56 protein-coding genes and 5 pseudogenes (1 of these 61 only partly in view) are annotated in these 57,375 nt (G+C 63.7%); 16 read left to right on the forward strand and 45 right to left on the reverse strand.

Annotation, left to right across the window (positions count from 1 at the left end; translation table 11 throughout):
• The 11 genes from DC31_RS10800 to DC31_RS20290 all read right to left on the reverse strand — a co-directional run.
• A partial coding sequence (locus DC31_RS10800) for a helix-turn-helix domain-containing protein (RefSeq protein ID WP_152545403.1) occupies window positions 1-264 on the reverse strand: 264 nt, incomplete at its 3' end.
• 286 nt (window positions 265-550) lie between these two features.
• Window positions 551-1,255: a substrate-binding domain-containing protein gene (locus tag DC31_RS10805; protein ID WP_200872908.1), complete on the reverse strand. Its 705-nt coding sequence runs from the start codon at window positions 1,253-1,255 to the stop codon at window positions 551-553.
• Window positions 1,252-2,250 carry an aldo/keto reductase gene (locus DC31_RS10810; protein ID WP_235201440.1) on the reverse strand — a complete coding sequence of 333 codons (999 nt, stop codon included), beginning with the start codon at window positions 2,248-2,250 and terminating at the stop codon, window positions 1,252-1,254. Before DC31_RS10810 ends, DC31_RS10805 begins: the two co-directional genes overlap by 4 nt.
• A complete protein-coding gene (locus DC31_RS10815) occupies window positions 2,247-3,200 on the reverse strand; it encodes a Gfo/Idh/MocA family oxidoreductase (protein WP_200872909.1) in 954 nt (317 codons plus the stop codon). The genes DC31_RS10810 and DC31_RS10815 overlap by 4 nt, the downstream gene beginning before the upstream one ends.
• Window positions 3,201-3,203: 3 nt before the next feature.
• Complete coding sequence (locus tag DC31_RS10820; RefSeq protein WP_036279967.1) at window positions 3,204-4,511, reverse strand: protocatechuate 4,5-dioxygenase subunit alpha/beta; 1,308 nt, start codon at window positions 4,509-4,511, stop codon at window positions 3,204-3,206.
• A gap of 83 nt (window positions 4,512-4,594) precedes the next feature.
• Window positions 4,595-5,998 carry a vanillate/3-O-methylgallate O-demethylase gene (gene ligM, locus DC31_RS10825; RefSeq protein ID WP_036279970.1) on the reverse strand — a complete coding sequence of 468 codons (1,404 nt, stop codon included), beginning with the start codon at window positions 5,996-5,998 and terminating at the stop codon, window positions 4,595-4,597.
• 114 nt (window positions 5,999-6,112) lie between these two features.
• Window positions 6,113-6,736, reverse strand: a complete 624-nt coding sequence (locus DC31_RS10830) for a PadR family transcriptional regulator (protein ID WP_036279973.1) — start codon at window positions 6,734-6,736, stop codon at window positions 6,113-6,115.
• A 182-nt stretch (window positions 6,737-6,918) separates the two neighbouring features.
• Entirely contained in the window at window positions 6,919-7,686 is a 768-nt protein-coding gene (locus DC31_RS10835) for an ABC transporter substrate-binding protein (protein ID WP_235201441.1), read from the reverse strand.
• Window positions 7,687-7,699: 13 nt separating this feature from the next.
• Complete coding sequence (purU, locus tag DC31_RS10840; protein ID WP_036279976.1) at window positions 7,700-8,584, reverse strand: formyltetrahydrofolate deformylase; 885 nt, start codon at window positions 8,582-8,584, stop codon at window positions 7,700-7,702.
• 49 nt (window positions 8,585-8,633) lie between these two features.
• The gene (locus DC31_RS20285; protein ID WP_327036852.1) at window positions 8,634-9,158 is read right to left on the reverse strand and encodes a methylenetetrahydrofolate reductase; all 525 of its coding nucleotides are present in this window, start codon (window positions 9,156-9,158) and stop codon (window positions 8,634-8,636) included.
• Window positions 9,155-9,520 (reverse strand): hypothetical protein, encoded by a 366-nt coding sequence (locus DC31_RS20290; protein WP_327036853.1) that lies wholly within the window; start codon window positions 9,518-9,520, stop codon window positions 9,155-9,157. Before DC31_RS20290 ends, DC31_RS20285 begins: the two co-directional genes overlap by 4 nt.
• A 179-nt stretch (window positions 9,521-9,699) precedes the next feature.
• Here DC31_RS20290 and folE point away from each other — a divergent pair, with 179 nt between their 5' ends.
• Window positions 9,700-10,290 carry a GTP cyclohydrolase I gene (gene folE, locus DC31_RS10850; RefSeq protein ID WP_036279979.1) on the forward strand — a complete coding sequence of 197 codons (591 nt, stop codon included), beginning with the start codon at window positions 9,700-9,702 and terminating at the stop codon, window positions 10,288-10,290.
• Here the strand turns inward: folE and DC31_RS10855 are convergent.
• On the reverse strand, window positions 10,287-11,228 hold the full coding sequence (locus tag DC31_RS10855; RefSeq protein WP_036279982.1) for a LysR family transcriptional regulator: 942 nt from the start codon (window positions 11,226-11,228) through the stop codon (window positions 10,287-10,289). The genes folE and DC31_RS10855 overlap by 4 nt on opposite strands.
• A 125-nt stretch (window positions 11,229-11,353) precedes the next feature.
• On the opposite strand from DC31_RS10855, the gene DC31_RS10860 reads away from it, so the two are divergent.
• From DC31_RS10860 to DC31_RS18445, 3 genes are all read left to right on the forward strand, one after another.
• Window positions 11,354-12,346 (forward strand): DUF1852 domain-containing protein, encoded by a 993-nt coding sequence (locus DC31_RS10860; RefSeq protein WP_036279985.1) that lies wholly within the window; start codon window positions 11,354-11,356, stop codon window positions 12,344-12,346.
• Window positions 12,347-12,351: 5 nt separating this feature from the next.
• Window positions 12,352-13,389 carry a methionine synthase gene (locus DC31_RS10865; protein WP_036280317.1) on the forward strand — a complete coding sequence of 346 codons (1,038 nt, stop codon included), beginning with the start codon at window positions 12,352-12,354 and terminating at the stop codon, window positions 13,387-13,389.
• A gap of 766 nt (window positions 13,390-14,155) precedes the next feature.
• On the forward strand, window positions 14,156-14,326 hold the full coding sequence (locus DC31_RS18445; RefSeq protein ID WP_160173224.1) for a hypothetical protein: 171 nt from the start codon (window positions 14,156-14,158) through the stop codon (window positions 14,324-14,326).
• Window positions 14,327-14,454: 128 nt separating this feature from the next.
• Here DC31_RS18445 and dhaK read toward each other — a convergent pair whose 3' ends face one another.
• The 6 genes from dhaK to DC31_RS10905 form a co-directional block, all read right to left on the reverse strand.
• Complete coding sequence (gene dhaK, locus DC31_RS10880) at window positions 14,455-15,450, reverse strand: dihydroxyacetone kinase subunit DhaK (protein ID WP_036279991.1); 996 nt, start codon at window positions 15,448-15,450, stop codon at window positions 14,455-14,457.
• A gap of 25 nt (window positions 15,451-15,475) precedes the next feature.
• Window positions 15,476-16,129: a dihydroxyacetone kinase subunit DhaL gene (gene dhaL, locus DC31_RS10885; RefSeq protein WP_036279993.1), complete on the reverse strand. Its 654-nt coding sequence runs from the start codon at window positions 16,127-16,129 to the stop codon at window positions 15,476-15,478.
• Window positions 16,126-16,842, reverse strand: a complete 717-nt coding sequence (locus tag DC31_RS10890) for an HAD-IA family hydrolase (RefSeq protein ID WP_235201442.1) — start codon at window positions 16,840-16,842, stop codon at window positions 16,126-16,128. The genes dhaL and DC31_RS10890 overlap by 4 nt, the downstream gene beginning before the upstream one ends.
• 97 nt (window positions 16,843-16,939) lie before the next feature.
• Window positions 16,940-17,830, reverse strand: coding sequence for a class II fructose-bisphosphate aldolase (locus tag DC31_RS10895; RefSeq protein ID WP_235201443.1), 891 nt, complete (start codon window positions 17,828-17,830; stop codon window positions 16,940-16,942).
• A 19-nt stretch (window positions 17,831-17,849) separates the two neighbouring features.
• Window positions 17,850-18,761 (reverse strand): SDR family NAD(P)-dependent oxidoreductase, encoded by a 912-nt coding sequence (locus tag DC31_RS10900; RefSeq protein WP_327036854.1) that lies wholly within the window; start codon window positions 18,759-18,761, stop codon window positions 17,850-17,852.
• A gap of 132 nt (window positions 18,762-18,893) precedes the next feature.
• Window positions 18,894-19,670: an IclR family transcriptional regulator gene (locus DC31_RS10905; RefSeq protein WP_036279998.1), complete on the reverse strand. Its 777-nt coding sequence runs from the start codon at window positions 19,668-19,670 to the stop codon at window positions 18,894-18,896.
• A 146-nt stretch (window positions 19,671-19,816) separates the two neighbouring features.
• Here DC31_RS10905 and DC31_RS10910 point away from each other — a divergent pair, with 146 nt between their 5' ends.
• The 6 genes from DC31_RS10910 to DC31_RS18460 all read left to right on the forward strand — a co-directional run bounded on the left by DC31_RS10910 (window position 19,817) and on the right by DC31_RS18460 (window position 24,637).
• A complete protein-coding gene (locus DC31_RS10910; protein ID WP_051606782.1) occupies window positions 19,817-20,362 on the forward strand; it encodes a nuclear transport factor 2 family protein in 546 nt (181 codons plus the stop codon).
• 61 nt (window positions 20,363-20,423) lie between these two features.
• Window positions 20,424-20,711: a hypothetical protein gene (locus DC31_RS18450; protein ID WP_036280000.1), complete on the forward strand. Its 288-nt coding sequence runs from the start codon at window positions 20,424-20,426 to the stop codon at window positions 20,709-20,711.
• Window positions 20,708-20,956 (forward strand): hypothetical protein, encoded by a 249-nt coding sequence (locus DC31_RS19945; RefSeq protein WP_036280002.1) that lies wholly within the window; start codon window positions 20,708-20,710, stop codon window positions 20,954-20,956. The genes DC31_RS18450 and DC31_RS19945 overlap by 4 nt, the downstream gene beginning before the upstream one ends.
• Complete coding sequence (locus DC31_RS10925; RefSeq protein ID WP_036280005.1) at window positions 20,953-21,702, forward strand: ABC transporter substrate-binding protein; 750 nt, start codon at window positions 20,953-20,955, stop codon at window positions 21,700-21,702. The genes DC31_RS19945 and DC31_RS10925 overlap by 4 nt, the downstream gene beginning before the upstream one ends.
• A 112-nt stretch (window positions 21,703-21,814) precedes the next feature.
• Window positions 21,815-23,407, forward strand: coding sequence for an FAD-binding oxidoreductase (locus DC31_RS10930; RefSeq protein ID WP_036280008.1), 1,593 nt, complete (start codon window positions 21,815-21,817; stop codon window positions 23,405-23,407).
• 75 nt (window positions 23,408-23,482) lie between these two features.
• Window positions 23,483-24,637 carry a flavin reductase gene (locus DC31_RS18460; RefSeq protein ID WP_160173225.1) on the forward strand — a complete coding sequence of 385 codons (1,155 nt, stop codon included), beginning with the start codon at window positions 23,483-23,485 and terminating at the stop codon, window positions 24,635-24,637.
• A 52-nt stretch (window positions 24,638-24,689) separates the two neighbouring features.
• Here DC31_RS18460 and DC31_RS10940 read toward each other — a convergent pair whose 3' ends face one another.
• The 10 genes and pseudogenes from DC31_RS10940 to DC31_RS10985 form a co-directional block, all read right to left on the reverse strand.
• Window positions 24,690-25,799, reverse strand: coding sequence for a zinc-binding dehydrogenase (locus DC31_RS10940; protein WP_235201444.1), 1,110 nt, complete (start codon window positions 25,797-25,799; stop codon window positions 24,690-24,692).
• On the reverse strand, window positions 25,796-27,178 hold the full coding sequence (locus DC31_RS10945) for an aldehyde dehydrogenase (protein WP_051606784.1): 1,383 nt from the start codon (window positions 27,176-27,178) through the stop codon (window positions 25,796-25,798). Before DC31_RS10945 ends, DC31_RS10940 begins: the two co-directional genes overlap by 4 nt.
• On the reverse strand, window positions 27,178-28,392 hold the full coding sequence (locus tag DC31_RS10950; protein ID WP_036280010.1) for a branched-chain amino acid ABC transporter permease: 1,215 nt from the start codon (window positions 28,390-28,392) through the stop codon (window positions 27,178-27,180). The genes DC31_RS10945 and DC31_RS10950 overlap by 1 nt, the downstream gene beginning before the upstream one ends.
• 1 nt (window position 28,393) lies before the next feature.
• A complete protein-coding gene (locus DC31_RS10955; protein ID WP_036280013.1) occupies window positions 28,394-29,299 on the reverse strand; it encodes a branched-chain amino acid ABC transporter permease in 906 nt (301 codons plus the stop codon).
• A complete protein-coding gene (locus DC31_RS10960) occupies window positions 29,296-30,162 on the reverse strand; it encodes an ABC transporter ATP-binding protein (protein ID WP_200872910.1) in 867 nt (288 codons plus the stop codon). The genes DC31_RS10955 and DC31_RS10960 overlap by 4 nt, the downstream gene beginning before the upstream one ends.
• Window positions 30,159-31,045 (reverse strand): annotated as a pseudogene (locus tag DC31_RS20550) (ABC transporter ATP-binding protein). The gene DC31_RS10960 and the pseudogene DC31_RS20550 overlap by 4 nt, the downstream one beginning before the upstream one ends.
• Window positions 31,046-31,067: 22 nt before the next feature.
• Window positions 31,068-32,357, reverse strand: a complete 1,290-nt coding sequence (locus DC31_RS10970) for an ABC transporter substrate-binding protein (RefSeq protein ID WP_160173226.1) — start codon at window positions 32,355-32,357, stop codon at window positions 31,068-31,070.
• Window positions 32,358-32,443: 86 nt separating this feature from the next.
• A complete protein-coding gene (locus tag DC31_RS10975) occupies window positions 32,444-34,174 on the reverse strand; it encodes a CocE/NonD family hydrolase (RefSeq protein WP_036280018.1) in 1,731 nt (576 codons plus the stop codon).
• Window positions 34,175-34,191: 17 nt separating this feature from the next.
• Window positions 34,192-35,286, reverse strand: a complete 1,095-nt coding sequence (locus tag DC31_RS10980) for an LLM class flavin-dependent oxidoreductase (protein WP_051606786.1) — start codon at window positions 35,284-35,286, stop codon at window positions 34,192-34,194.
• 142 nt (window positions 35,287-35,428) lie between these two features.
• On the reverse strand, window positions 35,429-37,213 hold the full coding sequence (locus DC31_RS10985) for a sigma-54-dependent Fis family transcriptional regulator (RefSeq protein ID WP_036280021.1): 1,785 nt from the start codon (window positions 37,211-37,213) through the stop codon (window positions 35,429-35,431).
• A gap of 241 nt (window positions 37,214-37,454) precedes the next feature.
• On the opposite strand from DC31_RS10985, the gene DC31_RS10990 reads away from it, so the two are divergent.
• Window positions 37,455-38,285, forward strand: coding sequence for an SDR family NAD(P)-dependent oxidoreductase (locus DC31_RS10990; protein WP_036280024.1), 831 nt, complete (start codon window positions 37,455-37,457; stop codon window positions 38,283-38,285).
• Window positions 38,286-38,490: 205 nt separating this feature from the next.
• Here DC31_RS10990 and DC31_RS17040 read toward each other — a convergent pair whose 3' ends face one another.
• The gene (locus tag DC31_RS17040; protein ID WP_051606789.1) at window positions 38,491-38,718 is read right to left on the reverse strand and encodes a hypothetical protein; all 228 of its coding nucleotides are present in this window, start codon (window positions 38,716-38,718) and stop codon (window positions 38,491-38,493) included.
• A 65-nt stretch (window positions 38,719-38,783) separates the two neighbouring features.
• On the opposite strand from DC31_RS17040, the gene DC31_RS17045 reads away from it, so the two are divergent.
• On the forward strand, window positions 38,784-39,044 hold the full coding sequence (locus DC31_RS17045; RefSeq protein ID WP_051606791.1) for a hypothetical protein: 261 nt from the start codon (window positions 38,784-38,786) through the stop codon (window positions 39,042-39,044).
• A 414-nt stretch (window positions 39,045-39,458) separates the two neighbouring features.
• On the forward strand, window positions 39,459-39,992 hold the full coding sequence (locus tag DC31_RS11000; protein ID WP_036280026.1) for a MarR family winged helix-turn-helix transcriptional regulator: 534 nt from the start codon (window positions 39,459-39,461) through the stop codon (window positions 39,990-39,992).
• Between the two features lie 36 nt (window positions 39,993-40,028).
• Here DC31_RS11000 and DC31_RS11005 read toward each other — a convergent pair whose 3' ends face one another.
• From DC31_RS11005 to DC31_RS11035, 8 genes and pseudogenes are all read right to left on the reverse strand, one after another.
• Window positions 40,029-40,805 (reverse strand): enoyl-CoA hydratase, encoded by a 777-nt coding sequence (locus tag DC31_RS11005; protein WP_036280028.1) that lies wholly within the window; start codon window positions 40,803-40,805, stop codon window positions 40,029-40,031.
• 11 nt (window positions 40,806-40,816) lie between these two features.
• Entirely contained in the window at window positions 40,817-41,725 is a 909-nt protein-coding gene (gene mmsB, locus DC31_RS11010) for a 3-hydroxyisobutyrate dehydrogenase (RefSeq protein WP_036280031.1), read from the reverse strand.
• Window positions 41,722-42,792, reverse strand: coding sequence for an enoyl-CoA hydratase/isomerase family protein (locus DC31_RS11015; RefSeq protein WP_036280338.1), 1,071 nt, complete (start codon window positions 42,790-42,792; stop codon window positions 41,722-41,724). The genes mmsB and DC31_RS11015 overlap by 4 nt, the downstream gene beginning before the upstream one ends.
• A 38-nt stretch (window positions 42,793-42,830) precedes the next feature.
• Window positions 42,831-43,979 (reverse strand): acyl-CoA dehydrogenase family protein, encoded by a 1,149-nt coding sequence (locus DC31_RS11020; RefSeq protein ID WP_036280034.1) that lies wholly within the window; start codon window positions 43,977-43,979, stop codon window positions 42,831-42,833.
• 5 nt (window positions 43,980-43,984) lie between these two features.
• Window positions 43,985-45,486: pseudogene (locus DC31_RS11025) on the reverse strand (CoA-acylating methylmalonate-semialdehyde dehydrogenase).
• Between the two features lie 80 nt (window positions 45,487-45,566).
• Entirely contained in the window at window positions 45,567-46,196 is a 630-nt protein-coding gene (locus DC31_RS20295; RefSeq protein ID WP_327036859.1) for a nitronate monooxygenase, read from the reverse strand.
• The gene (locus DC31_RS11030) at window positions 46,166-47,608 is read right to left on the reverse strand and encodes a TRAP transporter large permease (protein WP_036280036.1); all 1,443 of its coding nucleotides are present in this window, start codon (window positions 47,606-47,608) and stop codon (window positions 46,166-46,168) included. The genes DC31_RS20295 and DC31_RS11030 overlap by 31 nt, the downstream gene beginning before the upstream one ends.
• Window positions 47,605-48,219, reverse strand: a complete 615-nt coding sequence (locus tag DC31_RS11035) for a TRAP transporter small permease (RefSeq protein ID WP_036280041.1) — start codon at window positions 48,217-48,219, stop codon at window positions 47,605-47,607. The genes DC31_RS11030 and DC31_RS11035 overlap by 4 nt, the downstream gene beginning before the upstream one ends.
• 195 nt (window positions 48,220-48,414) lie before the next feature.
• Here DC31_RS11035 and dctP point away from each other — a divergent pair, with 195 nt between their 5' ends.
• Window positions 48,415-49,530 carry a TRAP transporter substrate-binding protein DctP gene (gene dctP, locus DC31_RS11040; protein WP_036280043.1) on the forward strand — a complete coding sequence of 372 codons (1,116 nt, stop codon included), beginning with the start codon at window positions 48,415-48,417 and terminating at the stop codon, window positions 49,528-49,530.
• 67 nt (window positions 49,531-49,597) lie between these two features.
• On the opposite strand, the pseudogene DC31_RS11045 reads toward dctP, so the two are convergent.
• Window positions 49,598-50,041, reverse strand: a pseudogene (locus DC31_RS11045) (IS30 family transposase); the annotation flags it as partial.
• A gap of 238 nt (window positions 50,042-50,279) precedes the next feature.
• Between DC31_RS11045 and DC31_RS11050 the strand changes: the two are divergent.
• Window positions 50,280-51,481: pseudogene (locus DC31_RS11050) on the forward strand (IS110 family transposase).
• A gap of 14 nt (window positions 51,482-51,495) precedes the next feature.
• Here the strand turns inward: DC31_RS11050 and DC31_RS17665 are convergent.
• Window positions 51,496-52,221, reverse strand: a pseudogene (locus DC31_RS17665) (IS30 family transposase); the annotation flags it as partial.
• A gap of 39 nt (window positions 52,222-52,260) precedes the next feature.
• On the opposite strand from DC31_RS17665, the gene DC31_RS18730 reads away from it, so the two are divergent.
• Window positions 52,261-52,443: a hypothetical protein gene (locus DC31_RS18730; protein ID WP_200872912.1), complete on the forward strand. Its 183-nt coding sequence runs from the start codon at window positions 52,261-52,263 to the stop codon at window positions 52,441-52,443.
• An 81-nt stretch (window positions 52,444-52,524) separates the two neighbouring features.
• On the opposite strand, the gene DC31_RS11060 is transcribed toward DC31_RS18730, so the two are convergent.
• From DC31_RS11060 to DC31_RS11085, 6 genes are all read right to left on the reverse strand, one after another.
• Window positions 52,525-53,268 carry a tyrosine-protein phosphatase gene (locus DC31_RS11060; RefSeq protein WP_152545406.1) on the reverse strand — a complete coding sequence of 248 codons (744 nt, stop codon included), beginning with the start codon at window positions 53,266-53,268 and terminating at the stop codon, window positions 52,525-52,527.
• Window positions 53,265-54,266: a DUF7064 domain-containing protein gene (locus DC31_RS11065; protein WP_036280049.1), complete on the reverse strand. Its 1,002-nt coding sequence runs from the start codon at window positions 54,264-54,266 to the stop codon at window positions 53,265-53,267. Before DC31_RS11065 ends, DC31_RS11060 begins: the two co-directional genes overlap by 4 nt.
• Window positions 54,267-54,291: 25 nt before the next feature.
• A complete protein-coding gene (locus tag DC31_RS11070) occupies window positions 54,292-54,831 on the reverse strand; it encodes a hypothetical protein (RefSeq protein WP_036280052.1) in 540 nt (179 codons plus the stop codon).
• 1 nt (window position 54,832) lies between these two features.
• Window positions 54,833-56,089: a phosphotransferase family protein gene (locus DC31_RS11075; protein ID WP_200872913.1), complete on the reverse strand. Its 1,257-nt coding sequence runs from the start codon at window positions 56,087-56,089 to the stop codon at window positions 54,833-54,835.
• A 56-nt stretch (window positions 56,090-56,145) separates the two neighbouring features.
• Window positions 56,146-56,910: an SDR family NAD(P)-dependent oxidoreductase gene (locus tag DC31_RS11080; RefSeq protein ID WP_051606794.1), complete on the reverse strand. Its 765-nt coding sequence runs from the start codon at window positions 56,908-56,910 to the stop codon at window positions 56,146-56,148.
• A gap of 198 nt (window positions 56,911-57,108) precedes the next feature.
• Window positions 57,109-57,375, reverse strand: partial view of an SDR family oxidoreductase gene (locus DC31_RS11085; RefSeq protein ID WP_036280055.1) — the 3' portion only. It continues 495 nt past the right edge of the window; 267 of the gene's 762 nt are visible here — the last part of the coding sequence; its start codon lies beyond the right edge, outside the window — the gene reads right to left on this strand; its stop codon occupies window positions 57,109-57,111.

Raw genomic sequence — 57,375 nt, forward strand, 5'->3', positions numbered from 1 at the left:
CCGGTGCGGGCCCACGCGCGTGAGCCGCAACGCGACGATGCGCCGCTCGGTCTTGCGTGGCAGCTGGCTCGGTGACCTCCGCGGCCTCGAGCTGCGGTCCGTCAGCGGCAGCCCAGCCCGACACCGATCCACCCACCGTTTCGCTGTCGCCGGCGAGCACTGAAACCGTTCCGCAGCGCGGCGAAGCGACCATCCATCCTGAGTTATCAACAGGGCAAGGCGCCGGCGCCCCTCAGGAGTCAACGGAGCATTAGCGTGTGTCATGGAGACCTCCGGTTTAGAGATGCGAGTGTGGTAACCCACATCCTTGCCGGAGGTCTTCCCTATGTCACGCGTTCACAACCTCCCGAGGAACTACAGCTAGCGCACCGCCGGCGCGACCGAACGGCGTGCGGACGGCGTCGTAGATATAGGTGGCAGTCATGTCGATCCATCTCCTCGCGCCTGTGCTTCAACAGGCTCAGCAACCGGCTGAGGCTCAATCCTGCCAGTTCCTCCATCGAGGCACCGGTGTACCGCGACGGGGATGCCACCAACTCCTCGGCCAGACTCAGCGATTCGGAACCCCGAAGCTGTGGTGCACCTTGATCGCCGCAGCCGCCTCAGAAGCGAGGAACGCCAGCACCTCGCGCGCACCGGCCGGGTCGGCGGATGCCGTCGCCACCGCGCCCGCGAAAACAGTGTCGATGGCGCAGTCGTCCGGCATGACACCGAGGATGCGCACCCCCGCCTGCCCAACCAGCTCGCTCAGTTGCTGGAACCCGAGGTCGACGTCACCGTCCGCGAGTGAGCGAGCAACCGGAATCCCGGCGCGCGCCTGCACAAGCCGGTCTCCAACCTCATCGGCCATGCCCCAGTCCTCGATCATGCGCACCAGCGCGGTACCGCTCGGACCGGTTGAGTAGCCGATGCGACGCGCGGCGCGCAGCGCCGCCTGTAGACCATAAACATCGGGGAATGCCGCGCCACTCGGTCGCATGGCGGGCTCAGAAAAGTCGGATGCCACGGCCACCGCCACCTGCGAGAGCACGAGCGGTACCACCGTCGCAGCATCCACGTGCCCGTCCGAGGCGAGCTTTGCCAGCGCACCGTCAGCCAGGAATACGAGGTCGAACGCCTCACCGTCGGCCACTCGAGAAGCGGCATCCACTCCCCCGACCGACTCGACATCCACAGAAGGCAACCCTGCAGAAACGGCCGCAGCCGTCAGGTCGGCGAGCACGTGGCGCGTTGCCATCGAGGAGATCGCCCTCATGCGGCGTCTTCGAAGGTCTCGGCGTCGACCTCTGCTGCCGGACCCGGCGCATAGCGCGGTCCCGACACGGTCGTCGTGTCGATCAGTTCACCCGCGCGTTCGAGCAGCGCGGAATCCACCGACAGCGACTCCGCGGCGAAGTTGTCCCGAAGGTGCCCGATGCTCGTGGTCCCGGGAATCGGCACGACATGATTACCGCGTGACAGCAACCAGACGAGGGCGAGCTGTGCCGGGGTGCATCCCGCCTCGGCGGCGAGCGCACGCCATCCGGGCAGCAGCGCCGCGTTCGCCGGCCAATTCGACGGTTGGAATCGCGGCATCGCCCGGCGGATGTCCTTCTCCGCCAATGCGTTCGGGTCACCGACCGAGTCACCCAGGAATCCACGCGCGACCGGCGAAAAGGCGACCAACGCGATCCCGGCAGCCGCGGTTGCCGCGAGCATCCCGAGTTCGGGGTTGCGGCTCCACAGCGAGTACTCATTCTGCACCACCGCGATAGGAGCCACAGCCTGCGCCTCGCGCAGCCGGTCCACCGAAACCTCAGATAACCCGATGGCGCCGATCTTGCCTTCCTCAACGAGCGAGGCGAGCGCGCCGACACTCTCGCCGATGGGCACAGTCTTGTCCCAGCGGTGCAGGTAGTAGAGATCGATGTGGTCAACGCCAAGGCGGCCGAGCGAAGCATCCACTTGGGCGCGCAACGTGGAGGGCCGTCCGTCGATCACCTTCGAGCCGTCAACATTGGCCATACCACCCTTGCTGGCGAGCACAACCTCGTCTCGCCGTCCACGCAGAGCGCGCCCGACCAGCTCTTCATTGCGGCCGCCGCCGTAGAGGGTGGCGGTGTCGAGATGCGTCACGCCCTCGTCGAGCGCGGTACGCAACAGCGCCAACCCGTCTTCATCGGATGGCGGCACACCATAGGCGTGGCTGAGGTTCATACAGCCCAGACCCATCCGAGGAAGCGCCCGCGGCCCACCCATAGACAAAGTCACGCGAGCTGCTCCTCCAGCTGCCCGAGCACGCGGTAGCAGTCGATGACCTGACGAAGCGAAGAGTTCGGCTCGCGGCCCTCGCGGATCGCAGAGATGAACTCGCGGTCCTGCAGCTCGATGCCGTTCATGCTGACCGCGACGTTCGAGACGTCGATCTGCTCGTCCTTGCCATTGAACAGGTCGTCGTAGCGCGCGAGGTACGTGTCGGTGTCGCCGATGTATCGGAAGAACGTGCCGAACGGTCCGTCGTTGTTGAACGACAGCGACAGCGTGCAGATCGCACCCGTTTCACTCTTGAGCTGGATCGACATGTCCATGGCGATGCCGAGCTCAGGATGAATCGGACCCTGAATGGCGTTGGCCTGCACGATCTTGCCCGCCTGGTAGGCGAACAGATCGACCGTGTGAGCGGCGTGATGCCAGAGCAGGTGGTCGGTCCACGAGCGCGCCTCGCCCTTGGCGTTCGTGTTCGTGCGGCGGAAGAAGTACGTCTGCACGTCCATCTGCTGCACGTTGAACTCGCCCGCCGTGATCCGGTTGTGCACGAGCTGGTGCGAGGGGTTGAAGCGGCGGGTGTGGCCCACCATCGCGATGCGATCGGATGCTTCGGCCACCGCAAGAGTTGCCTCCGCATCCGCCAGCGAGTCGGCGAGCGGAATCTCAACCTGCACGTGCTTGCCCGCGGCGAGCACGGCCTGCGTCTGCTCTGCGTGCAGACCCGTCGGCGTCGCAAGGATCACGGCATCCACGTCATCGCGCTCAAGCACTGCGTCGAGTCCGACAACCGCATTGGCGACGCCGTACTTCGCCGCTACGGCATCCGCCTTCTCTTGCGAGGTGGCGCTGACGACAGTCACCACGGCGTCGTCAATGTTCATCAGACCATCGAGGTGCTTCATACCGAAGGCGCCATTGGCGCCGACGACGGCTACGCGAATCTTGTCAGTCATGCATCACTCCTTCTGGGCAACAGGGTTGCTGATGACGAGGTGGCCGACGGCGGTGTTGGATGCCGGCACGTGATAGAACCGGTGATCCAACTCGGGTGCCTCTCCGCCGAACTGGTCATCCATCGCACCACGAGCGATCAGCCAGTCCACCAGCTCGATCCCCTCGGAGCCCGCCTCATCGACGTACTCCATGTGCGACCACTCCGTCAGACCCTTCGGGTCAGCGATCAGGTGATCAAGGAACGCGTTGTCCCACTCCTCGTTGATGAGACCCGCCCGCGGTCCCTGCAGCTGGTGGCTCATGCCACCGGTGCCCCAGATCTGCACGTTCAGCTCCGGGCCGTCCCACTTGTCGAGGGCCCGACGGATTGCCTTGCCCAGCTCGTAGCAACGGCGTCCGGAGGGGACCGGGTACTGCACCACGTTCACTGGCAGCGGGATGACCTTGCACGGCCACTCCTCCACGTCACCGAAGATCAGCGACAGCGGCACTGTCAACCCATGGTCAACGACCATCTCGTTGACGAGGGTGAGGTCGAAATCATCCTGGATCACCGACTGGGCGATATGGGCGGCAAGCTCCGGGTACCCCTTCACATCCGGCACCGGACGAGGACCATACCCCTCATCCGCGACCGGGTAATGCTCACCCGTACCCAACACGAACGTCGGGATGATGTTCGCATCAAACGCCGTCGCGTGATCGTTGTAGACAAGGATCACAACATCGGGAGTGTTCTCCTTGACCCACTTGCGGGTCCACTCGTAACCGTCGAACACCTTCTTCCAATACGGCTCCTCCGTCTTACCAAGATCCATCGCCGCACCAATCGCCGGCACATGCGAGGTGAACACCGCCGACGTAAACCGCGCCGGAGCATCCGGACGCATCACCTCAGACTTCTCCGTCGACGGAGGCGTCCACCCATCCAAATCCTTGAGACGATTACCCTCAGGGCGGCGTCCGCCACCGACCATCATGTCGCGGTACGCCGCCTCCGACATCCCGGTCATGGAACCGGCCATCTGCTGGAAGCTCAGCCCGTGCGTGGCGCCGATCTTGGCCAGGAAGTAGATGTTGCCACCCTCGTCGATCATGGTGTTCATGTCCATGTCGAGCACGGCCTGATGCTGCACCGGATTGAGCGGCCACTCGGCGAGGTACGCTGCCTGATCCGCGAGGAAGCGCTCACGGTTCTCCGGCTTCATCAGCGACATCGCGAACTGGTTCAAATGAAAGCCTTTACGGGCCTGCTCCGCATCGAACACCGTCGTGCCCGGAACATCCCTATACGACAAATCAAGCGCCATGCCCAAACTCCTCCATCAACGCGCCGGAAACCGGACGGGGACGAATGCTCGTTCTCAGCATCCGTCCCCGTCAAATCATGAAATCAGAGCGCCCCTGTGGAACGCCATCCGCCCTGGTACTCGGTACGGGCGGTCACCGCGTAAGGAACCGGGCTGACGACGGCACGCACGCTGATCTGCTCGTGCGGCTCGACCGTGGTCTTCCCCGATCCGCCGTCGGGCTCGCCCCAGACCACGCGCACCTCGGTGCCGGTCGGGATGTCCCGGTCGACAGTGGCCAGCGACAGGCCACGACGCTCGTTCGCGCTGACACCGGTGAACAGCGACAGACCGACGTTCTTGCCGTCGGCGTCGATCACGGAGTCGTAGTTCGAGGAGCCGTAGTTCGCGTTCGGCAGGTCGAAGACCTGGTACGTGGGGCCATCGTGGTCAACCACGTTGGAGAGGACCTTGGAAAGGTCTTCCGTGTTCCACGCGAGGGTGACCTTCTTGCGCTGCACCTCAGGATCGGTGTTCTCGAGCGCCTCACGACCCACGAAATCGTGGTCGAACTTGACGAAAGAACCGTAGCCCAGCTCCCACGGATTCAGGTAGTAGTCCTCGATGTTCTCCGACACGAACGAGCCGGCAAGAGCGTTGGTCGCCTCGTAGCTGTTCACCGGAAGCCATTCGCGGTAGGCACGCTCGCCCTCGCTCGAGTACACCGCGGGAAGCGGCGAGGGGATCCAGCCCGACTCCAGCGTGTTCGACGAGTACGCACGCGAGCCGCACGGCTCGATGCCGAACTCCGCGCCGGCCTTCAGAATCGCATCGCGGATGCGGCCGTGCTCGGCGTACGGACCCCAGATCTCCAGACCCGGTGCCCCTGCCATGCCGTGGCGCAGCGTGCGCACGTTCATCCCATCGACCTCGATGTGGCCCATGTGGAAGAACTTCACCTGCTCGACAGGTCCCCCGGCAAGCTTCTCGATGATCGGCCAGGCGTTGGGGCCCTGAATCTGGAACCGGTAGTAGTCGCGGTGCACCGCCTCACCGTACGGACGGGAGGGCGAGCGGTCGTCGTACTGGAACTCGACGTCGTAGCCGCCGGTCTCCGCGTGGAACTGCAGCCAGTTCGCCGCCGGTGCACGTCCGACGTAGACGTACTCGCCTTGTGCCTCGTGGAAAAGGATGCCATCTCCGATGACGCCACCATTGGAAGCGGTAGGCACGAACTGCTTCGCCGTGTTCACGGGGAAGTTCGCAAAGCTGTTGATCCCAGTCTCACTCAGCAGACGCAGCGCATCTGGGCCCTTCACGAAGAAGTTGACCATGTGGTGCGTCTGATCGAACAGCACTGCACTCTCGCGCCACGACTTCTGCTCACGTCGCCAGTTGGAGAATTCCGCCGGCACGACGGGATAGATGTACGTACCGATACGCGAATTGCGGAGCAGCTCGACGGCGCTCCCCTTCTCGTCCAGTAGCTCCTGAAGATTGCCAGCCATGACAGCCTCGACTTCCTTGTCTGTAGAGGATTGTGAGTGCCATCATATGACTACACATTTACCTATGTCTAGAGGTAAATGGATTTTCGTGTGATCACCGTGATCTTCGTGTGGTCACCGTGCAGCAGCATCCGGCGATGGAACGATCACCGGATGCTCCCCGCCCAGCCGTTCCAGCAGTGCCAGCCCCTGCTGCGCCCACTCGATCTCCACGCGCGCGCGATTCACGAGCCCCTCGTAGGCAAAGCGCTTGTACGCGCTGGTCCGCTCGTAGTCCTCAGGTGCCGTGACCGCGAGTCGACGGACGAGCATCGGGCTGGTCAGTTCATCCGTCTGCCGGAGCTGGCCCTCGAACTGCGCCAGTTCGTTCGTCCACTCGATGATGTGTCTGTGCATGAAGTCGCGCACCGCCTCGGGGGTGGCGGCTTCGAGATACGCCGCGCGTAGGCGCGCTGGGTCACGGAATCGCTGGTACTCCAACGGGGAGGACATCCACTCGAGAAACGTCGCCTGCCCGAGATCTGTGACGTGATAGAGACGGCGCGTGCCCCGCTCGCCACGGGCCTGCTCCTCAGCGGCGACGAGTCCGTCTGTCTCCATCCGTCGCAGCTCGGGGTAGATCTGCGAATCCGGCGCGTACCAGACGTGCCCGACAGACCCAGAGAACTGCTTGGCGAGTTCGTAGCCGGACAATGGGCCGACCCTGAGGATTGCGAGCAAGGCCATGCGCAGACTCATCGGACTCCTTTTCCGCTTTGGTCCCCTGCGGTGGGAGACCGTCATCACGATACCCGTAGGGATATGCCCCGGCGCCGTACAGTCGACCCCTGGAAGCCGAATCGAGTTCATCGATCGGGCTTTCAGGGATCAAGCTTCCAGGGATCAAGTCACGGGGCGAACGCCCTCGCGTCGGCGGCGGGCTACTCCCACGTCTCGGCGGTTGCGTATCCCTTGCCGTTGTACTTCTGCACGACAACCGACGAGACGGCGGGGAGTCCCTTTTCGGTGGTGTCGACGACAGCACCCTCGAGCATGAGAGGAGCGGTGTAATCGCTGATCGAACGGAGCTGCTTCATGAAGTCCGCGCGCGTGGGCTCGGTCATCTTGGCGAACACCTGCTCCAGCGTCGCTCCGACCTGGTACGACCACACGCAGTGCGGGAACGCCGGCGTGTCGGGGTAGTCGGCATATTCCTTCAGGCCCGCGAGGAAGGCAGCGCCATCCTCACTGTCGGCGAAGGTCGGCGCGGCAGAGGACTGCGCGAACGCGACGGTATACACGCCGGGGAAGGCCGATGCCCCTCCGGGCTCGAGGATTGCACTCGGGCTGGAGGTGTTCGAGGGCAGGAACCAGCTGGGCAGCCATCCGAGTTCCTGCGCCCTCTGCAGCGACGAGATCACTAGCGGACTGATGGACATCGCGTTCACGAACACATCGGCGCCGGTCGCAGCGAGTTCAGTCAGCTGAGCATCCACAGAGGTGTCGGTGGCCTCATATGTGAGCTCCTTTACGACCTCGATGTTGTCGGCTCCCTTTATGCCGTCCTTGAATCCTTCGACGTAGCCTTCTCCGTAGTCGTCGTTCTGCGACAGGATCGCGTACGGGGGACGGCGGGGCTTTCTTGATCCCTCGGAAAGGCCGTTCTCGAGATGAGCGTACCTATGCCGATAGGTACTAACAATAGGCAATTCCTCAGATCGACTAGGGCCGATCAGTGAAGACTATGGTCTGGTTGCCCTTACGAATGACACGATCTTCGGCGTGCCACTGCACGGCTCTGGAGAGGACCGCGCGTTCGACGTAGGCGCCACGGGCCTGCAGGTCGGCGGCTGTCATCGCGTGGTTGACTCGAGCGATGTCCTGCTCGATGATCGGACCCTCGTCGAGTTCCTTCGTCACGTAGTGCGATGTCGCGCCGATCAGCTTGACACCTCGCTCGCGGGCCTTCCGATACGGGGCGGCCCCGATGAACGCGGGCAGGAACGAGTGGTGGATGTTGATGATGGGAACCGCGACCTCGTCAAGGAAATCCTCACTGATGATCTGCATGTATCGCGCCAGCACGACGAAGTCGACATTCCCCTTCAGCAGCTCGAGAATCCGGGCCTCTGCCGCTGACTTGTCCGGGCCCTCCGACGGCACGTGGAAGAACGGGATCCCGAACGAGCGGACATCTTCTGCGACGTTCGTGTGGTTGGAGATCACCATGGGGATCGTCACGGGCAACTCGCCCCTACGGTGTCGCCAGAGCAGTTCCAGCAGACAGTGGTCGGAAGTGGATGCGAGGATCGCCATCCGCTTGGGGATGGACTGATCGGTGAGCGTCCACTCCACGCCGAATGGGGTGAGCGTCGTGGCCAGATCGGCCTCGATCTCCTCGATCGCCACTTTCAGATCCTGCCGATGAAACACAACGCGCTGAAAGAACTCATCATCCTCGGTGTTGTCGGAGTACTGATCAAGCGACATGATGTTGCCGCTGTTTCTGGTGATCAGCGCAGTGATCGCCGCGACCAGCCCTTGCCGGTCTGGACCGTGCACGACGAGGCACGCGTGATCGATGAGTGATTCGACGGTGTGGGTCATTCGGCTGGCTCCGTAGTCATTGTGCGGTTTCCACGACGATCGCGTCGATTCAGGACCGTGCGGTGAACTGGTTCGCCCAGTCGGCCGTGGCCTTGAGCCCTCCGAATGTGTAGAAGTGCAACTTGGTCTTCTCGACCCCTCCAGTTCGCTCGACGGTCTCGGGGTCGGCGAGCAGCGCCGCGAGATCGTTCACGAAAGTGTCTGGGCCCGCCGTTCCCATCAGGTTCGTGAGCGAGAACCCGTACTTTTTCACGATCATCGCGTTGGCGCCGATTCCGAACCGGCGCGCGAATCCGAGCAGCCTCTTGATGCCTGCGGGTCCCGGCGTTCCGATGCGGATCTGCGAATCGATTCCCCGGTCGCGGACGGCGGTGATCCACTCCATCACCGGGTCGGTGTCGAAGGCGAACTGCGTCAGAATCACCGCGTTCAGACCTTGCTCTTTCAGCGCAACGGACTTGGCCTCGAGGTGGCGCCACAGCACGTCGTTCTTGATATCAGGATGGCCTTCCGGGTATCCAGCGATCGACACTTCCTTGACTCCGTAGCGCTGCAGCAGGCCTGTCTCGATCACAGCGAGCGATGAGTCGTAAGGGCCTTCCGGCGTAGCGGGTCGCCTCCGACCGAGAACACATGATCCGTCGCACCCACCTCTTGGAGCCGACCAAGAAACTCTTCCAACTGGCTCTTAGACGACAGACGTCGCGCCGAGATGTGGGGAACCGGCACGAAACCGAAGTCTCGAACGGCCTTCGACGCGCTGACGCGCATCTCCAGATCCTCATTACCGAGGAACGTGACATTGATCTTCGAACCCTGCGGGATCGCGTCCCGCGCCTCTTCGAGCCCTGGCACGTCCTTCCCGGTCATCTCCAGGGAGAAGTTCTCCACGAGCTTCACTGCGGCTGACTGATTAGCGGGGGCGGTGTGTGCCACGGGCGGGCCTTTCCGTGTGGGATAGCGCAACGTCGCGCGGATCCGACTATACCTATCTCGATAGGTAATGACAATAGGTATTGATATCGGCGCTAGAAACCTTCGTTCGGCTTGCCAATCACTATGCACATAGGTACTCTCGGGGGATCGCAATGACGCGTGTGAGTGGAGGATGCCGGATGCTGTCAATTTGCGACTCGCCGCAACGGTCTGTCAACCGAGCAAACGCGATCGCGGCAGTGCGCCAGTTGCTGCTCGCCGTCGGGGAAGACCCGGACCGCCCCGAGCTCGCCCGCACCCCACAGCGCGTAGCCGACATGTTCGCCGATCTGTTCTCGGGAATCGGCGTAGACCCGGCCACCGCCTTGGGAACACCGCTCGACAATCTGAGCACGGACGAGATCGGTAACCTGGTCGCGCTCACTGGAATCCGCTTCACCTCGGTGTGCGAGCATCACCTGTTGCCGTTCATGGGCACAGCCGACGTGTTCTACGCACCCGATCAGCGAATCGCCGGCCTGAGCAGAATCGCGGCGGTGGTCGAATCAGCCGCCCGCCGCCCACAGCTCCAGGAACGTTTCGGAATGGATATCGCACAAGCGGTCATGGCGACCCTTCAGCCTCATGGCGTGATGGTTCGCGTCGAGGCTACCCATGGATGCGTCGCGCACGCAGCTCCCAACGCCGCAGGTTCGCGTGCTGTGACCATCGGGCGGCTCGGCGATATCTCGGAGGTCGCATTGCAACTGGCGCTTCGCGAGACTCGCTAGCCGAGCAGCGCCATGCCGAAGCCTGACACGACAGCCCGCAACTCAGCGAGGTAGCGCTGTGCCTGCTCGGTGAGCGGAATAGCCGAATGGCGGATCCAGCCGATCTCGATGCGTTCGTCAACGTCGAGCGGAATGGCGACGATCTCCGGGTCGAGGTCGTCGCTGATGATGCCCGTCGAGATCGTGTAGCCGTCGAGTCCGATCATGAGGTTGAAAATAGTAGCTCGATCGGAGACCCGGATCTCCTGCTTGCTCGACAGGGTGGAGAGGATCTCCTCGGCGAAGTAGAACGAATTGTTCGCCCCCTGGTCGAAGGTGAGCCGTGGCAGATCGGCGAGATCTGCGAGGGTGACGTGATCTCGCGAGGCGAGTGGGTTCTTCCGAGAGATGAAGATGTGCGGCTCGGCGAGGAAGAGAGGGTGAAACGCGAGGCCGGAGTCCCGGAGAAGCTTGTCGATGACGTTCCGGTTGAATTCGTTCCGGTAGAGGATGCCGAGCTCGCTGCGGAACGTCCGGACATCCTCGATGATTTCCCAGGTGCGCGTCTCACGCAGCGAGAACTCGTACTCGGCCGCACTGCTGCCCTTCACCATTCGGACGAACGCGTCGACGACGAACGAATAGTGCTGCGCCGAGACTCCGAGCAGGCGCCTGGACGGCGGCCGACCGAGGTAGCGCTGCTCGAGGAGCGCTACCTGCTCGGTGACCTGCCTCGCATATCCGAGGAACTCCGCGCCCTCGGCGGTGAGCGTCACTCCGCGGGCCGAACGGTGAAAGAGGGTGCGGCCGACGCGAGCTTCGAGTTCCTTCATCGCCGTGGACATGGTCGGCTGAGTTACATAGAGCAGGTCGGCGGCAGCGCTGATCGACCCCTCCGCTGCGACCTCGATGAAGTAGGCGAGCTGTTGCAGCGTGATGCCGTTAGATCCGCGGGCCATAGGTAAAGACTATAACAGCGCATAGTCGCGGCGACTTACTCGATATCTGCCCGTGCCTGCACGATAGGAATACAGACTTCCGCGCGGCCGACCCCGGCCGATCACAGCCACCAGATGGGCCGCTCATGGCGAATGAATTCACTTTCAATATCTCCACCACCCGCTTCGACGAGGACTACGCGCCCTCCGAAAATTCGCGAATCACCACGAACTTCGCCAACCTGGCCCGAGGTGAGCATCGCCGGCAGAACCTCCGCAATGCCCTGACGATGATCGACCGTCGATTCAACGAGCTCGCGCATTGGGACAACCCCACCCAGGACCGTTACAGCGTCGAGCTCGAGATCGTCTCCGTCGAACTGGAATTCACCGCGGGAGGTGAGGACAAGGAGTTTCCGTTGCTCGAAGTCCTCGACATCCAGATCGTCGACCGGCTTACCGGCAAACGTCATCACGGGATCGTGGGGAACAACTTCTCGTCCTACGTCCGCGATTTCGATTTCAGCGTGCTGCTGCCAGCGGTCACCGCGGCTGCCGGCACCTTCACGGTCCCCGATGACTTCGGCGTCCTGCACGGCAAGCTGTTCCAGCACTTCCTCGGCTCCGCCGCGTACCAGGAGCGATTCTCGACGTCGCCCGTCATCTGCATCAGCGTCTCGACGAGCAAGGAGTACCAGCGCACCGCGAAACACCACCCGATCCTCGGTGTCGAATATCAGCAGGACGACTACTCCCTCACCGATGAGTACTTCGCGAAGATGGGGCTGAAGGTCCGGTACTTCATGCCCCCCGGCAGCGTGGCGCCGCTCGCCTTCTACTTCAATGGCGATCTGCTCGGCGACTACTCGAACCTGCAGCTGATCGGCACCATCAGCACGATGGAGACGTTCCAGAAGATCTATCGCCCGGAGATCTACAACGCGAACTCGGCTGCTGCGAGCACCTACCGACCGACCCTTGATCAGCAGAACTATTCGGGGACGCAGATCGCGTACGACCGTGTCGAGCGCAATCAGCTCGCGCTCGCGCAGGGAAAGCACACGGAGGAGCACTTCGTGAAGCCGCATAAGGACGTGCTGGAACGCTGGGCCGCCAACTACCTCACCCCGGTCGCGTGACGGGCATGACAACTCTTCTCCCCACCTCGATCGTCGGCAGCCTGCCGAAGCCTTCGTGGCTCGCGCAGCCGGAGACCCTCTGGTCTCCCTGGAAGTTGCAGGGCGATGCTCTCATCGAGGGCAAGCAGGATGCGCTGCGCATCGCAGTTCAGGAGCAGCGCCGGCTCGGCATCGACATCATCAGTGACGGGGAACAGACCCGCCAACACTTCGTCACGACGTTCATCGAGCACCTCAACGGCGTCGACTTCGATCAGCGTGAGACGGTTCGAATCCGCGATCGATACGACGCGAGCGTGCCGACCGTCGTCGGTGCGGTGAGCCGTGAGAAGCCCGTGTTCATCGACGACGCGAAGTACCTCCGTCAGCAGACCGACCAGCCGATCAAGTGGGCGCTTCCCGGCCCGATGACGATGATCGACACTCTCGCCGACCGTCACTACAAGAGCCGCGAGAAGTTGGCATGGGAGTTCGCGACGATCCTCAACCAGGAGGCAAGGGAACTCGAGGCTGCGGGGGTCGACATCATCCAGTTCGACGAGCCCGCATTCAACGTCTTCTTCGACGAGATGCAGGACTGGGGAGTGGCGACGCTGGAACGGGCAGCAGAAGGACTGCGCGCCGAAACCGTCGTCCACATCTGCTACGGATACGGCATCAAGGCGAACACCGATTGGAAAGCGACCCTCGGTTCCGAGTGGCGCCAGTACGAGGAGTCCTTCCCTCTCCTGCAGCAATCCGCCATCGACGTCATCTCGCTGGAGTGCCAGCACTCTCACGTGCCGATGGATCTCCTCGAACTCATTCGCGGCAAGAAGGTCATGCTCGGGGCGATCGACGTGGCGAGCGCGACAGTGGAGACCCCGGAGCAGGTCGCCGAGACTCTCCGGAGCGCGCTCGCGTTCGTCGATGCTGACAAGCTCATCCCGAGCACGAACTGCGGAATGGCGCCGTTGTCTCGGGACGTTGCACGCGGGAAGCTGAGCGCGCTCAGTGCGGGCAGGGACATCATTCGTGCGGAGATCGCTGCGACGAAGCCCTGACCGTCGGTTACCGCGCTCAGGGATGAGCCGGCCGCTCAACGAGCACGATTCAGTGGTCCCGGTTCGTACTGTGGTCTCAGCCATCCATTCCGGGATCTTTGTGAGCGTCAGGCAGGAAGATGGTCGCGATAATCAGTACTTCCCGATTTCGCCGCTGGAAGGCGATCATGGAGATGATGGATTACCTCTGCACCGAGGAAGGGCATATGCGAGGCGAGTTCGGTGAGGAGAACGAAGCCGACTACGGCGGCGGCAGCAGATCCAATCGTAACCGAAGCCGATCCGTCCTGAAACAGGTATCCGACCAGGGAAAAATGGCGGAGACGAGGGGATTTGAACCCCTGGATCCCTTGCGAGGTCTCCGCCTTGGCAGGGTGGTGTGCCGGCAATTCCAGCCCCCGGGTGATGGCCTTATCGTGGCCGGGAAAGCGCTCGTTGCTGGCAGTGGCGCGGGGCTACGTCGTCGGTGACCGGAACTCGTCACACTGGAGGCGCTCGATGACTCGTCAGAATCGTCGTTCTCGGGGCACTCCGGACACTTCTCGGATACTCGGCTGTCGCGATGGATCTCCTCAGCTCAGCAAAACACGCCTCCGCCTAGGACACAGATGGAGGATCCGACCTGGGAGTTCAGTACCGCGTCGAACGCGCAGTGCCGCGCAGAGAGTGAGGCGAAGAACGCGATCACTCGTCGAGCGAATATGGCACAGTTCTCGCCCTTCCCGTCGTTGTCTATCTCGCTGCGAGGTACGGTGAACCCCCGCGGTTGGCGCGCGATGAGCAGACGCTCTCGGAGGGCATACTGCTCGGCGAGGATCCGGGAACGATCTCAGAGCTGAGTCCCGTCGTGATCGCCGCGGCTGCGCCTTTTCGCGATGACCGCGGAGGATTCATCCTGCGCAACTCGTTCCGGTGGACGCTCGCGCGAGCCTCGTGAGAGCTATCCCGTCATCCCGCCTGAGAGACCCCGTCGATGATCCGGTCGTCGCAATCGCGGCGCTCATGTCACTCGCCCGCCGATGACCGGATCGCGCACCGCTGAAGAGACGTGACTGCGCGAGAATGTCAGAAGACCCGGATCGGCACCTCAGCCGGCGCCGCGAGAAGGTCCTCGATCTCTTCGTCCAGCCTGACGAGTGTCAGCGATGCGCCCGCCATGTCGAGTGACGTGCAGTACTCGCCGATGTAGTTGCGTCCGACGGTGATCCCCTGCGCCGCGAGGCGCTTGTGGGCGATTCCGTACAACAAGTAGAGCTCACTGATCGGCGTGCCCCCGAGACCGTTCACCATCAGCGCGACACGATCACCTGACGAGAACGGAAGGTCAGTGACGAGAGCATCGAGCAGAGTGTCGACCAGTTCGCTCGCGGGCGCGATCTTCGCTCGCTCACGCCCCGGCTCCCCGTGGATGCCGACGCCGAGTTCGATCTCGTCCCCGGCGAGGTCGAACAGCGGCGACCCCTTCGACGGCGGAGTGCACGCGGTGAGCGCCACCCCCATCGACCGGGTGACGGCGTTCACCTTCTCACCGATGCGGACCAGTTCTTCGAGGTCAGCACCGGCCTCCGCCGCCGCGCCGACAGCCTTCATCACGAAGAAATTGCCCGCGACACCGCGCCGACCGACGGTGTAAAGAGAATCCTGCACGGAGACGTCGTCATCTACGAACAAGGTCCGCACGTTGATGCCGTCCGCGACCGAGAGCTCCTCGGCCATCTCGAACGCCATCCGATCCCCGGTGTAGTTGTTCACCAATAGCAGCACGCCGCGCGGAGATGCCAGGCGCTTGACGGTCTCGTACACGTAATCGACGGGAGGTGCGGCGAACACGTCACCGGGGCAGGCAGCCGACAACATCCCCTTGCCGACGTTCATCACGTGGGCCGGCTCATGACCGGATCCCGAACCCTGAACGATGCTGACCCGATCGACGCTGGGCGAGTCCGCACGCTGGATGAGATTGTACTCAGGCACGTACACGAGCGTGTCGGGGTTGGCGAGCGCGAGTCCCTCGAGCATCTGCGGCACGAACTGCTTGGGGTCATCGAGGAACTTCTTCATCGGGTTCCGTTCTGTTCAGGGGTGGTCATTCGGATACTGCCGGGCTCTTCGGCCATTCGAGCGCAAGCCGCTCGGCGATGACCGCGAGCGCGATCGCTCCGGCATCGGGGGAACCGATACTGCGGGCCCCGCTATAGCTCGCGCGACCGCGCATCGCCTGGAGGCTGCTCGTGGCCTCGGCCGCGGAGCGCGTCGCGACAGCGATCCGGTCGATGATCTCCGAGCTCCTGCCGCCGTCTGCGGCCGCACGCTCGAGCTCATCGATCGCCGGGACAAGGGCGTCGAGCAAGGTCTTGTCCCCGAGTTCGGCTTTGCCCCGAGCCTGGATCCCGGCCACGGATGCACGGAGCATCTCGACGGCATCCTGCGCCGTCAGCGCGTCGCGTCCCTTCGCGACCATCGCGGCACGCAGGAACGCCGTCCCCCAGATCGGGCCCGAGGTGCCGCCGATCCGGCTGGAGATCGTCATCGCCACGCCTTGCAGAAACGAACCCGGATCGTCGGTCGGGTATGCATCGATGTCTTCGAGAACCTTCTCGAATCCGCGTGCCAGGGAGAAACCGAAGTCTCCGTCGCCGACGACGGCATCGAGGTCACCGAATTCCTGTTCGTTGTCGACCGCCGTGCGGGCGATCGATTCGACGATGAATCGGACGGACTGGGCAGCGACGGCGGTCATGGCTTCTCCTCGGGAACGGCCGCCCCAGTGGGTACGGCATGCAGAATGCGGATGATGTCGTCGAGCGTGACCTCGGCGGGGGGTCGCAAGTCGAACGGATCCGCCAGCACCACCGCGGCCGTGTCGCGCGACACATCACCGAGGCTCGAGAGCACGAGGGCTGCACCGGTGAAGTCCTCTTCAGCGGTGTATCCGCTCACGGTCACGACTGTCCGCAGTCCCGCCGATCGTGCTGCTCGCAGCCCGATCCCGCTGTCCTCGATCACGACTGCATCATCAGCAGCCACTCCGAGCGCGGCGAGGGCGTGCAGATAGATGTCCGGTGCCGGCTTCTTGGCGACGACGACGTCGCCCGCGAACACCTCGAACCGGCTCGCGAGCTCATCTCCGACGGCGCGACGCAGCACGGCGCGCACCGACGGCTCCGCGGAGGTGGAAGCCACCGCAAGCTGCCAACCGGCGGCATCCGCCTGCGCCGCCAGCCGTGCGATGCCAGGGCGAGGGGCGATGACACCCCCCTCGATGAGATCGGTGTAGACGGCAGTTTTTCGCCGGTGCAGCCGCGCGACGAGTTCGGTGACAGCCTCGTCGTCCTGAGGCATGTCGGGGTGGGCTGCGACGAAAGCGGGAGTGAACTCCGAGCGCATGCGCTCCTTGCCCCCACCGATCTTCACCTTCTCTCCGTACTCGACGGGCCCCCACTGCAACGGCACGTCCAAGTCGACGAACGCCTGATTGACGCGGGCAGATGACCGTCGCGTTCGGTGTCGGCGAGCACACCGTCGCAGTCGAAGATCAGTGCTGTCACGGTCACCACGCCTTACCGGCGCTGCCGAAAGTCTCGGCGTATCCGATGGTCATGTCGATGACGTCTCCGCGTACTGAGCGGAAAAGCGAGGGTGGATCCCACTTTCCGGCCTCCCGCGCTTCTTCGAGAAAGGCGAGCGTCGAGCCCATGTAGAGCTCCTTCAGCGCCGTCGAGATGTTCACCTTCGCGCACCCTCGTGCGATGAGATCGCGGAACTGATCGTCGCTGAGTCCGCTGCCGCCGTGCAGTGCGATCGGCACGGGATGCCGCACCACGATGTCGCTGATGCGCTGCGCATCCAGCACAGGAGCCGTCTTGTACGAACCGTGCGCGTTGCCGATCGCGGGAGCGAAGACATCTACGCCGGTCGCTTCGAGAAACCTCAGCTGCACGTCGAGCGTCTGCCGCGCGGATTCCTCGTCGGAGCCGTGGCCGTCCTCGACGCCGGTGATCGATTCGATCTCGCCTTCGACGTGCGCTCCGTAGCGTCGCGCCTCAGCGACGACCTCCACGGTCTGACGCTGATTCTCTTCGACAGGCAGCTCACTGGCATCGAAGAGGACCGAGTTCCAACCGTTCTCGAGGCACGCCGTGACGACGGCTCGGTCGGGGCAATGGTCAAGGTGCAGTGCGACCGGCACAGGGATGTCACGGGTCTCGGCCCGCCAGAGCGCCCCCAAGACCTCCACGCCGATCGACTTCACGGTCTTGACGGATGTCTGCACGATCACGGGCGACTGTGCGGCGACGGCTCCGGCGAGCACGGCCTCAAGTGTGAGGTCGTTGAAGACGTTGATCGCGGGGACGCCGTAGCGACCGGCGAATGACCGGTCGACGATCTCCTTCAAAGACACAACGGGCACGAAGTTCTCGCTCTCTGGTCGGACCGGCACGGCCGGAAGTCGATGGTTCTCAGTCGCGGCGCGCGAGGCGCCTGTAGTCGCGGCGGTACTCGTCGAAAGCTGCGGCACGCTCGGCAGCGGAGCCCGGATCGGTCTCCGCGTCGTCGTACGCGGCGATGATGCCGGCGAAGTGCGCGCGCAGACCGTCGCGCGTCTCGGTGAACGGCAGCACCCAGAACCGATCCGCCTCGATCGCATCGCGCACGTGCTCCGCGAGCCTGATCGGGTCCATGCCGCCCGCGTAGAGTCGGGCTTGCAGCGCGATGAAGTCCGGGTCGTCACTGAAGCTTGACCCTTCTGCGAGTGTCCCCGGGCGCGTCTGCAGCGCGTTCGCGATGTTGGAGCGGATGCTCGCCGGGCACAGCAGCGACACGCCGATCCCATGTTCCGGCAACGCGATCGCGTAGCTCTCCATGAGATTGATCACCGCAGCCTTGCCGGCCGCGTAGACCGCGGCCGATGGCGAACCGGTGAAGCCCGCCATGGATGACACCGTCACGATGTGACCGCCTCGGCCCGCTTCGATCATCCGGGGCACGAACGTCAGCATGCCGTTGACGACACCACCGAAGTTCACACCGAGCACCCAATCGAAGTCGGCATGGGTGGCGGCGACGAGCGGCCCGAAGCCGTTGACCCCGGCCGTGTTGAAGAGCAGCGTCACCGGGTCGCCGAAATGGGCCTCCACGGCATCGGCGGCGGCGGCGTAGGCCGTTCGGTCGGTGATGTCCAGTCGAACGCCGAGAGTGTCGATGCCCTCCGCCTGGAGCAGCGTCACGGCCTCATCCAGAGCATCCTGGCGGACGTCTGCGATCGCGATCCGTGCGCCTGCACGACCGAAGACCTGGGCTTGTCCAAGCCCGGCACCCGAAGCGCCCCCAGTGATGAAGGCCACCCGGCCCTCGAAATCCTTCACGCGCACGCTCCCGGCCGTTGGTTGCGTCCGGCACCTGCGCCGGACTCCGAGTTCAGTATCCGGGCCCTGGAGCGGGATGCCCAGCGGGCGTCTCAGGGTGACACCTTCCGCACGCGAAAGACTCTGACGGTTGAGCGGTCAGCTCGGGCGACGAGGCATGAGCGGCTGAAGCACACGGCTCACCGAGCGCGCCGCCGCCGTCGTGAGCGCCATCAGCGCGCCGAGATCGCTCGCGTCCACCGGCACAACCGTCGATAGCGCCCCGACGACCTCCCCGGTCGCATCGATGACCGGCGCTGCCACCCCCGTGAAGTCGTCGTCGGCCTGTTGGCGCGATACCGCGCCGCGCGCCTGGCGCACTTCGGCCAGGATCGCACGCAGCTTCACGGAATCGGTCACCGTGTGCGACGTCAAAGCGGGTACGGGCCTCTCGAGAACCTCCCGCTGGCGGCCGGCGGGAGCGAACGCGACGAGTACGCGTCCCGCTGCCGTGGTCAGGGCGTGCGAGCGCTGGCCGGTGATCTTCTGCTCCGAGCGGGTGCCGCGCACGACTTCGACGTTGATTACGTCGGTGTCTTCGAGCACGGCCAGTACGCAGGAGCACGCGGTCACCGCCACCAGGTCTTCCATGACCGGAAGGCACACCTCCCGCAGCAGGCGTCCACGCGGCGCGAGCGCCGCGAGCTGACGGATGCGGACCCCGACATGGAATCGCCCCTCGACGTCGCGCTCCAGCGCTCCCCATGTGCAGAGGTCCGACAGCAGCCGGTGCGCGGTGCTCAGCGGAACGTCAGCGAATCGCGCGAGTTCACTGAGCGAGAGCGACATCCGCGCGGGTTCGAACGCATCCAGCATCCGCATCGCGCGGAGCGTCACGGAACCGGTGCTGCGGCGCGTCCGGGTCTGCTCGAGCATCGTGATGTCCTCCTTGACGCGATCTGCCGGGCCGGGTCGATGCGACGCGCACCGCCAGGCTTCCGTTATACGGAAGCTTTGTCAACCGCCCCGAAATCCGTCCATACACTGACGCCGACCTCACAACCACGAAGGAAAGGCACAATATGACGTCTCCCCTCCACCCCGCCGTCCAGCGACTGATCGATCGCGAGGACATCCGCGATGCCCACATCCGCTACGCCCGCGGAATGGATCGCCACGACCTCGCGCTCGTCGCCTCGGCGTTCCATGTCGATGGCCGCGACAGGCACGGTTCGTTCGAGGGCGGCCCCGACGACGTAGCCCGATGGGCGCACCGCGGACACACCCTTCACTACACCGCTCACAACCACTATCTCGGCAACGTCAGTTTCACGTTCGAAGGGGATGACGTGTGCTTCACCGAGACCTACTTCCACATCGTGCTGCACCGCATTTCCGAACCAACCGGCAACGATGTGCTCGGCGGACGCTATCTCGATCGTCTGGAGAAGCGCGATGGCACGTGGGCGATCGTCGACCGAGAGGTCGTACTCGACTGGAAGGGCGAGCATCTGCCGATCGATCCGGTCCGCGACCATGAGGTGAACAAGACCTACCCCGCCGGCCAGTGGAGCGACGATGACCTCTCGTACACGCGCGTGGCCGACTTCGTGCGCACCAGGGTCTGATCGACCACTGCGACCACCCTGAAATTCTGACAGCCCCACCCTCGATCCCAAGGAGTCACCCATGCACGCTCGACGACGCGCTGCTGCATTACTCGTTCCTCTGCTTTTGCTCACCGGCTGCGCCGGGACCTCGATCGCAACCACTTCCGACGCCCCGGCAGGCGATACCCAAGAGATCCCAGCGGTGCCGGGTTACGATCCGGCGACCAAGACGATCCGCGTGGGGTCTCTCGTGCCCGTCTCGGGTGTGTTCGCCGCTGCCATCACGCAGGTGCAGGGCGGCGAGGCCTACTTCGCTCGTGCACCGCCCCCGGTGGACCCCTCGAGGGATACAACGTCGAGATCGTGAACTACGACTCGGAGTACACGCCGGCGGTCGCGATCCCGCTCTATCAGGGAGCGAAGGACGACGTCGTGATGTTCCAGAGCATCCTCGGCACCGCGATCATCCAGGCGCTGCTCCCGTCGATGCGCGACGACGGCATGCTCGTCGTTCCCGGCATCTCGACGCAGGATTTCGTCTCCGACCCCAATATCGTGCCGTTCGGCCCGATCTATCCGACGTATTCGGCGGCCGGCGTCGATTATGCGTGAACGAAGAGGGTCTCGGGGACGAGATCTTCTGCTCGCTCACTCAGGACGATGAGTCGGGGGCGTCCTTCCGCGAGGGCTTCCACTTCGCCTTGGATGAACTCGATCTCGCGAAGGGCATCGACGTCACCTATCCCACCGGCAATCAGGACTTCGTGGCTCAGATCACACAGCTCAAGAACGCAGGATGCGGGGTCGTGCACCTCGCCGGCACAGGTGGCACGCTCCAGAACGCAGCCATCAAGGCCGTGCAACTGGACTTCGATGCGACGTGGCTCGCGCCGGCGATGGCTGTGCTCGCGACGACGGCGACAGGTCCCGGAGCCGAGTACATCATCGAACACGTTCGCGTGTTCATGACAGGGACCGAGTGGGACGGGGACCAGGCCCCCGGTCAGGCGATGATGCAAGAAGACCTCGAGGATCTCTATCCCGACTACATCCCCTATGCCAACAGCTACCAGACGGGCTACCTCTCGTCAGTCACAACGACCGCGATCCTCGAACGGGCGATCGCCGATGGTGATCTCTCGCGCGAGAATCTGATGTCGATCGCGGCCTCCCTCGGCGAAGTCGATGACCTCGGCCTTGGCGGCGGCACTTACCTCTACGGCGATTCGATCGACGAACGCGAACCCACTACCGCTCTGTCGGTGTTCCGCGTCGACCCTGCGGCAGCCATCGGGCTCACCCTGGAGAAATTCCAGTACGAGTCTCCGCTCGCCGCGAAGTACAACGCCGAGAACTGACCACCTCCTCCCGCCGGCCGCAGCGCGCCTCGTCTCACACTGTGACCCGGCGCGCGCTCCGGCCCGCGGTAACCTCAATCGCCTCCGCATCCACCAATCCTCCAGGAGCCTCATGTCCCCCCGAAACCCGTCCGCCGTCTCCCCCCCGGATCTCACCGATGAGGTGATCACGCGACTCCGCGACATCGTGGGCGATGACGGCCTCGTCGTCGATCGCGCCCAGATGGCCGACAAGGATTGGCCGCTGCGCGATCCGTACTGGATCCCCGGCGATGACACGTACGCTCCGTCGGTAGCGGTGCATCCCACCACCTCTGATCAGATCCAAGCGATACTGACGGTCGCGAGCGACACCGGCATCCCGGTATGGACGCACTCCCAAGGTCGCAACAACGGCTACGGCGGCGCATCCTCGCGCGTCGGCGGATCCATCAGCATCAGCCTTCGGCGCATGAACCGCATACTCGAGATCAATGAGAAACTCGCCTACGCCGTCGTCGAACCGGGTGTCAGCTGGTTCGAGCTCTATGACGAACTCCGCTCGCGTGGCTCGCGGCTCACGGTCTCAGTCCCGGATCTCGGCTGGGGAAGCGTCATCGGAAACTCGCTCGACAATGGCGTGAGCTACCTGCCGTACGGGGCCGACTTCATGGCGCCGTGCGGGCTCGAAGTAGTACTGCCGAGCGGCGAGACGTTGCGGACGGGGATGGGCGCCATGCCCGATAACCCGTCGTGGCACCTCTACAAGAGAGGCGTCGGACCGACCCTCGATCCGCTTTTCATGCAGTCCAACCTCGGGATCGTCGTGAAGATGGGTATCTGGCTCATGCCTGCACCTGAGGCCTACGCGCCGCTGCTGATGACGGTCGCACACGACGACGACCTGGGCGCCGCCATCGACACCATCCGGGAGCTTCGCCTCAAGAACCACCTCCGCGGAGTGCCGAGCCTCTACAACACCCTGATGGCCGCGACCATGACGGGTGTGCCGGAGGTGATCACGCGAGCCGAGAAGGGCATCCTCCCGGACGAGGAGGTGCAGCAGATCGCGGAAGAGACGGGGCTCGGTCGCTGGTACGTGCGCGCCGCCCTGTGGGGCGACCGCGCCGAGGTCGACTACCTGATCACCGCTGTCACCCGGGAGTGGGAGAAGATCCCGGGCGCGCGCGTCACCGTCCCGGGAATCTATGCCCCCGAGGAGTACGAGCAGATCGCCTCCATCTCGGATCGCATCACCGCTGGTGTACCCAACCTCGACGTGATCAAGTTCAAGGGCGAGGGATTCGCCCACATCGGCCTGGCCCCGATCGTGCCGATGGAGGGCGCGCGTGTACAGGAGGCGATGGCCACGATCCGACGCATCATCGAGGACGAGACCGGATTCAACTACAAGGCGGGCATTCTGGTCACGGGCGAGCGCGCATGCGCACTCGTCTCGAGCATCAACTTCGACCCTCGCGACGCAGAATCCGCCCGCAATGCGTTCCGTGTAGCACGTGCTCTCGTCGCCGAGCTCGCCACGCACGGCTACAGCGAGTATCGAGCCCACCTCGACTTCATGGAAGACGTCGCTGACCGGATGTCCTGGGGTGACCACGCATACCGGCGCTTCGTCGAGACGATCAAGGATGCGGTCGACCCGAAGGGCATCCTCTCCCCCGGACGTTACGGGATCTGGCCCGCGCATCTGCGCGAAGGCCGCTGACGGTCAAATTGAGACGTCCACTCCGCGCCCGGGCACGAGACTGGAGGAGTCGACAAGACGAAAGCGAGCGACACCATGACGAAGACGTCCACACCATCCGTAGATGCACTCAGCGACGTTGATGATGCGCAGTTCCGCAATGTCGTCGGCCACTTCGCCAGCGGTGTCACCGTGATCACGACACTCGTCGACGGCAAACTCTTCGGCACGACGGCATCCGCCGTGTCATCGCTTTCCATGGACCCGCCGATGATGCTCGTGTGCCTCAACCGCACCAGCTCGAGCCACGATGCGGTCGTGAGCGCGGGCCACTACGGCATCAACATCCTCGCCGCCGAACAGGATCACCTTGCGAGCCACTTCGGTCGCAAATCCGACGACAAGTTCGCGGCGGTGCCGCACACCATCTCGTCGCGGGGCATCCCGCTCATCGATGGCGCCCTAGCCACGATCGAGTGCCGCGTAGAAGAGACAGCGACAGGCGGAACGCACACGATCTTCATCGGCCGGGTGTTGGCCGCCGATGCACGGGACGGCGAACCTCTTGCCTACTATCGCGGCAAGTTCGGTCGGCTGGAACGCGCGCGCGAGAAGTCCGCCTATGCCGGCACGCGGGACTGGGTGCTGCGTCGTCGAACTCCCCTCGGCGCGGCGCTCGACGTGACGACGATCGCCGACGAGCTACGACTCGAGCCGGAGCTCGTCCACAATGCGCTGATCACGCTGTCTTCAGAGTCGTTGGTCGGAAGAACGGATGCCGGGGACTTCACCCCGACCCCTCTCACCGCCGACGCGGTCGACGACATATACGACGGGCGTGCGGCGATCGAGACAGGGGTCGTCGAGACGTACCTCGCATCAATGTCAGATGAGCAGTTCGCCGCGCTGCAGGCGCTCGGCGAGGAGGTCGACGCTACGACAGAGCTTGCGCAGGAGGATCTCGACCGATTTCTCGACCAGAACCTCGAATACCACGCCCAGCTGGTGGACCTCGCAGGTTCAGCACAGCTGAGCGACTCGTATCGCCGCATGAATGTCTCGACCATCTGGCGCGAGACATTCGACGCCGAGGACTGGAGCGTGCGCCTCGAAGACAATCGTCTGCAGAGCATCACCGCGGCCGTGGCGAACCGTGACGTCGAGGCTGCGAAGCTGGCGATCCGTAGCCAGACCGAGCTCATCAAGATCGGCGCGAAGGCGATGATCGCCGCCAATGGCGGAGCCGTCTGATCTGCGTGCGTCCTGCTCAGTGAGATCCACGCTCCGAACGAGGTGATCACGCTCAGAACGAGGTGATCACGCTCCGGGCGATCGCACCATTCTTGAGCTCCTCGTAGGCGTCGTTGATCTGATCGATGTTGATCTCGCGCGAGATGAGATCGCTGAGATTCAGTTCGCCGTCAAGGAACAGCTTCGCGTAGCGCGGTACGTCGCGGTGCAGGTCGGAGGATCCCATATAGACGCCGCGAATTCCTCGCTGCGGAGCAAGCAGCGTGTTTACATCGATCTCGATGGGTCGATCAGGCTTGTGGATTCCGATCAGATGAGCCGTACCCCCGACGCCGAGCATGGCGATCGCCTGCTCGGACGTCTGCTTCATGCCGATGACCTCGAACGCATGATCGACGCCTCCGGTGAGCTCGAGCACAGCCGCGACGGCATCGCTGTCGGCGCCGTTGACGGTATCCGTCGCGCCGAAGGATGCCGCGAGCGCCAGCTTCTCGTCGTTCACGTCGACGCCGATTATCCGGGACGCCCCGGCCAGCCGAGCACCCGAGAGCACATTGAGCCCGACTCCGCCGAGCCCGATGACCGCCACTGTGTCCCCCTCCTTCACCCCAGCGCCATTGAGTACCGCGCCGACTCCGGTGAGCACCCCGCACCCGAGGATCGACGCCTCGGCGAAGGGCACTGCAGTGTCGACCTTGGCGAGCTGGTTCTCATGGACGAGGGCGCGCTCCGCGAATCCCCCGAGCCCGAAGGCTCCGAAGACGGGTTGCCCATCACGAGTGAGTCGAGAAGGCTCGTCCGGTCCGCGCAGCGTTGCGAACGGATTGAGACACTGGAAAGGAGCGCCCGCCGTGCATCTCGGGCAGGTCCCGCAGGACTGGATGAGCGACCCCACGACGTGGTCGCCGGGTACCAGCCCTGTCACGTCCTCGCCGACTGCCACCACGACACCGGCGACCTCATGCCCGAGCACGAGGGGGAGCGGCATACCGACATCGGCCTGCGCGAAATGCAGGTCGGAGTGGCAGAGCCCGACCGCTCGGACGTCGACGAGCACCTCACTGCCCTGCGGCTCAGCGATCTCAACCTCCTCGATCTCGAAGGCGGAACCGATGGCGTTGATCACTGCTGCTCGCACGCGCGAGACTCCTTTGCTCGTCATGTGTAGATCGCCTTGATGGTGACATAATTCTGCATGGCCTCCGGACCGTTCTCGCGCCCGAGCCCTGAGTCCTTGTACCCGCCGAAAGGCGCCGCGAGGTCGGGGTTGTAGCCATTGACCCCTAGCGTTCCCGACTGCACCCGCCGCGCCGTCCGCACAGCACGGTCGCGGTCAGAGCTGAAGACGGCTCCACCGAGTCCGTAGCGCGAGTCGTTCGCGAGGCGCACCGCTTCGTCATCGGACGCCGCGGTGAAGACCGTGACGACAGGGCCGAAGATCTCCTCCCGAGCGAGCGCGCTCTGGGGCTGGACGTCGGTGACGACCGTGGGTTCGTAGTAGAAGCCGGGCAGATGCGCAGCATCCGCCCCACCCACCAGCACGCGCGCACCGCTCGCGCGGGCCTCATCTACCATCGTTCGCACCCGCGTACGGATACGCTCCGAAACGAGGGGACCTTGATCGGTGGAGGGATCCTTCGGGTCGCCGAGGGTGAGTCCCCGCGCGACCTCGACTAGGCCCTCGGTGAACTCGGCCGCGCGCCGCTCAGGCACGATGACCCGGGAGAGCAGGAAGCACGTCTGACCGCTGTTCATGAACGATCCGCCGCGCAGCGCGTCCAGCGTCTGTTCGAGGTCCGCGTCATCGAGAACGACGGCGGCGGACTTGCCGCCGAGCTCCAGGGTGACCGGGATCAGTCTTCTGCCGCACTGCGCGGCGATCTCTTGCCCTGCGGCAGTCGAGCCGGTGAAGGCGATCTTGTCGATTCCGGGATGGCTGACGAGCACGGCTCCGGTCTCGCGTCCCCCGGTCACGACGTTGATGACCCCGCTCGGGAACCCGATCGCCGTCACGGCCTCGGCAAGAAGCAGCGCATCGAGCGGCGTTTCCGCCGCAGGCTTGGCGACGACCGTGCACCCGACTGCGAGAGCCGGAGCGAGCTTGGAGGTCAGCAGAGACAGCGGATAGTTCCAGGGAGTGATCAGCCCGGCGACACCGATCGGCTCACGACGGATCAACGACTCGCCTGGGAAGGTCACATTCGGCCGGAGCTCTTCCTGCTGCCACTGCCTCGCCTGATCTGCGTAGTAGCGAAGGTGACTCCCGGGCACGATACCGTTCATCACGCTCGACAGCCCCACCGGCTGACCGATCTCGTCGGTCACGAGAGCCGCGAATTCACTGCCTCGTCGCTCGAGTTCATCCGCCAGACGCTCCATCCAGTCGGCGCGCTCAGCACCGCTCATGCGCGGCCACGGCCCCTCATCGAAAGCGAGCCGGGCAGCTCGGACGGCGGAGTCCACGTCCGCTGCTCCTCCGTCCGGCGCAGTACCGACGACCGAGAGGTCAGCCGGGTTGATGACGGTGATGCTGGCAGCCATTATTCAGCCTTCTTCTCATCGGCGGTGCTCTCCTCCACAGTGGTGTCCTCCACGGCAGTGTTCTTCTCGACGGCGGTGTTCCGACGGCTACGGCTGACAAGGCGCCAGACGGCGCGGCCGCCACGAGAGAGCAGGTCGCTGAGACCCTTCGGCTCGAACAGGAGAATGAGGATCAGCAGAACGCCGTACACCACGACCGAGAACTGGCCGGCTGGAATTCCCCACTCGCCGTCAGGGGCTGCGCTGTCGGGCTTGATGAACGGCATCAGGTTCGCGTACTTCCCGGCCAGCAACGGGATCGCGCAGATCACCGCACTGCCGATCACCGGCCCCCAGGCGCTCGCCAGGCCACCGACGGTGACGATGATGATGAACTGCAACGCCATCTCGAGACCGAACTGCTCGATGCTCGCATATCGCAACTGAGCGATGTAGAGGGCGCCGGCCAAACCTCCCAGGGCGCTCGAGAGAATGTAGCCGCCAATCAGACGACGGTTCGTGTTAACACCTACGACCCGAGCGGCCAGCTCGGAGTCACGTATGGCGATAATCGAACGACCGACGGAGGAGCGCACCAGGTTGTGCACGAGGAACATGCACACTGCCACCACGAGCCAGACGATGATGAAGAGCCCCTGCTGGTAGGTGTACAGCAGGTTCCCTATCTGCAGCTTGCCGAAGTCCAGCGGGCCGATGGTCATGTTCACCGGCGCGCTGATTCCGACATTCCCACCGGTGAGGCTTCGCCAGTTCACGAAGACGAAGTATCCGATGTAGATCAGCCCCAGCCCGAGGACGATCTGATAGACGCCCTTCAGCCGGAGAGCGAAGGGGGCGACGACCAGCCCCGCGACACCACCGGTAACGGCCGAGGCGATCAGCCATACCGGCAGCGGCAGATTCAGCTGCGCCCCGATGCCGACAGCCGTGAAGGCGCCGACGGCGAGAAACAGCGGCTGTGCCATGGAGATCTGTCCCGCGTAGCCGTTGATGACGTTGAGACCGATCGCGCCGACGGAGAAGATGCCGATGGTCGTGCCCAGCGAGATGAGGAAGGGGTCGCCCACACTCAACGGGAAGACGACGACGAGAACCACCAACAGGATCGCGCCATAGCGCGTCCAGGGGCTGCGGAAGATTCTGCTCTCCGCACGGATTCGCCGTTCGCGATCGGGCCCGGCCGCGCCAACGTGCCGTTCTATCGTTGTCGACATGTCATGCCCTCCTGAAGTCACGCGACGACACCAGACCACCGGGTCGCACCATGAGGATGATGATGAGGATGAACCAGGGAAGTGTTGCAGCGAACCCTTCGCCCCATGAGGGCGGCGCGTAGCCCACCGCATAGATCTGCACGAGCCCGAGGATGATCCCACCGATCACACATCCCGGCAGAGAGCGGATGCCGCCGATAATCAGTGCGGGCAAAGCGGTGAACGCCACAAGATCGAGCGTGGGACGAAGGCCCCCGCCGGCCTCGGTAGCCATCATCGTACCCGCCACCACGGCCGCCGCCGCGCTCATCAGCCACGCGACCGGGGCGACGCGTCGAGGATTGATCCCCTGCACCAGAGCTGCCTCCATGTCGGTGGCGAGAGCGCGCATGGCGACACCGACGCGTGTGTGCTGCATGACCCACCAGAACACCACCAGGATGCAGGCGCTCAGAATGATGATCCAGATATCTCGCTGGGTGAGTGCGACGCCCGCGACGCGGATCGTGTCGAGCCCCCACGGATCTCCGATGTTGAGCGTGTCCGCGCCCCACACGGTGATCACGATCGCCTGACTGATGCTCAGCAGTCCGATCGTCACGAGCAGCACCGCCAGCCCCGCTGTGGACTGCGCCGCGCGGCGATCGATGGGATCGAAGGTGAAACGCTGGATGAGGATGCCGATAACGGTGATCGCGATGATCGACAGCGCGATTGCGGCGAAGAAAGGAATGTTCCAGACGGCACTGAACTGATAAACGAGGTAGGCGCCGAGAGCGATGAACGTGCCGGGTAGCAGGTTGAAGTGACCGGTCGCCTTGACGAGCACGACGAAGCTGATCGACACGAGCGCGTACAGGCTGCCGAGGGCGAGCCCTGAGGCGGTGAGCTGGATGAAGGTGGTCATCGCTTGCTTCCTTGAGGGCGGACCACGGAGGGAACAGCCATGGATTCGGTGTTGATGGTGGTCTCGGAGTCGACCCCGAGATATGCCTCGACGACGCGAGGATTAGTCTGGATGTCAGCCGGTGTCCCCAGGCCGATCGCCTGTCCGAAATCGAGCGCGAGCACCCGGTCCGCGACATCCATGATCAGGTGCACGTCGTGCTCGATCATGACCAGAGTCAGATCGAGCTGGTCCTTGAGGTCGAAGACGTGATGCACGAGTTCTTGAGTCTCCTCACGGTTCATACCGGCGACCGGTTCGTCGAGGAGGAGCACCTTGGGGCTGCCCGCTGCGGCCTTGGCAAGCTCGACGCGCTTGCGCGTGCCGTAGGGAAGGTTCGACACCTGCTCGTGGGCGATGTCGGCGAGGCCCACCAGATCGAGAATCTCGTACGCGTGCGTGCGCACCGCCACCTCTTCGCGACGTGCTTTGCCCCACCACAGCAATGACGATGGCATGCCCGCCCGCAGGCGATCCTGCGAACCGACGAGCACGTTCTCAAGCACCGTCATGGTCGAGAAGAGCCCAAGATTCTGGAATGTGCGCCCGAGTCCGCGGCGCGAGATGATGTCGGACCGGACGCCGGAGATCGGCTCGCCGAGCAACGATATCTCGCCGCTCGATTTCACCAGCCCCGACAGTGCATTCAACAGGGTGGTCTTGCCGGCACCGTTGGGGCCGATGATCGCGAAGAACTCGCCCGGCACGACATCGAAGCTGACATTGTTCACGGCTGTGACCCCGCCGAAGCGAACCGTGATGTCTCGCGCACTCAGAATGCGATCGGTGACGACGGGCTTATCGACAACGGGGTGGTCGGTCACGATCGGACTCCTTCTGCATCGACGAGCTTCGCGCGGCGGTAAGACCTTCGGCCTTCATCACTAATGCCCAGATACAAGTCGCGAATCCCCTTGTCGGCCAGGAGCGTCTTGCCCGCGCCCTCACGGGCCACTTTCTTGCCCTCAAGAACGTAGGCGTAGTCCGACGCGGACAGGCCCATGGCTGCGTTCTGTTCGATGAGCAGGATGCTGGTACCCAGCCGGTTGATTTCGAGGATGATCTGCTTGATCTGATCGACGATGAGCGGCGCCAGCCCCAGGGACGGCTCATCGAGGAGCAGCAGACGCGGCTGCTGCATCAGCGCGCGGCCGATCGCGAGCATCTGCTGCTCTCCGCCGGACAGCAGCCCGGCGAGCTGGCGGCGGCGTTCACCAAGGATCGGGAAAAGCGAGAAGATGCGCTCGCGCTGTTCGCTGTACTCCGATCGATTGCGCGTGTACGACGCTGCCCGCAGATTCTCCTCGATCGACAGGTCACCGAAGACGCGGCGACCTTCCATCACCATGGAGATTCCACGGCGAACCCGTCGCGTCGCTCGAGCCCGTTGACATTCTGCCCGGAGAAGCGGATGGTTCCCGCTTCTCTACCGCCGCCATTGTATGGAAGCAGCCCCATGATCGCGCGAAGCGCTGTTGTCTTGCCCGCGCCATTCACGCCGAGCAGAGCGACAACCTCGCCCGTACGAACGGTGAGCGAAAGTCCCTCCAGAGCACGGACGCTTCCGCCGTAGGTGACGCTGACGTCTTCCAGCTCGAGAAGGACGTCGGGGGGTCTGATGGCGGTTTGCGCATCAGCATGCACATGGGCAGTCATCTGAACACTTCCTTGCGATTCGAGAGAACGTGAAGGTGCGGGCGGGGTCATGCCTCGCCCGCACCTCGGACTACTACTTGAGTGACTCCACGTAATCCTTCACCACGCTGGATTCGAAGTTGTACTTCTGCAGCGAGAGACCGGTAGGCACGCTGGCGTCGACGGTGAAGAACGACATCAGGTTCGGTGGCGTGCGGTCAGCCGCGCTGGTTCCGTAATCGAACGGGCCGCCGGACATGCCCATGTCATCATCGACCTCTCCGAGCTCGGTCAGCGCGATCTCCTGGAGGCTTGCGCGACTCATGTCCCCCTTCTCGATGGCTTTCTCAAGAATCAGCGTGGTCAAAGCAGCGTTGACCCAGCCGGTCTGGTACGCGTTTGCGGTAGGGACGATGTCCACGCCCAGCCCGTCCAGCGCAGACACCATCTCCTGCTGGCCCGGCGCCTCAGTACCGTCCCAGCCTGTTCCGGTCACGGCGAACACCACGTGCTCGGCGATCCAGTCCGCGCCGGGTCCCGTGGCCATCGTGACGTTGTAGGCCGTGTTGCTCGTGATGATCTGCGGGTTGTAGTCGAGCTGCACGGCCTTGATCGCGAACTGCTGAACAATCATCCCGACGCCGCCGATGAGCACGACCTCGCATCCGTCATTCTTGAGCGCCGATACCTGCGCGGTGAAGTCTTCAGTGCCGGAGGCGAAGCGCAACTCCTCTCCGGTCTCGACCGCGAGGTCGTCGACCGCGAAATCGTATGCGTCCTGCATGGCATCGCCGAAGACGTCCTCAACCACAAGGGAACAGTATTTTGCATCTGCGAAGCCCAGGTCGTTGGCCGCATAGTCGACCGCGGCCGCGTGATAGGTGTTCAACAGCGGGAATGTGGGGACGATGTTCTCATCCGTCAGAAAGCTGGGGACGATACCCGCAGGCACACCGATGAGATTGTCCTCTTTCATTGTCGGCAGAAGCGCGTCGATGATCGGGGCCCCGAGAATCATGCTGAACATCGAAACGTTGTCTTTCATCCCGTTGAAGAGCGGGATGGCCGTCGCCGGGTCGTACTTCGAGTCCTGGTTGTCGATCTCGACGGTGTAGCCGTCGAGAGGGCCCCCGGTGGCGGTCGCCTGATCGAAGTACGCCTGCATGCCCTGGATGTTGGTGACGGCGCCCGCCCAGATACCTGACACAGGCACGAGTGACCCGACTGTGATCGTCTTGGTGGCTGGGTCGAATCCTGGCGCCGCGGCGAGCTCGCCGGCGGGAGCATCCGGATCAGCCGGAGTGGCTGACGTGCCGGCGCAGCCCGAGAGGGCCAGTGCCCCGATGGTCGCCAGCGCGGCCATCCCTGTCTTGAACTTCCTCATTGAAGTGCCCTTCTTAGTGCGTGTGTGATGTGGCGCAGTGTGTCCGATGCCGGGTGACATGCGGAAGGTGTAGTACTGCCGGGGTTTCAGTCCGTCGGCAGGACCGGCAATGTGATGAAGGACGGGCGCCCGGCATCGTGGTGGATGCGTTGGGTCGCCGACGTCAGAGTGGTGGCATCCGCGGTGTGCGGGCCGATCCCTCCGTTCCGGTCGAACTCGGGGAAACTTGAGCTGGCGACATCGACGCGCACGGAGTGTCCGGCCCGGAACAATTGGCCGGTGGCCCACATGTCGATCTCGATCCGGTGCGCGACACCGGGCTCGACCGCGCGAGCGGCCGCCTCCGGTCCCTCGCGGCGGCTGAGGCGGAGCACGCCCGACACGATACTCATCGCACGCCCGTCCGGCCACACGTCGATCAGCCGTACGACGACGTCGGCATCCGTCGCATCCGTGCTGACGTGCAGCGTCGCAGTGATCGGGCCCACCACCTCGAGGTCGCTTCGGAGCGGGGCGCTGGTGAACCGAACGATGTCCGCCCGGTCATCCAGCACGCGCTGGTCACGTGGACCCGGGGCCCATTCGACACCGCCGTCGCGTCCGCCGGTCATGAGCGTCTGACCACCCACTGTGGGTGTCGGGTCATTCGGGTCGAATAGGTAGTCGGTGGATGACTCGGCGTCCACTGGTCGTGTTTCGCAGAGCGTACCCTCGGCACCGAGATACCAGCGCTGCCAGTCGGTGCCAGGGATGGGCCATTCGTCAGCCGAGCGCCACCGCCCAGAGCCCATCACGAAGACGTTCACCCTCGGGCCCGGGATCTCGGCGTCGGCGTCGATCGCAGCGGCGATGAAGTCGGTCTCGATCCGCTCCAGGCCGAGCGCGAGCGCAGACCCCACCGCACCGAAGCTCAGCTCTCCGACCGTGCCCGTCTGATCGACGTGCGACCACGGTCCCACCACAAGACGCTGACCATCGCGTGCGCGCGGGGTTGCGGCGCCCAAGCGGAGAGTGCGGAAGTTATCGAGCGTTCCACCGAGGAAGAGGTCGAACCATCCTCCGACGTGCAATCCAGGCACCGCGATACGGTCACGGCGGCCACCGAACGACATCCGATCCCAGTACTCATCACGAACTCCCGACATGAGCCACCGGCGCCAGGAGGGCAGTACTTCCGACACGAAGGGTGCGTCCGAGAGCGGAAGGTGCGTCATGGTCGCGAAAGAGTCCTTCGAATGACGCCCCAGCTTCTGCATCCCTTCGCGGACGTCTTCGCCCCGAGCAGCGCGATGAAGCAGCGTCTGCATCGACTTCAGGGTGAACCAGCCGGTCAGCTGCCCGAGAGCGAAGGCTCCCCCGCGATACGCGAGCCCTGAGTGATAGTCATCGGGTGTCACGATCGGGATGATGGCGCGGAGCGCCTCGGGTGCGCGCGATGCCGCCGCCATCTGGACCATCCCGGAGTACGACGCACCGTACATCACGACATCACCAGTCGACCACGGCTGCTCTGCGCACCATTCGATCGCGTCGAGCGTGTCACTCTCCTCTGATTCGAACGGCACGAATTCGCCGTCCGATTGGCCCGTCCCACGGCAGTCCTGAATGACGACGGCGAAGCCGGCCTCGGTCAAGGGCGCCACGGGGGTCGAGCGCGTCATCTGCTCGCCGTACGGGTTCCGCACAAGCACGACGGGGCGCGGTGTGTCGGTGCGGTACACCGTGGAACGGAGGGTGACGCCGTCACGCGTCACGGAGGCCACCCCCCGGTCGAGCACTGTCTGCGTCATCGCCACGTCTTCGCGGATGGTTGTCATGAGAGGTCCGTACGCGGTCAGGAGGCCACGGACAGAGCGGCGTCGTAGTGCTGCTTCGCCTTGGGCAGTACCTCCCGCGAGAAGAGCTCCATGCTCGCTCGGCCGACCTCGTGCGACATCCCTCCGAACGTCGGCTGCAGGATGAGCTCGAACTCGCCCATCTGCTCCTGGATCCACGCCAGCTTGTCGAGGATCATCTGCGGGGTTCCGTAGAGGGCCGCTTCTGCGTAGTTGCGACCCGATTGACTGATGCCGTTCTCGTTGATCGCATCGGCGTTGGCGGCGTAGCGTTCGTAGCCCTTCGTCGTGGCGAAGTGCCCGCTGTTCATCTCGTAGTGCACCACGTTGGCGTCGTAGAAGTTGCCGACGTACTGGTAGTGCCGCTCCACAGCGGTCTCCTCGTCTTCGTGGCAGTACATCGCGACGTTCAGGCAGACGGGTGGAGCCTTCTCGCTCCATGTCTCGTAGTAGTAGTCCTGGTATGCCTGGAATGTCGGCAGCAGCTTGTCTACTGGCTTGAGGATGAACGACATCAGGCGCGCTTTGTTGTGCACCCCCGAGACCATCGAATCGTGCGAGCCGGCGACCGTGTACATGCGATCGTCCCAGGACGCGAATGGTCCCGGCTTGAGGGGTGTGCGCGGCTGCGGGTAGAAGGGCCCGTCACCCTCGATGACGCCGGTCTGGATTGCGTTGATGATCATTGCCGCGGACTCGTCGAATCGTTCGCGCGTTTCTTCCAGCGGTACGCCGAATGGAGCGAACTCCTTGCGCGAGAGTCCGCGACCCATGCCGAAGAGCACCCGGCCATCGGTCAGGTTGTCGAGCATCAGAAGCTTCTCGGCGACGCGGATCGGCTGAGCGTTCCACGGGAGGATGACGGCGCCGGTGCCGAGCTTGATCGTCTTCGTACGGCCTCCGACCATCGACAGCCACAGGAGGTTGTCAGGGCAGAAAGAATAGTCGGAGAAGTGGTGCTCAACGGCCCAGACGCTGTCATAGCCCCAGGCTTCGCTCATCACCGCGAGTTCTGTCTCGCTGCGATAGATCTCATGGTCGCTGACCGTTGGGTCACCCTTGCCAAAACCGAATCCCACGCCAATGTGCAACATTCCCGCTCCTCTGCAGTAGAAAATCCTTCGTCGCGTGCAGCCTTGGGGATGAACATCCGAGGGCTGAACTCGACGTAGACGCAACACTAAGCAGAGGCGAGGTCGTCCCGACTCTCACTTTGAGACAGGTCGACGCGCGCGGTCAGGAGCGACTGCTGGGCACGCTGATACCGAACTGCTTGATCTTGCGGTACATGGTCGCGCGGGAGATTCCCAGCGCCTTCGCCGCTTCCTCGCGGTTCCAGGAGGCATCTCGCAGTCCGGTGAGGACCAATTCCCGTTCGAGCCGCTCGAGCTTGGTAAGGTCTCGGGACCCCGCCTCGGCGAGCGCCGACACAGGAACGCTGTCGATCGTGATCTCGCCGCCGACAGCACTCATCGCCGACGTCGCGAGCACACGCCGCAGCTGGGTGATGTTGCCGGGCCACCGGTGTCGCGAGAGCACGGCGAGCACTTCCGCAGAGCAACGCAGAAGACTGTGCGCGGGACTAATGTCGGCCAGCACGCGCGCGACGATCCGGGACAGCTCCTCCCGGCGTTCGCGAAGTGCCGTGCGCTCCGTGATCACCAGGAACAGGTCATCGAGAGCAGACGGCGCATCGAGGGGAACCGCGGACGCGGCCGTCGCGACACACCACGCCTTCCCGCTGTCGATCGAGTCGCGCAGTCGAGTACGCAGCCCTGAGGGCAATTCGTCGAGGTGCCGCAACAACACCGCAGGGGCACTCTCGCACGCCATCCGGACACTGTCGATCCAGAGTTCAGGGTCCGTTCCGACGCTGCGTGCATCGAAAGCGACCCATCCCTCGGGCATGGCGCCAAGCGCTAGCGTCGCCTTGCCACTGCCACGCTCTCCCACCACGAGAGCCGGCAGTCCGTTCGCCCGCGCCCGACGCAGGCTCGCCGCGGCGGCGTCGGTGGGAAATCCGGCTCGCCCACGGTGCGTGACATCTTCGGACGAATCGCCGACCGTGGCCGACCGCGAGAGTGAAGCCATTGCCGCCATGCTGCCGTCACGCAGGCCAACGGGCCGACACCGAACTGTGATCGGTCCGTCCTCGAGGTCGATGGTGAACTCGCGCTCCTGGCCGCCAGCGACCTCATCGAGTACACGCGCTGCGACAGCGTCGGAGTTCAATCCATGCATGATCAGCTGACGGGCGGCGGCGTTGGCGACGAAAACGTTCGCACCGACCGCGATCACCGCCTGCGACGGACGGCGAGACTGCTGGGTGAAGTGGGCGAAGAGATCTCGCTCCACCCCGTAGGCATCGTCGATGAGGCGTTCCCGGATCGCCCACGCCGCGTCACGCGCGAAGGGCATGAGCAGCTGGTTGGCCTTGTCGATGTGGCAATTCAGCGACAACACGCCGACCACCCGGTTCAGCGCATCGCGAAGCGGGGCTCCGACCGAGACGAGATTGACTTCGGAATCGCGGAAGTGCTCTGGTCCGACTACAGCAAAGGGCTCGAGCCGCTCGACGCACGTGCCGGCACCGTTGGTGCCCACAACAGACTCTCGGAAGAGCGCGCCGGGTCGACTGCCGCGCTCAAGGGTGGTCGGCACGACGCCGTCGCCGCCGATGGCAGGGGAGAGCTGGATACAGTCGCGGTCCAGCAGCATCGCCCAGGCATCGGACCCCTCGAGCTGTTCGTGGAGTCTTTGCATGATCGGGCTCGCCGCACGTAGGAGGCGCTCCGCGCGGCCGCCCACATCGATGGAGGGCAGTGCCATCGTGCGGAAGTCGACCCCGCTGTCGAGCGATCGCCGCCAGGAGTGGAGAATCTCGGGGCGAATCTCTGCGCCGTCTTGCTCGAAGGCATCCGGATCATTGAAGAACTCGTCCCTCGCCGCGCGCGATCGCAGGACGGACTCCTCGTCTAGTGCGAGTGCGTAGGTGTTCAGATTACCGCGCGGGAACGTCACTGTGCCTCCGTCGCCTCAAGAGGACTCCGTGCGGCCATCGGACGAAGATCAAGACCCCTGAGATCGTGCAATTATATGCACGACACCCGCCTATCGAGGTACGGGAGCGTGCAACAGAGACCGAACTGTACTGCGTCGGGGCTTCTGGAATCCGTGCGTCCTTCAGACATGGTCAAATTGAGACCCAGACTCAGCGCACCGGCGACCAGAATGAGAGATCACGAACAAGGGAGTTTGCACGATGGCCGGATTGCATGATCTTGAAGGGCGCGTCGTCGTCGTCACCGGTGGAGCCTCAGGCATCGGGCGCGGCATAGCCGAGGAGTTCATCGCGCAGGGATGTCGAGTGATCATCGCCGACATCGAGCGCACCACCCTTGAGAGCACGGCCGCCGAGATCGGGGCGCTGGGCGTGCAGTGCGATGTGACCGATCCTGACAGCGTCGGAGCTCTGGCCCGACGGATCATCGCCGAGTTCGGGCGCGTCGACATCGTCTGCAACAACGCAGGCGTCGGACCCCGCGGGCCGATGGCTGACCTCTCCTTGAAGGACTGGAAGTGGATCCTCGACGTCAACCTCTGGGGCGTGATCCACGGCATCCACGAGTTCCTGCCGCTACTGAAGGCCAATCCGGATGGCGGATGGTTCGTGAACACCGCCTCCGTCGCGGCGCTCCTGCCACCCAAATTCTACGGTCCCTATGTCGCCAGCAAGGCGGCGGTGCTCGGGCTTTCGGACGTTCTTCAGCGCGAGCTGGATGTCGAAGAGGCATCGGTCGGTGTCACGGTGCTCTGCCCTGGCCCCGTGCGTACGAACATCATGAACAGCCTGCGCAACCGGCCCGAAGACCAGGTCGAAGGTGCGGCCCTGAAAGACCACGACATCGCGCTGACTGTTCCGGACGACTGGCGTTTCGCGAATCCGCGCGACGTCGGCGTCATCGTCTCTCGTGCGGTCCGCAACGGCGACTTCTACGCGATCACCCATCCAGAGTGGATCGATCAGATCACCACCCGGTCGACCGCCCTCGAAGACGCCTACCGTCGGTACGAGATCACGCACGCCGACTGAAGCTGCACCGGCATCCCCTGACCTGTGGCAGTTCGACACGATCGTCTCGCGGTCAGCGCCGGCCGACGATCCGTGGATCGCCGGCCGACGCGAGACATGCTGGTCTGCTTATCGGGTGGCGACCTGCGCTGGTCTCGGCGGCGTCGAAGCCGGAGATGCCGCCGAGCACGTGTTCGGCCTCGTGCAGGACGAGGTTCGTCTTGGGTCAGGGGCTCTCGGTAAAGGCGTCGGAGCGCCAGGTCGCACGAGACGCGAAGAACGGGTGGGCGTCCCTCTCTCCGGTCACGATGAAGGCGTCGGAGGTCATCCCTTGGAAGTCCGACCCTTTGAGGCCGGGGTAGAAATCGCCAGCCTGACCATCGGGATCTTCGCCTTTGCCGGGTGCGGCCATGATGACGCGGGCCGCGAAGCGGGGCTCGATCTCTCCGTACACGGAGCATCGGTCGGGTCGATGTTGGTCATGCCCGAGACGAGGCCGATGGCGTTTCCACCTGCGGAGTGACCCACGGCAGCGATCTTCGTGCGGTCGAGATGACCGGCGAGTCCGGGAACGGTCACCGGAGCGGAGACGGAGACCGTGAGGTCGATCGGGCGGTCCTCGACGGGGAGGGCAAGTGGCCAGCGGACTACCTCGCGACGTGCGCGACCAGACTGCAACTGCGCGGGACCTGTTTTCGTCGAGCAGTGGCCTGGACGACGACGTCACCGGATTTCACGATCCACGCTCTGCTCCACTACGCCGCGTCAACTTGGCTGTGACAGGGTGTCCCGATCAACCACGGTGAGGCCTGGCTGGGAGACGATCCGCGCACCGTCTTGCGCGTGTATGCCCACGTCCTCGGAGAAGCTCAGGACATTGAGCTCTACGCCGCCTGAACGCTTCACTCCAAGGTAGGAGGAACCTGGAAAACGGGTTCTGACCAGAAAAAAGAGCGGAGATGGAGGGATTTGAACCCCATCTTTCAACTCCAGTCTCGACCCGAATCAGTCAAATATCCCGGATTCACTCCGGCGCTTTCCTTCCGCTCCTCAGATTTCGCCGGGACGATGGAAGAATTGTAGATCTGGCTCGGCACTCGAATTTTCATCAACGTCATTGCCGGCATGCTTCCCGCCGCGCCATTACGCTGTCCACCGTCTGGGCCGATAACGTGGACGGAGGACGGGAGCCCCATGACACGACCCAGGCCGTTGACGGTCGATCCGATCGCTGAGGCGAAGCGTCAGTGGACCGTTCACGGGTGGCAGGATGCTGCCGCCGGCATGTCGGCAGTGACGTCGGTGATGCGCACACAGCAGCTCATGCTCGCCCGGGTGGAGCGGACGCTGAAGCCTTTCGGGCTTTCTTTCGCACGGTTCGAGATGTTGCGGCTGCTCGCCTTTACTCGCGAGGGCCGGATGCCGATGGCCAGCGCGATCGCCCGCCTGCAGGTCCACCCGACGAGTGTGACGAACACGGTGACACGGCTCGTGAAGGACGAGCTGGTGCAGCGAGAGCAGCATCCTGACGATGGCAGAGCGGCCCTTGTCGTGCTGACCCCCACAGGCCGGAAGGTCATCGAGTCTGCTACAGCGGCACTGAACGACGTGTTCCGCGATGTCGGTCTTGCTGATGACGACACCATCGATCTCGTCCGGATCCTCGCACGCTTCCGCAAAGAGGCCGGAGACTTCTCGGACCCGGTACAGCCACCTGACCCGCTCTGATGCTGTGCGCCCGCGAGGTCGCACAGCATCAGGTTCTCAGCGGTGGCTGAAGACCGGCGCGCGCTTGTCGCGGAAGGCGGCCATGCCCTCGGTCTGATCGTCCAGCGCGAAGGTCGCCGCGAAGGCCTGCTTTTCGAATCGCATCCCCTCAGCGAGAGTGGTCTCCTGCGCGGCCTGCAACGCCGCCTTGGCCGCATAAACAACCGGGAGCGACTTCGACGCGATCGTCTCCGCGACTTTCGCTGCTTCGTCAAGCAGTTCATCGGCAGGGATGACTCGTGAGACGAGTCCTGACCGCTCGGCTTCCTCCGCGCCCATGATGCGTCCGGTGAGCACCAGCTCGGCAGCCTTGTACTTGCCGATCGCACGAGGCAGCCGCTGGGTGCCCCCGATACCGGGGATGACACCGAGGTTGATCTCCGGTTGCCCGAACTTCGCGGTGTCCGCGGCGAGGATGATGTCCGCCATCATCGCGAGCTCACAGCCCCCACCGAGCGCGAACCCCGCGACAGCAGCAACCACCGGGGTGCGCAGCCGACCGAAGTCGTTCCAGCCAGCGAAGGGATCATTGAGATACATGTCGATGTATCCCTTATCCGCCATCTCCTTGATGTCCGCACCGGCCGCGAACGCCTTCGCGGAACCGGTGATCACGATGGCGCCGATGGCCGGGTCGTCATCGAAGGCTTTTCCGGCTGTGACGACCTCGCTGATGAGCTTCGCGTTCAACGCGTTGAGCGCTTCGGGACGGTTCAGCGTGATCCAGCCGACGCGGCCTTTGGTTTCGGTGATGATCGTTTCGTAGTCGCTCACAGTTGCTCCTGTCAGGCGTCCGCGCTCTGTGCACGGATCGTGTTGATGATTCCGGAGAAGTCCTTACGTGCACCGTCACCGTCGGCGAAGGCACGGTAGATCTCGCGCGCATGGCGCCCGAGCTGCGCATCGACACCGGTCAGCTCGATCGCCGACTCCGCGAGACCGAGATCCTTCGACATCAGAGCACCAGCGAATCCTGGCTCGTAGTCATTGTTCGCCGGGCTGGTGGCCACCGGGCCGGGAACCGGGCAATTCGTCGTCAGCGCCCAGCACTGACCCGACGCGTTCGATGCGACATCGAACAGTGCCTGATGACTGAGCCCGAGTCGCTCGCCGAGCACGAAAGCCTCGGCGACGGCGATCTGTGTGATCCCGAGGATCATGTTGTTGCAGACTTTCGCGGCCTGGCCGAGACCGGAGCCGCCACAGTGGACGATGCGTCCGCCCATCACCTCAAGGATCGGCTGAATCGTCTGGAAGTCTTCGTCGCTGGCTCCGACCATGAAGGCCAGCGTGCCTTTCTCGGCACCGACCACGCCGCCCGACACCGGAGCGTCCGCTGCGCGGTGCCCCGCCTCAAGGGCCAGATCATGAGCCTTCCGGGCTTCATCGACAGCGATCGTCGACGAGTCGATGAACAGCGTCCCTGGCCTCGCCGAGGCCAACAGCCCCGGGGCGCCCGCCGCACCGGAATACGCGGCAATCACATGCGCGCCGCTGGGGAGCATCGTGATCACGATGTCGACATCCGCCACCGCGGAAACGGCATCCGAGGAAATCTCAATACCGGCTACGCGGGCTGCTTCGAGGGCAGCGGGCACCGGGTCGAACCCGATGACTCGGTGGCCGGCCTTCACCAGGTTGGCCGCCATGGGGCCTCCCATGTGACCCAGGCCGAGGAATGCAATATTCGTCATATTCTCAACTCTCCTTGTGTTCGTGTGAGCGCAGCGAGTCCGAGCTCGCGGTCATCCGATGGTTCGAAGAATGCTTTGATTTCTGCCGCATCGACATCACCGGCTGGCTCCCACCGAGGGTTCCGGTCCTTGTCGATGACCTGCGCCCGAACACCCTCGGTGAAATCGTGGGTCTTGAGCATCCGCAACGACACGCGGTACTCCTGGTCGAGAGCTTCCTCCAGCGAGGACAGTTGTGCGGCACGCCGTAGCGATTCTCTCGTCACCGCCAACGCAGTCGGCGATTTGGCGACGATCGCGTCCGCCGCCTGACCCGCTTCTGCGATCCCGCTCAGGCGCAACCGACGGATGATCTCGCTGACGTCGTGTGTGGCGAAGGCCTCATCGATCCATGAACGCGTCGTATGCAGCGGCGGCGCACCTGGATCTTCTGAGAGAAGCATGACTGCCTCACCGGCGTCGGTCGCCTCAAGTGCCGCCAGGAGGTTCGCGATCCTTTCGGAGCGGATGTAGACGTCGCTGAGCCCGACTTCGATCGCGTCCGCCGCACCGACAGACGCCGCGGTGAGTGCGAGGAACGTCCCCACCTCACCGGACGCGCGTGAAAGCAGCCACGTCGCGCCGACGTCGGGGACGAATCCGATACCGACCTCTGGCAGGCCCAGACGCCCCCGCTCGGTCACCACTCGGTGCGAGGCATGCGCGGAGATGCCGATCCCCCCGCCCAGAACGATCCCGTCCTGGACTGCCACGATCGGCTTCGGGAAGCGGGCGATCTCGGAGTTGAGGTGATACTCGTCGAACCAGAACTCGGCAGAGGCAGATCCGTCTCCGGAGACGGCATCGTTGTACAGCGAAACGATGTCCCCGCCGGCGCAGAGTCCCCTCTCGCCAGCGCCGACGATCGCGACCGTGGCAATCGACTCATCGGCAGCCCAGCGGGCGAGTGCCGGGCGGATCAGCTGCACCATGCGGTGGGTCAGCGCGTTGATCGCACGCGGACGATTGAGCGTCACCAGACCGAGACGGCCCCGCTGCTCGAAGAGAACCTCATCTTCTGGTTCCACGCCATCTGGCTGCGTTCCTTCTAATCTCGCAGCGGCGTTCATCGGCCGCTCGAGAGAAGTTCGCGTCCAACGATGAGCTTCATGATCTCGTTTGTCCCCTCGAGGATCTGGTGCACGCGCAGATCACGCACGACCCGTTCGATGCCGTATTCGTGCAGATACCCGTACCCGCCATGCAGCTGGAGGGCTTCGTTAGCGACCCGGAATCCGGCATCCGTGGCGAACCGCTTCGCGAGCGCACACGCGGATGCCACGTCGGCGGCGCTCTCGTCCATCTTCGCCGCGGCACGCTGCAACAGCGCGCGGGCCGCCTGAAGATCCGTCTCCATGTCGGCGAGAGTGAACACGATCGATTGGTTCGCCGCGAGCGGGGCACCGAAGGCTTCGCGCTCCTGCACGTACGCGGTCGCCTTGTCGAGCGCCCACTGTGCGCCGCCCAGGGAGCAGGCACCCATGTTCACGCGTCCGCCGTTGAGGCCCTTCATCGCGATGCCGAATCCGTCGCCCTCCTGGCCGAGAAGGTTCTCGACCGGGACGCGGACATCTTCGAAGATCACCTGACGGGTGGGCTGCGCGTTCCAGCCCATCTTCTTCTCGTTAGGTCCAAAGCTCAGCCCCGGCGCATCGGCGGGAACGACGATCGCGCTGATACCGCGCGAACCGGGAGCGCCCGTCCTTGCCATGACGAGGTAGACGGCAGATGACCCGGCCCCCGAGATGAACTGCTTCGTGCCATTGAGCACGTACTCGTCGCCGTCACGCTTGGCCGAAGTCGCAATAGCCGCGGCATCCGACCCAGCACCGGGTTCGGTGAGGCAGTAGCTGCCGAGATCGTCCATCGTGACCAGGCCGGGCAGCCAGCGTTCGCGCTGTGCCTGGTTGCCGAACTCGTCGATCATCCAAGCGACCATATTGTGGATCGAGATGTAGGCCGCGATCGTCGTGTCGCCCTTGGCGAGCTCCTCGAAGATCGCTACCGCATCGAGCCGGGAAAGTCCCGATCCCCCGATGTCGTCTCTCACATAGATACCACCGAGGCCAAGCTCGCCGGCTTCTCTCAGTGTGTCAACGGGGAAGAACTTCTCTGCATCCCAGTTCGCCGAATTGGGGGCGAGGCGGGCTGTGGCGAAATCCCGGACTGCTTCCACGAGCGCTGTGCGCTCATCATGGGTAAGTGACGCGTACATGAAGATCAGTGCATCGTCGGGATGACGAAGCTCGCGCCTTCCTTCAGATCGTGTGACAGCCAGCGGCTCGTGACCGTCTTGGTCTTCGTGTAGAAACGGAACGCGTCAGGACCGTGCTGGTTCAGGTCACCGAAGCCGGACTTCTTCCACCCGCCGAACGTGTGATAGGCGATCGGGACGGGGATCGGCACATTGACTCCGACCATTCCCACCTGCACACGTGCGGTAAAGTCCCGTGCCGCATCACCATCACGAGTGAAGATCGACACACCATTCCATACTCATGATCCGTCGCCATCGCGAGCGCCTGCTCGTAGTCATCGGCGCGAGCGATAAACAGCACGGGCCCGAAGACCTCTTCCTTGTACACGGTCATGTCGGTCGTGACGTTGTCGAACAGGGTCGGGCCAAGGTAGAAACCGTTCTCGAAACCCTCGACCGTGTACCCGCGACCATCGGCGAGGAGCGTCGCGCCCTCGTCGATGCCCGTCTGGATGTAACCCTCGACACGCGTGAGCGCCTCGGCCGTGATCAGGGGGCCGTAATCCACGCCCTCTGCGAGCGACGGACCAATCTTGAGGGCCTTCACTCGCTCAGTGAGCTTCGCAGACAGCGCATCCGCCGTCGCCTTGCCGACCGGAACAGCAACCGAGATCGCCATGCACCGCTCCCCCGCAGAGCCGTAACCGGCGCCGATGAGCGCATCCGCAACCTGGTCGAGATCAGCGTCGGGCATCACGATCATGTGGTTCTTCGCCCCACCGAAGCACTGCGCGCGCTTACCGTTCTGCGCCGCGGTCTCGTAAATGTACTGCGCGATCGGGGTCGAGCCGACGAAACCGACAGCCTTCACACGGTCGTCGTGCAGGATCGCATCGACGGCTTCCTTGTCGCCGTTGACGACGTTCAGAACGCCGGCGGGCAGACCCGCCTCGAGGAAGAGCTCGGCGATGCGCAGCGGGACGGAGGGATCGCGCTCACTCGGCTTGAGGATGAAGGAGTTGCCCGCAGCGAGCGCGGGACCCATCTTCCACAGCGGGATCATTGCGGGGAAGTTGAACGGCGTGATGCCGGCGACGACTCCGAGCGGCTGGCGCATCGAGTAGACGTCGATGCCGGTGCCGGCGCCAGTCGAGTACTCGCCCTTGAGCAAGTGCGGGGCGCCCACCGCGAACTCGATGACCTCGACTCCGCGCTGGATATCGCCCTTGGCGTCATCAACCGTCTTACCGTGCTCGCTCGAAAGCAACTCGGCGAGACTCTGCATATCCTTAGCGATGAGGTCCAGGAACTTAAGTAGCACACGGGCACGCTTCTGCGGATTGGTCGCACCCCAGGCGATCTGAGCCTCTTCAGCGTTGGCGATCGCGGCGGCCATTTCGGCAGGGCTCGCAAGCGGGACCTTGGCCTGCACCTCGCCGGTGGATGGATCGAAGACATCGGCGAAGCGGCCGGAAGTGCCGGCGACATGCTTGCCCCCGATGAAGTGGGTGAGTTCACGAGTCATTTCGAGGTATCCCTTCGGTGCGCCCAGTGTGGTGCATGTCGATATTACTTGGTAGATCAATTAAATACTAGGTGTTCCGACTAAATTCTCAACCAGGTGCTTATGAGAGCCGCATTTTCAGCCAGGTGCTCTCGATATCCAGGCAGCCAGGCAGCAGCCAGTAGCGATTTGGATGCCGCTCGAGCAGCGGCCGGTATCCGCGCGATCCTCTCCGCCACACGCAATGCGGTTGCCTCGACTTGATCAGCCTGCTCGACAGCATTCACAACACCCCACTCCCGTGCGGTTACCGCATCCAGGGCGCGTCCGGCGAGGACGAACTCTGTGGCGCGGGGGCCCCGCGATCCGCGGCAGCAGGTAGGACGAGCCGCAGTCCGGGACGACGACCTTGCCCGAGTGAGCGAGCGTCGGCAGCACCTCGTGCACCGTGCCGGCGAGCTCGCGCACGTACTCGGACGGAGACGCCGCAGTCGACCGCTTTCGATGATCGCTCGGCGGCATTCGTCGTACGGAACAGGACGGATCGTCGGCAGTATCGTCAGATTCACACCGAATGGCTTGTCGGTGAGAGCCTTCGTGCGCTGGATCTCCCTCCCGAGGTCCTCAGGCGTAGGCTGCGTGAGCGCCGTGAGAGACCCGAGCGCTCCCGCTTCGGCAACCAGGCGTTCTTGGAACCTCCCTACAACAGGCCGGCCACCCGCGGCAGCCAGAGGATGATGTCCGGCACGAGGAAGTAGATCGCGGTAAGAGTGAGATCCAACAGCACGAACGGCGTGAGGAACTTGAACACGCTCTCGGCCTTTATGCCCGTCGCAGACGAGATCACGAAGGCATTCATACCGACCGGCGGGGTGATAAGGCCGATCTCGATCATCTTCAGCACCAGGATGCCGAACCAGATCGGGTCGAATCCGAGTTCGAGCACGATCGGAGCCATCAGGGGGACGGTGATGAGCATCGCGGTCAGTCCATCCAGAACCGCACCAAGCGGGAGGAGGATGAGCAGCAGCATCGCGATGATCAGAGCCGGCGGCACAGACAAGCCGCCTGCCCATTCGGTCAGCGTCCGGGGCAGCCCTGACAGCGTCAGCATATAACCGAAGATCGCACCGCCGACTATGAGCAGGAAGATCATGCCCACAACTCCGACTGTCTCGCGCATCGAGACGGCGAGTACCTTGAACACCGAGGCGCGCTTCTTCTTCACCTCGATGACCATGATGATCATCGCGACGAGCGCTCCGAGCGCGCCGGCTTCGGTGGCGGTGAAGAAACCTCCATACAGGCCGCCGACGACGACGCCGAAGATCACGACCGCGTAGATGACCCCGATCGCGTCGCTGTGGACGAGTCGACCAAGACCTCGGCGCTCACGGGAAGCCACGAGCGTCTCGGTGCGCACGAGCACACGAGCATCGGCGGTCGATTCCCATGCCTCGTTGAAGCTGCGCTGCGGCGACTTCGCCGGCTTCGTCACCATTGCGCCGCCACCGAAGCTCGCCTCACCCGTGCGCTGCCCGCGCATTGCACGCAGTACGACGAACACCATCAGGATGACGCAAGACAAGATGCCCGGAATAATGCCAGCGAAGATGAGTGCCGCGATGCTGACCTCAGCGGTGATTCCGTACAGAACGATCGCGATCGAAGGCGGAATGAGCGCAGCGAATGCTCCGGCTGCGGCGACGACTGCAGCAGCATACTCGCGCTTGTACCCGTAACGTCCCATCTCCTGCACCGAGATCCGGCCGAACGCAGCGACGTCAGCCGCGCTGGATCCGGAAATTCCAGAGAAGAGCGTCGTGGCGCCGACCGCAGTAGCGGCCAGCCCGCCGGGGATCCTGCCGATAACCTTGTGGATTGCCCGGTAGATCGCACGGCCTATGCCGGCGTTGGCTATCAGACAGCCGAGCAGAATATACATCGGGATGACGAACAACGCGTACTTTGCAGTGGCGGTATATGGCGTTGCGCCGAGCACGCTTTCGAGACTCATCGACGAGCCCATCAGCAGAAGACCCACGAGACCCGAGCCGATGAGCGACAGCGCAACGGGCATCTCGATCGCGATGAAGATGAAGAGCGCTACGACGGCCAGACCAGCCGCAAGTTCGGGGGTCATGCGACGTCCTTAGCAATCGGTGCGTCGAAAAGGTCCTCGAACGGCTCGCGTTCTCGACCAACGACGGAGGTGGACTTCGCGATCTGGGCAACAAGCAGGAAAAGAAGCACGACCCCCAAGCAGATGAGTCCGATCGGGATGGCCACGCGTGCGGGCCACACTGGAACACTGATGAGGCCGAACCGGTACTCGGCTGTCCGCACGGCGGTGATCGCCTTATCGATCGTCGCGATGATGAGCCAGACCACGACTCCGAGCGAGAGGACGAGCCCGATCGAACGCAGGACTCGCGCCATCGCATCGGGCACGCGGTCGGTGAGCAGCACCACTCGGATGTGCTGTCCGTCACGTCCTGCAGTCGTCATCGCGAGGAACACCATCGCTACCAGGATGATCTCAGTGATCTCGATCACACCCGGCAGTCCCTTGCCTGTCGCAGTGCGCGAGACGACATCGATCACGGTGGCGGCCATCAGGATGATCACCCCAATGCTGGCGAGAGCGCGCGTGACTGGCTCGACCGTGGTGATCACACCTTCTAAGGCTTTCGCTACCCGCGCGAGTGGCGAAGATGTCACCACTTCGGCCGCATTGCTGGCTGGTTCTAGCACCGTGCGCTCCTCATCGAGTCTGGTACGGAATCTGACGCATTTTGCGTTTCAGATACTCACGGCGCTAGCGCTTCAGCGCCGCCACCAAATCCACAGTATCAAGAAAGTAGGTTTTCGACTACCAAACAAGTAGCATGACTCCAGACGTCCCAACGACAAGGGATGCACCAGCCAAATATGACGAAGGAGTCATCCATGCAATCCACATACACAGCAAAGCGACTTCGGTGGGCAGGAGTGGCGATCACATCGACCGCGTTGCTACTCGCCGGATGCAGCGCAGGTGCCGCGACCGACGCGGAGACGGACGGAGCCATCGGTTCCCTCTCGCTGAAATTCACCAGCTACGCCAGCCCTACGGCGCCCATCAGCCAAGCGCTTCAGCAATCATTCGATGCCCTCGCAGAGTCAACGGACGGCGCGATCGAGGTCGAGCCTTTCTGGTCGGCATCTCTACTCAGCGCCCCCGATGGACTCGCTGGGGCAGCCGACGGACGTGCCGACATCTCACTCATCACCGCCGCCTATACTCCGTCCGAGATGCCTCTCAGCCAGCTCCTGGGCGTGCCTTTCGTCGCACCGTCCTCCGCTAGCGTGTCCCTCGCGCTCAAGGAGCTCTACGACACGAGCCCGGCGTTCCAGAACGAATTCAGCTCGAACGGGGTTCATCTGCTCGCGGTCATAGCGCCGGGCGAGAACATCATCGCGACCACCGACCCGATCGAAGGGCCCGAGGATCTCGAAGGTCTTCAGCTGCGTGCCGCCGGTTATATCGCGAACGCAGTTCAGGAATGGGACGCGAATGTCCAGGCACTACCGGCGACCGATATGTACGAGTCGATCGAGCGAGGCCTCATTGACGGCTACACGTCCTTCGCGTACGAACTCATCGCAAGCTTCGGTTTGAATGAGGTTGCGACAAACATCACCGATCCTGGCACCGGCCCATACATTGCCTCCTACATCGTGATCAATAAGAGCCAATGGGACGGGTTCTCGGATGCTCAGCGCGATGCGATCACTGCGTCATACGAAAACGTCGCGGACTGGAGCACTGAGGCGACCCTCGAAATCGAGGCGGCCACGTGCGACACACTGCTCGAGAACGGCGGGAGTGTAACCGTCTGGGACGAGACCAAGGTCAAGCAGTTCCGCGACAAGATCGGCGATAGCCTCCTGAAGGAATGGAAGGCCACGGCCTCTGCCACGGGCGTCGACCCTGATGCCTTCTATGACGAGTTGCAGACTGCGCTGGATGACGTCGGTGATCAGGAGCGCCAGACCGGACTCCAGGAGTGCGCGAGCCGGTAATCGGTGACAACACGAAAGCGGCCCGGAACCTGCTTGGATTCAAGGGGTGGTCGCAACACCAAGTGAACTAGACCAGTTCTAGCAGACGCTCGGCTGGAGTTTTCCAGCCGAGCGTTTTGCGTGGGCGGCCGTTGAGCTTCTGAGCGACATGTTCCAGATCCGTCGGCCCATAGGCGGAGAGGTCCGTGCCTTTGGGGAAGTACTGACGCAGTAGCCCGTTGGTGTTCTCGTTCGATCCGCGCTGCCAAGGCGATGCCGGATCACAGAAATAGACCGGGACACCCGTCGCGACCTTGAACTGCTTATGCGTGGCCATCTCCGCGCCCTGGTCCCAGGTCAACGAACCACGCAGATGCTCAGGCAGCGCGCCGATCAGCTCGACCAGAACGTCACGGACGGCTTCCGCACTGTGATCGCCAGGCAGGTGCCCGAGCATCACGTAACGCGTGGTCCGCTCGACCAGCGTGATGATCGCGGACTGGTTGCTCATCCCGGTGATCAGGTCCCCTTCCTTACGCTGTTACTGAGGCCGGAGCACCGTTGACATTGCGTTTCGGTCACCCTCGGGCAGTGGGTATGGCTCAGTATCGCCCTGCCGCGTTGACGGCTCACTGGGAATGGCCGCCCACTGCCCGCTGATGGCTCGACCGCTGATTGAGAATTGCGACATTGATCGTTGGGTAAGGACGTGCCGGCGTGGTCATCGATAAGGGGAAACAGTTACCCACCTGATCGAGAGGACTACCTTCATGCCAACACTGTGGGCCGGAATCGACGCCGGCAAGCGCACGCACCACTGCGTCGTGATCGACCGTAACGGAACCGTTCTGCTGTCCACGAAGGTCAGCAACGACGAGACTCCGCTACTCGATCTGATCTCGACGGTCGTTGAGCTCGACGGCGGGGGTGAGGTTTGCTGGGCGACGGATCTGACAGATGGTGGCGCCGCGTTGCTGATCGCCCTGCTAGCCGCTCATGATCAACAGTTGCTCTATATCCCGGGGAGGATCGTGCATCACGCTGCGGCGACATATCGGGGTGATGGGAAGACCGACGCGAAGGACGCCCGGATCGTCGCCGACCAGGCTCGCATGCGCGCCGATCTTCAGCCCGTCCGGATCGCCACCGAGATAGCCGTCGATCTGCGGTTGCTGACCTCTCACCGGTTGGATGTGATCCATGACCGGGTGCGCGCCATCAACCGGCTGCGCGCGACGATGCTCGAGTACTTCCCTGCATTGGAGCGGGCGTCGACTACTCGAAGAACAAGGCCGCGCTCGTGCTGCTGTCTCACTACGCGACTCCGGATAGTCTCCGCCGGATCGGTGCCGCCCGGCTTGCCACGTGGTTAAAGACGCGAGGCTGCCGCAATAGCGCTGGCGTCTCGAAAGCCGCCGTCGATGCAGCTCACACGCAGACCACGACCCTGCCCGCCCAATCTGTCGGGTCGGCATTGGTGACCAAACTCGCGGCGAAGATCGCTGCGATCGATGAGGACCTCGCGGGCATCGACGCCGAGATCACCAAACATTACGCGCAGCATGAGGACGCCGAGATCCTGCTCAGCACGCCCGGCTTCGGGCCCGTTCTCGCCGCCACCTTCCTCGCTCAGATCGGTGGGAACCTCGACGCGTTCGAGAACGTAGACCGACTTGCCTGCGTCGCCAGCCTCGCACCTGTTCCTCGGGATTCCGGACGCATCAGTGGAAACCTTCACCGGCCACGACGTTTCAACCGTCGGCTGCTGCGAACCTGCTATCTCGCCGCCCTATCGAGCCTCAAGAACAGTCCCTCGTCGCGGGCGTTCTACGATCGCAAACGCGCAGAGGGCAAGTCACACAAGCAAGCGCTGATCGCTCTCGCCCGGCGCCGCATGAACGTCATCTGGGCCATGCTCCGCGACCACACCGCTTACGTCGAGCCAGCCAGGCAAGTCCCAATTGCCGCTTGACAACTTCATTGAGATTCCCAATGCCCGGGAACAGCACGATCCTCGACTTCCGCGGGCCGATCAGAGATCATCACCATCGGATCAACAAATCGACTCGTGCGATGCTCCGGGGAACGGTGTGGTTTCCGGCGCGTGCGGCCGGTGCGCAGCGCGTCGACGATCTCGCGCTTCAACCCGCCACGGGCTTGAACGTAGATCGCTTGGTAGATCGTCTCCGTGCTCACCCTCATACCCTCATCGTCGGGGAACTCCGCCCGGATCCGGTTACGGATCTGTTCCGGAGACCATTGTCTCCCCAACCCCGCAGACACATACTCCCGCAACCGCCCAGGCGCAGCGAGCAGCGCAGGTTTCGGACGGACACGCTGGGCTGCAGCATCTCGGTGCGCGGCATGCGGCAAATACCGGGCATCCGAGCCTGGCCTCCGGGCCAGCTCGCGCATGATCGTCGATGCCGGCCTGCCCAGCTCCCGACCAATCGCCCGCAACGATGAGCCAGCTCGGTGCAGATCAGCGATCATCTCCCGCTCAGCCAGCGAGAGCAACCGCGAACCAATCGCCTCAGCGATCAACGGTGGTGGACTTGTCATAGACTCCATCGTGACGCGTCCGGTGGAGTAATCCACGCGCCGACCGTCAGGATAGAACCGCGAGTTCCGTGACTTACGGACCCCACGATCCCAATCCCTCGCCGTGCGCTCATGGATCCCCACCCGCGCTGCAGACTCACGTCGTGACATCCCCCCGGCGCGCAGCCGAGCGAACTCAGCCTTCCCCGGATGCGCAACACGCTTCGACGACAGCCCCGCCTGACGAGCCCACGCGAAACCAGTATTGCGATTGATACCCAACCGCGTGCGACCACACTCACACTGCCGATCTCCTTCATCAAAGCGATGAACTGCGCCTTAAGCGCACCAGAACTCTCCAAAAAACACGACACGGTGGTCGCAACCTCCTGAAAATCGAGGGTGTTGCGACCACCGTTAGAATCCAAGAGAAAGCTCCGGGCCGCTTTCGTCTTCGCGATTGAAGATCCGAAGCTACTGAGGATCCGGAGCGATCATCAACGCACGAAAGCGCTCGATCACTTCGAGTGGCAGCCCGTGTGCGAGGAGCCACCCTTCGGCGCCGGACCAGTCCTCATTCAGCGACTCGAGGAGTGCCTCGATCTTCGCCACCTGCGGGCGATGCTGGTCGAGCGTACGGCCTGCGAGCACCCCTTCATAGCCGGGAACCGCCCGCAGGCGCTCCAGAATGTTCGCAATTCCCACATCCGTCAGCAGGAAGTCCTCGACGATGAGCGGATGCTCCACGCCCAGCACGTCGAGCAGGAGAGCGGCGATGACGCCGGTCCTGTCTTTCCCCGCCGCGCAGTGGAAGTAAACACCGTTCTCTGCGTCGTCCATGACTGTGCGGACCGCGAGGATAATCTCATCCGGCCCGTCGACGAGGTAGTCGTAGTACGTGGCGGTCCAGCTCGTGCCGTGATCGGTCACGAGACTCGACGTTGTGAAGCGGATGCCGAGGCTCTCATGGTCGATCTGCTCCCGCCCCGCCTCGCTCCCGCGCCGAAGGTCGACGATGCTGTGGATCGGCAAACCCGCCTCGGCGGCGCTCGTTGCTCCGGTGAGCGCTATCGGGAAATCACCCCGGAACACCTTCCCGAACCTTGTCGTACCTGCGGGCACGGGTAAACCCCCGAGGTCACGCACATTGTGCATTCCCTCGAGGGCCACGACTCGCCTGCTGTGATCCACAGTGCTGTGCGGCGAGCCCGTGCTCATGCGCGCAGTACCCGCGGCATGTCGGTCGGCCACACGCCGAACCGTGTGGTGTGATCGGCGATCACACTGTTCTCCATGACCACTCCATACCCGACACGCTCGCCATAGACCCACTTCATCATGCCGTTCCAGGTGATGTTCGCAGGATACGCGGTCCACGGTGCACCGACGTTGGGCATCGCGTGCAATCGGTACGTGCGGCCGCGCACGTCCGTCACCTCGCAATCCAGCGTGAGCAGCATCACCCCGAACCGCGTGGCCTCGAACGAGCCGTGCGAGAGCGCGACGAACTCGCCTTTGTCGATGACGTAGCCGTGCGTGATGTCGATGCGCTGCCTCCCGGGGCCCTGCGCGTCGCGCGGCGCGCGGAAGTGAAATGCGAGATCTTCACCAAACGTCGCGTTGATGCTGTTCATGGGCCGAACGGCTTCCGGCCGCTTCCCCCACGAACGATCCATCCGCTCGATGCTGTCGACGGGGAACTCTTTGCCGTGCACCTTGATCGTGCCGGTGATGCGGCCGGTCATGTCGTAATGGCCCTTGTACGCCTCGCCCGAGCTCGACTTCGCTGCGCGCTCTTCCTCGGTGGTGCCAGCGTTCGGGCTCATCGACGGGTCGTGGATGTCGAACGGCTCATGCATCCCGATCCAGTCCACGTGGATCTCATTGCCGTCCGGCCCGACGTAGTCGATCCGGTACTCGCGCGGCGGCTTGGTCGCCTCGATGCGCAGCCCCATCGGCGAGTCGATCAGCGACCAGCGCTCGGGGGCGGGCAGCTGGTTGCGCACGTTGTAGTGCAGCAGCTCAGTACGCGAATCGGTCATCGTGCCGTAGAAGTAGATGTCATTGGTCATCACTCCCAGCACGGGGCGAACGACGACATACACGTGGGCGAGAATGTTCTTCTCCGGGACGGGGATCGGGAGGAAGTACGTCTCCGCCCAGTCGTAGTCGGCATCTGGACCGTTCTGGTACTCAAGGTGTTCCGCGGTGATCACTGCGTGGTCCTCTCTCTTTGGTCTGTCAGAACTGCGGCTGGCTGCGGACGGCGAACGCTGCATCCAGCGGCGGGACGACCGAGGGGTCGGTCTCCCACCCCTGCGGAAGGAACCACGCGCGCTGCATGTCGAGCAGTTCTTTGGCCGCGTCCAGCACCGCAAGCTCTACGCGAATGCCGGATGCTTCACCCTGGGAGGCACGCACACTCGCAGAGACGAGTTGCGACAGTGCCATCGCTTCTTCCGCGACCGTTTCTGTGTTCGCCTGCGGGTCGACGACGACCTCGACGAAACTTTCCAGCTCCTGATCGATCTCCCTGCCGAGCGCAGGTGAGAACACCGCTACGTCGTCGCGGATCTGGCGCACGAGCGCCCCATAGTGGAGCATCTCGAAACGAGCATGTTCGTGCACGTGATCGATCCGCTGCTCGACGAAATCCAGCACCTGGGCGACGATCTTGGCCTGCTCGAGCGCGAGCGGGTCGCTTCCGTCCACGGCCGGGATGATCACGTCGCGCATGGAGCGCACAGCGGCGGTAAGCGTGTTGCGGATGTGGTCGGCCATCTCAATTCTCCTCGAGGATCGATGTGCGGAGCTCTTCACCGAGGGAGTACACGATGCCCTCGATCCAGGCCAGCAGCACGTCCTGGTGCGACTTGCCGAGGCGGATGACGCGCGAACCGGTGCCGAGCGTCGATGCGATGAGCTGGAAGGTGTTGAGGATTCGGTAGTAGCGCAGGCGCACCGGATCGACGGTGAGACCCGAGAGGCGCTCGTACTCGCTGATGAACTCGTCGTATGGGACGAGCCCTGCGACGAGAAGCGTCTCGCCATCTTCCGCGAGCGTGCCAAAGCTCGGAAGCATCGCCCATGCGAGGTCGCGGTGACGGTCACCGAGGTGCCCTCGTTCCCAATCCAGCCAGGTGGTGATCTGTCGGGTGTCCTCGTCGAAGAGGTAGTTGCCGGTGCGATAGTCACCGTGCAAGACGCTGACGCGATCCAGTTCGGGGGCATTGCGCTCGAGCCAGTTCGCCGCGACCTCCCACAGCGGGAGCTCCTCGGCGCGGTCTTCCTCCCACACTCGGCGGGTGCGGTTGAGCTGCCAGATCGCAGTGTCAGTCGTTCCGACACGCGGAAGATCGAACGATGGCAGATCAAGATCCTCCGCGCGGATCGCGTGCAGTGTGGCCAGATGCGCAACGAACTGCGGACCGAGTTCTGCGCGCAGCTCAGGGGCAAAGACACTGCCCACCCCCGAAGGACGTGCCTCGACAGCGCGAGGCTTGCTCACGCCGTACGCGAGCGCGTAGATCAGCGTCGGCTGCGGGAAGAACTCCGCGTCGTCATCGACCCAGTAGGCGCGGGGCACAGGCAGGTGGTCACGGAGAGCATTGATCACCTCATACTCTCGTGTGCGACTCGTGGCGTTTAGCGACTCCTGCGGTTCCATGCGCAGCACGAGCTGGGAAGTCGTCTGACCCTCCAGCGGGTCGTTCCATTCCAGCGAGAATGCAACCTGGATCTTGGATGCGCCGCCCGAGAGCCAGCGCATGTTGTCAACGCGGTGCGACCCCTCCACGTTCGCGTCCAGGAAGGCGTCAAGTGCGATACGCAGCTCTTCGAGCGTGCTCGGCGCCTGCCGGGGATCAGCCCGGTGCTCCGCCTTGCGTGTGAGCATCCGGTCATACTCCGCTTCACTCGGGAAGCGGAGTCGCATCTGCTCGACGAAGTCGGCGTCCGGCGCGTCACGCGTGTTGTGGTCGATCGCTCGAATCTCGCGGATCCGGTCGGCTCCGACGTCGTGGATAGTGTCATTCGTCATCGTGATGATCTCCGTTGATCTGCAGCGTTGGTGCACTGGCGTGGGTGGAGTGGATATCAGGGCATGTGGGCGCCGCCATTGACGGCGATGGTCGCTCCGGTGATGTAAGCGGCAGGGTCGGAAGCGAGGAATGTCACGGCAGCGGCGACTTCCGAGGACGCGCCCACCCGACCGGCGGGAATCGTCGCGACCATGGCTTCAATGGCATCCTCGGCCTGCGCATCCGCCAAAGGCGTCGAGACGCGTCCGGGCGCCACGGCGTTCACAGTGACGCCGTATCGACTGACTTCCCCCGCCAGCATGCGGGTGAAGCCGATGAGCCCGGCCTTGGTGGCACTGTAATCCACGGTGGTCGATGCCACGTAGGTCTGGCCAGCGCGCGAGGCAATATTGATGATGCGCCCCCAGCCTCGCTCTTTCATACCGGGCACGAGAGCGCGCGACAGCCGGAAGGGCGCTGTGAGGTTGACCTCGAAAGTGAGATCCCACACTTCGTCAGTGACGTCCTCGACATAGTTCTTGCCGCCGTCCCGGGCCTGCGGCTGAATGCCGGCGCAGTTGACGAGAATGTCCACCTCCACGCCCTTGGCCACGAGTTCAGCGAGCGCCGCGTCGATTTCCGCACGGTCGCTGAGATCGACGACGAGCGAGTGTGTCGCACCAATCTGGTGCACCGACTCAGAGCGGTCGAGTGCGACGACCTGCACTCCCTCCGCCGCGAACTGCTCCGCAATGGCTTTGCCGATTCCGCTGGCAGCTCCGGTTACGAGAGCGGTACGGGTGGGGCGAGTGGTTCCTCGCTCGGCAGTTGTTTCAGTCACTTTGATCCTCTTCGATCTGTTTAGACGTTCTCTTGCCCCGAGTGTTACCGGAGGCATGTTCTCAGGCAACCGCATATGGGTGCCCGGCGTAATGGCCCGCTGACGGTAGTGCGTCGAGACGAATGTCTCGGCATGGTGATTTCCTGCCCGCATCTCTGGCGCTACGGGCCGGAAGATTCAGCTCGCGGTCGTAACCAATCAGATTTGGTCCGTCGGTCGGATGACGATCTCATTGACAGCGACCCTGCGTGGACTCGTAACAATGTAAGAAATAGCGTTGGCAATATCGGCCGCGAGGAGTTTCTCCACGTCGGTGAATATGTTCGCGTAGTGCTCCTGGGTGGCCTCCTGCTGGTGACCGAACAGCTCAGTATCGACCGCGCCCGGTTCGACGACCGAGAATCTGAGCGAGCGGGCGGTATATTCGCGGCGCCACGATTCGGTAGCAGCCGTGACAGCGAACTT

Origin of the sequence: Microbacterium sp. CH12i, from assembly GCF_000685355.1 — a bacterium.
GTDB lineage: Bacteria > Actinomycetota > Actinomycetes > Actinomycetales > Microbacteriaceae > Microbacterium.

What these genes read in the sequence shown, in the direction of transcription:
- DC31_RS10805 (WP_200872908.1), bottom strand. Translation starts at nt 1,255, where the DNA reads ATGAGGGCGATCTCCTCGATGGCAACGCGCCACGTGCTCGCCGACCTG.
- DC31_RS10815 (WP_200872909.1), bottom strand. Translation starts at nt 3,200, where the DNA reads ATGACTGACAAGATTCGCGTAGCCGTCGTCGGCGCCAATGGCGCCTTC.
- DC31_RS10820 (WP_036279967.1), bottom strand. Translation starts at nt 4,511, where the DNA reads ATGGCGCTTGATTTGTCGTATAGGGATGTTCCGGGCACGACGGTGTTC.
- ligM (WP_036279970.1), bottom strand. Translation starts at nt 5,998, where the DNA reads ATGGCTGGCAATCTTCAGGAGCTACTGGACGAGAAGGGGAGCGCCGTC.
- DC31_RS10830 (WP_036279973.1), bottom strand. Translation starts at nt 6,736, where the DNA reads ATGAGTCTGCGCATGGCCTTGCTCGCAATCCTCAGGGTCGGCCCATTG.
- purU (WP_036279976.1), bottom strand. Translation starts at nt 8,584, where the DNA reads ATGACCCACACCGTCGAATCACTCATCGATCACGCGTGCCTCGTCGTG.
- folE (WP_036279979.1), top strand. Translation starts at nt 9,700, where the DNA reads ATGCTGTCAATTTGCGACTCGCCGCAACGGTCTGTCAACCGAGCAAAC.
- DC31_RS10855 (WP_036279982.1), bottom strand. Translation starts at nt 11,228, where the DNA reads ATGGCCCGCGGATCTAACGGCATCACGCTGCAACAGCTCGCCTACTTC.
- DC31_RS10860 (WP_036279985.1), top strand. Translation starts at nt 11,354, where the DNA reads ATGGCGAATGAATTCACTTTCAATATCTCCACCACCCGCTTCGACGAG.
- DC31_RS10865 (WP_036280317.1), top strand. Translation starts at nt 12,352, where the DNA reads ATGACAACTCTTCTCCCCACCTCGATCGTCGGCAGCCTGCCGAAGCCT.
- dhaK (WP_036279991.1), bottom strand. Translation starts at nt 15,450, where the DNA reads ATGAAGAAGTTCCTCGATGACCCCAAGCAGTTCGTGCCGCAGATGCTC.
- dhaL (WP_036279993.1), bottom strand. Translation starts at nt 16,129, where the DNA reads ATGACCGCCGTCGCTGCCCAGTCCGTCCGATTCATCGTCGAATCGATC.
- DC31_RS10905 (WP_036279998.1), bottom strand. Translation starts at nt 19,670, where the DNA reads ATGCTCGAGCAGACCCGGACGCGCCGCAGCACCGGTTCCGTGACGCTC.
- DC31_RS10910 (WP_051606782.1), top strand. Translation starts at nt 19,817, where the DNA reads ATGACGTCTCCCCTCCACCCCGCCGTCCAGCGACTGATCGATCGCGAG.
- DC31_RS18450 (WP_036280000.1), top strand. Translation starts at nt 20,424, where the DNA reads ATGCACGCTCGACGACGCGCTGCTGCATTACTCGTTCCTCTGCTTTTG.
- DC31_RS10930 (WP_036280008.1), top strand. Translation starts at nt 21,815, where the DNA reads ATGTCCCCCCGAAACCCGTCCGCCGTCTCCCCCCCGGATCTCACCGAT.
- DC31_RS18460 (WP_160173225.1), top strand. Translation starts at nt 23,483, where the DNA reads ATGACGAAGACGTCCACACCATCCGTAGATGCACTCAGCGACGTTGAT.
- DC31_RS10940 (WP_235201444.1), bottom strand. Translation starts at nt 25,799, where the DNA reads ATGACGAGCAAAGGAGTCTCGCGCGTGCGAGCAGCAGTGATCAACGCC.
- DC31_RS10945 (WP_051606784.1), bottom strand. Translation starts at nt 27,178, where the DNA reads ATGGCTGCCAGCATCACCGTCATCAACCCGGCTGACCTCTCGGTCGTC.
- DC31_RS10950 (WP_036280010.1), bottom strand. Translation starts at nt 28,392, where the DNA reads ATGTCGACAACGATAGAACGGCACGTTGGCGCGGCCGGGCCCGATCGC.
- DC31_RS10955 (WP_036280013.1), bottom strand. Translation starts at nt 29,299, where the DNA reads ATGACCACCTTCATCCAGCTCACCGCCTCAGGGCTCGCCCTCGGCAGC.
- DC31_RS10970 (WP_160173226.1), bottom strand. Translation starts at nt 32,357, where the DNA reads ATGAGGAAGTTCAAGACAGGGATGGCCGCGCTGGCGACCATCGGGGCA.
- DC31_RS10975 (WP_036280018.1), bottom strand. Translation starts at nt 34,174, where the DNA reads ATGACAACCATCCGCGAAGACGTGGCGATGACGCAGACAGTGCTCGAC.
- DC31_RS10980 (WP_051606786.1), bottom strand. Translation starts at nt 35,286, where the DNA reads ATGTTGCACATTGGCGTGGGATTCGGTTTTGGCAAGGGTGACCCAACG.
- DC31_RS10990 (WP_036280024.1), top strand. Translation starts at nt 37,455, where the DNA reads ATGGCCGGATTGCATGATCTTGAAGGGCGCGTCGTCGTCGTCACCGGT.
- DC31_RS11000 (WP_036280026.1), top strand. Translation starts at nt 39,459, where the DNA reads ATGACACGACCCAGGCCGTTGACGGTCGATCCGATCGCTGAGGCGAAG.
- mmsB (WP_036280031.1), bottom strand. Translation starts at nt 41,725, where the DNA reads ATGACGAATATTGCATTCCTCGGCCTGGGTCACATGGGAGGCCCCATG.
- DC31_RS11020 (WP_036280034.1), bottom strand. Translation starts at nt 43,979, where the DNA reads ATGTACGCGTCACTTACCCATGATGAGCGCACAGCGCTCGTGGAAGCA.
- DC31_RS11030 (WP_036280036.1), bottom strand. Translation starts at nt 47,608, where the DNA reads ATGACCCCCGAACTTGCGGCTGGTCTGGCCGTCGTAGCGCTCTTCATC.
- dctP (WP_036280043.1), top strand. Translation starts at nt 48,415, where the DNA reads ATGCAATCCACATACACAGCAAAGCGACTTCGGTGGGCAGGAGTGGCG.
- DC31_RS18730 (WP_200872912.1), top strand. Translation starts at nt 52,261, where the DNA reads ATGCGCAACACGCTTCGACGACAGCCCCGCCTGACGAGCCCACGCGAA.
- DC31_RS11060 (WP_152545406.1), bottom strand. Translation starts at nt 53,268, where the DNA reads ATGAGCACGGGCTCGCCGCACAGCACTGTGGATCACAGCAGGCGAGTC.
- DC31_RS11070 (WP_036280052.1), bottom strand. Translation starts at nt 54,831, where the DNA reads ATGGCCGACCACATCCGCAACACGCTTACCGCCGCTGTGCGCTCCATG.
- DC31_RS11075 (WP_200872913.1), bottom strand. Translation starts at nt 56,089, where the DNA reads ATGACGAATGACACTATCCACGACGTCGGAGCCGACCGGATCCGCGAG.